Origin of the sequence: Arthrobacter sp. KNU-44 (assembly GCF_051843155.1) — a bacterium.
In the GTDB taxonomy this organism is placed as follows: domain Bacteria; phylum Actinomycetota; class Actinomycetes; order Actinomycetales; family Micrococcaceae; genus Arthrobacter.
In genome coordinates, this window is the sequence record NZ_JBPXNG010000002.1 from 517,202 (window position 1) to 573,311 (window position 56,110).

At 64.8% G+C, this 56,110-nt stretch carries 57 protein-coding genes (2 of these 57 cut by a window edge); 12 read left to right on the plus strand and 45 right to left on the minus strand.

The features are described from left to right. The 13 genes from ACSVHC_RS03190 to ACSVHC_RS03250 all read right to left on the minus strand — a co-directional run. Positions 1-751, minus strand: partial view of a DNA translocase FtsK gene (locus ACSVHC_RS03190; protein WP_437773118.1) — the 5' end (the start) only. Its footprint begins 2,102 nt before the window's first position; 751 of the gene's 2,853 nt are visible here — the first part of the coding sequence; it begins with the start codon at positions 749-751; its stop codon lies off the left edge, out of view. 207 nt (positions 752-958) lie between these two features. After that, positions 959-2,650 (minus strand): ribonuclease J, encoded by a 1,692-nt coding sequence (locus ACSVHC_RS03195; protein ID WP_439180579.1) that lies wholly within the window; start codon positions 2,648-2,650, stop codon positions 959-961. A 27-nt stretch (positions 2,651-2,677) separates the two neighbouring features. Continuing rightward, a complete protein-coding gene (gene dapA / locus ACSVHC_RS03200) occupies positions 2,678-3,589 on the minus strand; it encodes a 4-hydroxy-tetrahydrodipicolinate synthase (RefSeq protein ID WP_437773116.1) in 912 nt (303 codons plus the stop codon). Positions 3,590-3,675: 86 nt separating this feature from the next. Further along, positions 3,676-4,038 carry a hypothetical protein gene (locus ACSVHC_RS03205; RefSeq protein WP_439180580.1) on the minus strand — a complete coding sequence of 121 codons (363 nt, stop codon included), beginning with the start codon at positions 4,036-4,038 and terminating at the stop codon, positions 3,676-3,678. Between the two features lie 62 nt (positions 4,039-4,100). Continuing rightward, entirely contained in the window at positions 4,101-4,589 is a 489-nt protein-coding gene (locus ACSVHC_RS03210; RefSeq protein WP_236816689.1) for a hypothetical protein, read from the minus strand. A 4-nt stretch (positions 4,590-4,593) separates the two neighbouring features. Beyond that, positions 4,594-5,352: a 4-hydroxy-tetrahydrodipicolinate reductase gene (gene dapB / locus ACSVHC_RS03215; protein ID WP_437773114.1), complete on the minus strand. Its 759-nt coding sequence runs from the start codon at positions 5,350-5,352 to the stop codon at positions 4,594-4,596. A 61-nt stretch (positions 5,353-5,413) separates the two neighbouring features. After that, positions 5,414-5,869 (minus strand): molybdenum cofactor biosynthesis protein MoaE, encoded by a 456-nt coding sequence (locus ACSVHC_RS03220; protein WP_236816685.1) that lies wholly within the window; start codon positions 5,867-5,869, stop codon positions 5,414-5,416. Then, positions 5,859-6,359 (minus strand): MogA/MoaB family molybdenum cofactor biosynthesis protein, encoded by a 501-nt coding sequence (locus tag ACSVHC_RS03225; RefSeq protein WP_437773113.1) that lies wholly within the window; start codon positions 6,357-6,359, stop codon positions 5,859-5,861. Before ACSVHC_RS03225 ends, ACSVHC_RS03220 begins: the two co-directional genes overlap by 11 nt. Continuing rightward, positions 6,356-6,949, minus strand: coding sequence for a cyclic pyranopterin monophosphate synthase MoaC (gene moaC / locus ACSVHC_RS03230; RefSeq protein WP_437773112.1), 594 nt, complete (start codon positions 6,947-6,949; stop codon positions 6,356-6,358). Before moaC ends, ACSVHC_RS03225 begins: the two co-directional genes overlap by 4 nt. Then, on the minus strand, positions 6,937-8,220 hold the full coding sequence (locus ACSVHC_RS03235; protein WP_439180581.1) for a molybdopterin molybdotransferase MoeA: 1,284 nt from the start codon (positions 8,218-8,220) through the stop codon (positions 6,937-6,939). The genes moaC and ACSVHC_RS03235 overlap by 13 nt, the downstream gene beginning before the upstream one ends. Beyond that, positions 8,204-9,763, minus strand: coding sequence for a molybdopterin-dependent oxidoreductase (locus ACSVHC_RS03240; RefSeq protein ID WP_437773110.1), 1,560 nt, complete (start codon positions 9,761-9,763; stop codon positions 8,204-8,206). Before ACSVHC_RS03240 ends, ACSVHC_RS03235 begins: the two co-directional genes overlap by 17 nt. Next, on the minus strand, positions 9,760-11,028 hold the full coding sequence (locus ACSVHC_RS03245; protein WP_437773109.1) for a sensor histidine kinase: 1,269 nt from the start codon (positions 11,026-11,028) through the stop codon (positions 9,760-9,762). The genes ACSVHC_RS03240 and ACSVHC_RS03245 overlap by 4 nt, the downstream gene beginning before the upstream one ends. Next, on the minus strand, positions 11,015-11,773 hold the full coding sequence (locus ACSVHC_RS03250) for a response regulator transcription factor (RefSeq protein WP_437773108.1): 759 nt from the start codon (positions 11,771-11,773) through the stop codon (positions 11,015-11,017). Before ACSVHC_RS03250 ends, ACSVHC_RS03245 begins: the two co-directional genes overlap by 14 nt. Positions 11,774-11,923: 150 nt before the next feature. Between ACSVHC_RS03250 and moaA the strand changes: the two genes are divergently transcribed. From moaA to ACSVHC_RS03265, 3 genes are all read left to right on the plus strand, one after another. Next, on the plus strand, positions 11,924-13,054 hold the full coding sequence (moaA, locus tag ACSVHC_RS03255; protein WP_437773107.1) for a GTP 3',8-cyclase MoaA: 1,131 nt from the start codon (positions 11,924-11,926) through the stop codon (positions 13,052-13,054). A 4-nt stretch (positions 13,055-13,058) separates the two neighbouring features. Then, positions 13,059-13,325 (plus strand): MoaD/ThiS family protein, encoded by a 267-nt coding sequence (locus tag ACSVHC_RS03260; RefSeq protein ID WP_345449795.1) that lies wholly within the window; start codon positions 13,059-13,061, stop codon positions 13,323-13,325. An 80-nt stretch (positions 13,326-13,405) separates the two neighbouring features. Further along, positions 13,406-13,699, plus strand: coding sequence for a hypothetical protein (locus ACSVHC_RS03265; protein ID WP_437773106.1), 294 nt, complete (start codon positions 13,406-13,408; stop codon positions 13,697-13,699). 25 nt (positions 13,700-13,724) lie between these two features. Here the strand turns inward: ACSVHC_RS03265 and ACSVHC_RS03270 are convergent, their stop codons facing one another. The 9 genes from ACSVHC_RS03270 to truB form a co-directional block, all read right to left on the minus strand. Continuing rightward, complete coding sequence (locus tag ACSVHC_RS03270; protein WP_437773105.1) at positions 13,725-14,186, minus strand: DUF1579 family protein; 462 nt, start codon at positions 14,184-14,186, stop codon at positions 13,725-13,727. Between the two features lie 174 nt (positions 14,187-14,360). Beyond that, complete coding sequence (locus ACSVHC_RS03275; protein ID WP_437773104.1) at positions 14,361-15,704, minus strand: M16 family metallopeptidase; 1,344 nt, start codon at positions 15,702-15,704, stop codon at positions 14,361-14,363. 153 nt (positions 15,705-15,857) lie between these two features. After that, on the minus strand, positions 15,858-18,122 hold the full coding sequence (locus ACSVHC_RS03280; RefSeq protein WP_437773103.1) for a polyribonucleotide nucleotidyltransferase: 2,265 nt from the start codon (positions 18,120-18,122) through the stop codon (positions 15,858-15,860). Between the two features lie 254 nt (positions 18,123-18,376). Beyond that, positions 18,377-18,646: a 30S ribosomal protein S15 gene (gene rpsO / locus ACSVHC_RS03285; RefSeq protein WP_028266602.1), complete on the minus strand. Its 270-nt coding sequence runs from the start codon at positions 18,644-18,646 to the stop codon at positions 18,377-18,379. 188 nt (positions 18,647-18,834) lie between these two features. Beyond that, positions 18,835-19,689 carry a tryptophan 2,3-dioxygenase gene (kynA, locus tag ACSVHC_RS03290; protein ID WP_437773101.1) on the minus strand — a complete coding sequence of 285 codons (855 nt, stop codon included), beginning with the start codon at positions 19,687-19,689 and terminating at the stop codon, positions 18,835-18,837. A gap of 9 nt (positions 19,690-19,698) precedes the next feature. Continuing rightward, positions 19,699-20,682: a bifunctional riboflavin kinase/FAD synthetase gene (locus ACSVHC_RS03295; RefSeq protein ID WP_437773100.1), complete on the minus strand. Its 984-nt coding sequence runs from the start codon at positions 20,680-20,682 to the stop codon at positions 19,699-19,701. Positions 20,683-20,799: 117 nt separating this feature from the next. Beyond that, the gene (locus ACSVHC_RS03300) at positions 20,800-21,249 is read right to left on the minus strand and encodes a hypothetical protein (protein ID WP_437773099.1); all 450 of its coding nucleotides are present in this window, start codon (positions 21,247-21,249) and stop codon (positions 20,800-20,802) included. A gap of 2 nt (positions 21,250-21,251) precedes the next feature. After that, positions 21,252-21,605 (minus strand): hypothetical protein, encoded by a 354-nt coding sequence (locus tag ACSVHC_RS03305; RefSeq protein WP_437773098.1) that lies wholly within the window; start codon positions 21,603-21,605, stop codon positions 21,252-21,254. Positions 21,606-21,607: 2 nt separating this feature from the next. Further along, positions 21,608-22,528, minus strand: a complete 921-nt coding sequence (truB, locus tag ACSVHC_RS03310; protein WP_437773097.1) for a tRNA pseudouridine(55) synthase TruB — start codon at positions 22,526-22,528, stop codon at positions 21,608-21,610. Between the two features lie 86 nt (positions 22,529-22,614). Here truB and ACSVHC_RS03315 point away from each other — a divergent pair, with 86 nt between their 5' ends. Beyond that, positions 22,615-23,769 (plus strand): pyridoxal phosphate-dependent aminotransferase, encoded by a 1,155-nt coding sequence (locus ACSVHC_RS03315; protein WP_437773096.1) that lies wholly within the window; start codon positions 22,615-22,617, stop codon positions 23,767-23,769. A gap of 12 nt (positions 23,770-23,781) precedes the next feature. On the opposite strand, the gene ACSVHC_RS03320 is transcribed toward ACSVHC_RS03315, so the two are convergent. The 6 genes from ACSVHC_RS03320 to rimP form a co-directional block, all read right to left on the minus strand. Continuing rightward, the gene (locus ACSVHC_RS03320) at positions 23,782-24,267 is read right to left on the minus strand and encodes a nucleoside deaminase (protein WP_437773095.1); all 486 of its coding nucleotides are present in this window, start codon (positions 24,265-24,267) and stop codon (positions 23,782-23,784) included. Between the two features lie 117 nt (positions 24,268-24,384). Continuing rightward, entirely contained in the window at positions 24,385-24,894 is a 510-nt protein-coding gene (gene rbfA / locus ACSVHC_RS03325) for a 30S ribosome-binding factor RbfA (protein ID WP_236816645.1), read from the minus strand. Between the two features lie 269 nt (positions 24,895-25,163). Continuing rightward, positions 25,164-28,004: a translation initiation factor IF-2 gene (infB, locus tag ACSVHC_RS03330; RefSeq protein ID WP_437773094.1), complete on the minus strand. Its 2,841-nt coding sequence runs from the start codon at positions 28,002-28,004 to the stop codon at positions 25,164-25,166. Between the two features lie 152 nt (positions 28,005-28,156). After that, entirely contained in the window at positions 28,157-28,498 is a 342-nt protein-coding gene (locus tag ACSVHC_RS03335) for a YlxR family protein (RefSeq protein ID WP_437773093.1), read from the minus strand. A gap of 223 nt (positions 28,499-28,721) precedes the next feature. Continuing rightward, the gene (nusA, locus tag ACSVHC_RS03340) at positions 28,722-29,702 is read right to left on the minus strand and encodes a transcription termination factor NusA (protein WP_236816636.1); all 981 of its coding nucleotides are present in this window, start codon (positions 29,700-29,702) and stop codon (positions 28,722-28,724) included. Further along, positions 29,702-30,325, minus strand: a complete 624-nt coding sequence (rimP, locus tag ACSVHC_RS03345) for a ribosome maturation factor RimP (protein ID WP_437773092.1) — start codon at positions 30,323-30,325, stop codon at positions 29,702-29,704. The genes nusA and rimP overlap by 1 nt, the downstream gene beginning before the upstream one ends. Positions 30,326-30,492: 167 nt before the next feature. Between rimP and ACSVHC_RS03350 the strand changes: the two genes are divergently transcribed. From ACSVHC_RS03350 to ACSVHC_RS03360, 3 genes are read left to right on the plus strand one after another with little or no spacing between them, the layout of a single operon-like run. Further along, positions 30,493-31,494, plus strand: a complete 1,002-nt coding sequence (locus tag ACSVHC_RS03350; protein WP_437773091.1) for a DUF4439 domain-containing protein — start codon at positions 30,493-30,495, stop codon at positions 31,492-31,494. A gap of 51 nt (positions 31,495-31,545) precedes the next feature. After that, positions 31,546-32,274 carry a VIT1/CCC1 transporter family protein gene (locus ACSVHC_RS03355; protein WP_437773090.1) on the plus strand — a complete coding sequence of 243 codons (729 nt, stop codon included), beginning with the start codon at positions 31,546-31,548 and terminating at the stop codon, positions 32,272-32,274. A gap of 35 nt (positions 32,275-32,309) precedes the next feature. After that, positions 32,310-33,332 carry an aminoglycoside phosphotransferase family protein gene (locus ACSVHC_RS03360; RefSeq protein WP_437773089.1) on the plus strand — a complete coding sequence of 341 codons (1,023 nt, stop codon included), beginning with the start codon at positions 32,310-32,312 and terminating at the stop codon, positions 33,330-33,332. A 32-nt stretch (positions 33,333-33,364) separates the two neighbouring features. On the opposite strand, the gene ACSVHC_RS03365 is transcribed toward ACSVHC_RS03360, so the two are convergent. The 4 genes from ACSVHC_RS03365 to ACSVHC_RS03380 all read right to left on the minus strand — a co-directional run bounded on the left by ACSVHC_RS03365 (position 33,365) and on the right by ACSVHC_RS03380 (position 37,872). Next, a complete protein-coding gene (locus tag ACSVHC_RS03365; RefSeq protein ID WP_437773088.1) occupies positions 33,365-34,750 on the minus strand; it encodes a pyridoxal phosphate-dependent decarboxylase family protein in 1,386 nt (461 codons plus the stop codon). 56 nt (positions 34,751-34,806) lie between these two features. Beyond that, positions 34,807-35,604: a sulfite exporter TauE/SafE family protein gene (locus tag ACSVHC_RS03370; protein ID WP_437773087.1), complete on the minus strand. Its 798-nt coding sequence runs from the start codon at positions 35,602-35,604 to the stop codon at positions 34,807-34,809. Beyond that, positions 35,601-37,412 carry a proline--tRNA ligase gene (locus ACSVHC_RS03375; protein WP_437773086.1) on the minus strand — a complete coding sequence of 604 codons (1,812 nt, stop codon included), beginning with the start codon at positions 37,410-37,412 and terminating at the stop codon, positions 35,601-35,603. Before ACSVHC_RS03375 ends, ACSVHC_RS03370 begins: the two co-directional genes overlap by 4 nt. A 235-nt stretch (positions 37,413-37,647) precedes the next feature. Further along, a complete protein-coding gene (locus ACSVHC_RS03380) occupies positions 37,648-37,872 on the minus strand; it encodes a hypothetical protein (protein ID WP_437773085.1) in 225 nt (74 codons plus the stop codon). 299 nt (positions 37,873-38,171) lie between these two features. Between ACSVHC_RS03380 and ACSVHC_RS03385 the strand changes: the two genes are divergently transcribed. The 3 genes from ACSVHC_RS03385 to ACSVHC_RS03395 are packed head-to-tail and all read left to right on the plus strand — an operon-like array spanning position 38,172 to position 40,338. Further along, positions 38,172-38,972, plus strand: a complete 801-nt coding sequence (locus tag ACSVHC_RS03385; protein WP_437773984.1) for an ABC transporter ATP-binding protein — start codon at positions 38,172-38,174, stop codon at positions 38,970-38,972. An 8-nt stretch (positions 38,973-38,980) separates the two neighbouring features. Next, positions 38,981-39,724: an ABC transporter permease gene (locus tag ACSVHC_RS03390; RefSeq protein WP_437773084.1), complete on the plus strand. Its 744-nt coding sequence runs from the start codon at positions 38,981-38,983 to the stop codon at positions 39,722-39,724. Then, positions 39,721-40,338 carry a TetR/AcrR family transcriptional regulator gene (locus ACSVHC_RS03395; protein WP_437773083.1) on the plus strand — a complete coding sequence of 206 codons (618 nt, stop codon included), beginning with the start codon at positions 39,721-39,723 and terminating at the stop codon, positions 40,336-40,338. The genes ACSVHC_RS03390 and ACSVHC_RS03395 overlap by 4 nt, the downstream gene beginning before the upstream one ends. Before the next feature lie 63 nt (positions 40,339-40,401). On the opposite strand, the gene ACSVHC_RS03400 is transcribed toward ACSVHC_RS03395, so the two are convergent. The 5 genes from ACSVHC_RS03400 to dxr all read right to left on the minus strand — a co-directional run bounded on the left by ACSVHC_RS03400 (position 40,402) and on the right by dxr (position 45,344). Beyond that, entirely contained in the window at positions 40,402-41,289 is an 888-nt protein-coding gene (locus tag ACSVHC_RS03400; protein ID WP_437773983.1) for a GNAT family N-acetyltransferase, read from the minus strand. Continuing rightward, positions 41,252-42,418, minus strand: a complete 1,167-nt coding sequence (ispG, locus tag ACSVHC_RS03405; RefSeq protein WP_236816619.1) for a flavodoxin-dependent (E)-4-hydroxy-3-methylbut-2-enyl-diphosphate synthase — start codon at positions 42,416-42,418, stop codon at positions 41,252-41,254. The genes ACSVHC_RS03400 and ispG overlap by 38 nt, the downstream gene beginning before the upstream one ends. A 66-nt stretch (positions 42,419-42,484) precedes the next feature. After that, the gene (locus ACSVHC_RS03410; protein ID WP_236816616.1) at positions 42,485-42,778 is read right to left on the minus strand and encodes a YciI family protein; all 294 of its coding nucleotides are present in this window, start codon (positions 42,776-42,778) and stop codon (positions 42,485-42,487) included. A 32-nt stretch (positions 42,779-42,810) separates the two neighbouring features. Further along, complete coding sequence (locus ACSVHC_RS03415; RefSeq protein WP_439180582.1) at positions 42,811-44,142, minus strand: M50 family metallopeptidase; 1,332 nt, start codon at positions 44,140-44,142, stop codon at positions 42,811-42,813. A gap of 17 nt (positions 44,143-44,159) precedes the next feature. Then, positions 44,160-45,344 (minus strand): 1-deoxy-D-xylulose-5-phosphate reductoisomerase, encoded by a 1,185-nt coding sequence (dxr, locus tag ACSVHC_RS03420; RefSeq protein WP_437773081.1) that lies wholly within the window; start codon positions 45,342-45,344, stop codon positions 44,160-44,162. A 38-nt stretch (positions 45,345-45,382) separates the two neighbouring features. Between dxr and ACSVHC_RS03425 the strand changes: the two genes are divergently transcribed. Then, positions 45,383-46,849, plus strand: coding sequence for a lipase maturation factor family protein (locus ACSVHC_RS03425; RefSeq protein WP_437773080.1), 1,467 nt, complete (start codon positions 45,383-45,385; stop codon positions 46,847-46,849). Positions 46,850-46,853: 4 nt separating this feature from the next. On the opposite strand, the gene ACSVHC_RS03430 is transcribed toward ACSVHC_RS03425, so the two are convergent. From ACSVHC_RS03430 to ACSVHC_RS03460, 7 genes are read right to left on the minus strand one after another with little or no spacing between them, the layout of a single operon-like run. Beyond that, positions 46,854-47,690, minus strand: a complete 837-nt coding sequence (locus ACSVHC_RS03430) for an HpcH/HpaI aldolase/citrate lyase family protein (RefSeq protein WP_437773079.1) — start codon at positions 47,688-47,690, stop codon at positions 46,854-46,856. Further along, positions 47,687-48,220, minus strand: a complete 534-nt coding sequence (locus tag ACSVHC_RS03435) for a MaoC family dehydratase (RefSeq protein WP_437773078.1) — start codon at positions 48,218-48,220, stop codon at positions 47,687-47,689. Before ACSVHC_RS03435 ends, ACSVHC_RS03430 begins: the two co-directional genes overlap by 4 nt. Then, positions 48,217-48,969 (minus strand): CoA transferase subunit B, encoded by a 753-nt coding sequence (locus ACSVHC_RS03440; protein WP_437773077.1) that lies wholly within the window; start codon positions 48,967-48,969, stop codon positions 48,217-48,219. The genes ACSVHC_RS03435 and ACSVHC_RS03440 overlap by 4 nt, the downstream gene beginning before the upstream one ends. A gap of 2 nt (positions 48,970-48,971) precedes the next feature. Continuing rightward, positions 48,972-49,754, minus strand: coding sequence for a CoA transferase subunit A (locus ACSVHC_RS03445; protein ID WP_437773076.1), 783 nt, complete (start codon positions 49,752-49,754; stop codon positions 48,972-48,974). Between the two features lie 19 nt (positions 49,755-49,773). Then, positions 49,774-50,949 carry an acyl-CoA dehydrogenase family protein gene (locus tag ACSVHC_RS03450; RefSeq protein WP_437773075.1) on the minus strand — a complete coding sequence of 392 codons (1,176 nt, stop codon included), beginning with the start codon at positions 50,947-50,949 and terminating at the stop codon, positions 49,774-49,776. A 2-nt stretch (positions 50,950-50,951) separates the two neighbouring features. Then, positions 50,952-53,072 carry an acetyl/propionyl/methylcrotonyl-CoA carboxylase subunit alpha gene (locus ACSVHC_RS03455; protein WP_439180583.1) on the minus strand — a complete coding sequence of 707 codons (2,121 nt, stop codon included), beginning with the start codon at positions 53,070-53,072 and terminating at the stop codon, positions 50,952-50,954. Between the two features lie 4 nt (positions 53,073-53,076). Then, positions 53,077-54,684 (minus strand): carboxyl transferase domain-containing protein, encoded by a 1,608-nt coding sequence (locus ACSVHC_RS03460; RefSeq protein WP_439180584.1) that lies wholly within the window; start codon positions 54,682-54,684, stop codon positions 53,077-53,079. Between the two features lie 151 nt (positions 54,685-54,835). Here ACSVHC_RS03460 and ACSVHC_RS03465 point away from each other — a divergent pair, with 151 nt between their 5' ends. After that, a complete protein-coding gene (locus ACSVHC_RS03465; protein WP_437773072.1) occupies positions 54,836-55,465 on the plus strand; it encodes an SACE_7040 family transcriptional regulator in 630 nt (209 codons plus the stop codon). A gap of 81 nt (positions 55,466-55,546) precedes the next feature. Here ACSVHC_RS03465 and ACSVHC_RS03470 read toward each other — a convergent pair whose 3' ends face one another. Beyond that, positions 55,547-56,110, minus strand: the 3' portion of a protein-coding gene (locus ACSVHC_RS03470; RefSeq protein WP_437773071.1) for a dihydrolipoamide acetyltransferase family protein. It continues 855 nt past the right edge of the window; the window shows 564 of its 1,419 coding nt (coding positions 856-1,419); its start codon lies beyond the right edge, outside the window; its stop codon occupies positions 55,547-55,549.

A 56,110-nucleotide genomic window follows, 5' to 3' on the forward strand; every position in this document is an offset into this window, starting at 1 on the left:
CCACCAAATCAACGCCCATGAGGTGCTCGTAGGCGCCGCGGATACGCCGGGGTATGGCGCCGAACGGCGTGGCCGTGACAATCAGGAGGGAGACGAACGCCAAGGCGCCGTAGACGATGACAGGCACTGCGGGGTGGATGGCGGCAAGAGGCGAGGCTGCGAGGAAACCGAGCATCCCGCCCGCGCGCCGGAGGCCTTCGAAGCCATCGGCGACAGTCGGCTGGCCCCCGATGATGTGGGCCAGTCCGGTCCCGGCGAACGTCATGATCAGGAAGCCGATGCCCACACGGTTGTTTCCACGGCTGTCCCACGGCTGCCGGAAGAGCCGGAAAGCGCAGACGAAAAGCATGAGCGGAAGAAGCAGGGATACCCAGCCGAAGGTTCCGTTGACGATGCTGTAGACAACGTCCGGGAACCAGCCCTTGAATCCCCACCAGGCGAAGGTTGCTATGAAGACACCGAGGGCCAGGTTGAAAAGCGCGGCGCCATCCCTGCGGTCCGCGGGATCAAGGTCACTGACGTCGTAGCCGATCCGGCGGACGCCCGCGCCCACCACGTGCCCGATTCCCAGCCAGACGCCGGCAAGCGCGCGCAGGATCCACGGCTGTTGGGGTTCGACGACGGCGGCCTGCTTGCCGCGGGCCGTGCCTGTGCCGCTCCGGCCGGTCTTAGCCGGGGTCCGGCCGCTGCCCGAGCCGCCGGATTTGCTGTTGGAGCTGCCTCTAGGCGCGGAGGTGGTACGAGTCGCCATATCGGCCACGCTACCCCAACCCGTCCGGAAACCCGCGGATTTCAGGGGCGCGGAGGAACCATGTTGCCCCTGTTGGACAATCTGCGGATCCGGCATGGAGTCGGGTTGGTCCTGAAACACGAACGGCCCGGTTCGCGTGAACCGGGCCGTTCGGAGCCTGACACCGATGCCTGTGCCGGCGCCGCCTGCAGGACTATGCCTGCGGGATTAAGCTTCCAAGACCAACGGGATGATCATGGGGCGCCGGCGAAGCTTGCGGTTGACCCACGTGCCGATCACACGACGCACCACTTGCTGGAGCTGGTGGGTGGTGTGTTCCGCGTGGTTGAGCACTGCGTCTTCGAGGGCTGCGTTGATCTTGGGGATGATCTCGTCAAAGACAGAATCGTCCTCGGCGACGCCGCGGGCGTGGATTTCCGGGCCCGAGACGATCTTGCCGGTGGTCCGGTTGATCACGGTGATAACGGAGATGAAGCCCTCGTCGCCGAGGATCCTGCGGTCCTTGAGGTCGGCGTCGGTGATTTCACCCACGCTGGAGCCGTCCACGTAGACGAAGCCCACTTCCACCTGGCCCACCACATTGGCTTTGTGGTCCCTGACGTCAATGACCGTGCCGTTGTCGCTGAGGATGACTCGGTCCGAAGGGACGCCGGAGTCCTCCGCCAGGTTGCCGTTGGCGATGAGGTGGCGCATTTCGCCGTGCACAGGCATCGCGTTGAGGGGCTTGAGGATGTTGTAGCAGTAGAGCAGTTCGCCCGCAGCGGCGTGGCCGGAGACGTGCACTTTGGCGTTGCCCTTGTGAACGACGTCGGCGCCAAGCTTGAGCAAGCCGTTGATGATCCGGTAGACAGCGTTCTCGTTGCCGGGGATGAGGCTCGAGGCCAGGATGACGGTATCGCCCTGGCCGACCACCACGCGGTGGTCTCCGTTGGCCATCCGGGACAGGGCCGCCATGGGTTCACCCTGCGAGCCTGTGGACATGAGAACCACGCGGTGGTCCGGAAGGTTGTCGATGTTCTTGATGTCCACGAGGATTCCCGGCGGGACGTCAAGGTAGCCCAGTTTCGCGGCGATAGCCATGTTGCGCACCATGGAACGGCCCACGAAGGCGACATTGCGGCCATGCTTGGCGGCGGCGTCGAGCACTTGCTGGACCCGGTGCACGTGCGAGGAGAAGGACGCAACGATGATGCGCTTCTTGGCTTGGCCGAACAAGCGGTCCAGGGTGGGACCGATTTCCTTTTCCGCCGTCGTGAAGCCGGGGACGTCCGCGTTGGTGGAGTCGGCCATGAATAGGTCCACCCCTTCTTCGCCCAGGCGGGCGAAGTGGCGAAGGTCCGTGATGCGGCCGTCCAGCGGCAATTGGTCCATCTTGAAATCGCCCGTGTGCAGCACATTGCCGCCCACGGTGCGGATGAACACCGCCAAGGCGTCCGGAATGGAGTGGTTGACGGCAACGAATTCGCATTCGAAGGGGCCGAACTGCTCCACCTGTCCTTCGGCGACCGTGAGCGTGTACGGCTTGATCCGGTGTTCCTGGAGCTTGGCCTCGACGAGGGCAAGCGTCAGCTGGGAACCGACCAACGGCAGGTCCGGACGCAGGCGAAGAAGGTACGGCACAGCGCCGATGTGGTCTTCGTGGCCGTGCGTCAGGACGATGGCAACGACGTCGTCCAACCTGTCCTCGATATACGAGAAATCGGGCAGGATCAGGTCGACACCCGGCTGGGTCTCTTCAGGGAAGAGAACGCCGCAGTCAACTACCAGCAGCTTGCCGTTGATTTCGAATACGGCCATGTTGCGGCCGATCTCCCCCAGCCCGCCAAGGGGCACAATCCGGAGTGTTCCCTGCGGAAGTTTGGGCGGGGTGACAAGTCCGGGAAGGGCGGTTTGGGTCATAATGCGCTACTTTCCGGCGGAATCGTTCTAGACAGTGAAGTCCATTCCAGCTTCCGCCAAGTCCTCGCGGATGATTGCGATCTCGGCGGCGTCCGGCTCCACGAGGGGCAAACGGACAACCGAGTTGGGCAGGACTCCCTGCCATTTAAGAATTTGTTTGGCGGCGACGGCGCCTTGGACCCGGGTCATGGTTGCGCGGATCACGGGCTCGAGTTCGAAGTTGATCTTGCGTGCCGTGCCAAGGTCGTTCGAGTTGATGGCGTCGATGAGCTCACGGAAACGGCGGGTAACGACGTGGGTGGTGACGCCAATCAGGCCTACCGCACCCATGGCCATCCACTGGAGGGTCAGGCCGTCGTCCCCCGAGTAGAAGAGGAGGTCGGTTTCGGCCATGACGCGGGTGGCCGCGGCGAAGTCGGCTTTGGCATCCTTGACCGCAACGATGTTGGGGTGGGCGGCCAGGCCGATCATGGTCTCCGGCGTGATCTGAATGGAGGAGCGTCCGGGAATGTCATAGAGCATGACGGGGAGCTCGGTGGCGGACGCAATGGCCTCGAAGTGGGCGCGGACGCCGGCCTGGCTCGGCTTGTTGTAGTACGGAGTGACGATCAGGAGTCCGTCGACGCCGAGCTTCGCGGCTTCCTGGGAGAGGTGCACCGAGTGCGCGGTGTCGTTGGTTCCGGTTCCCGCGATGATGGCCGCGCGACCGCCTACGGCTTCCTTCACGGCGCGGAACATGCCGAGGTTTTCCTCATCGGTGAGCGTGGATGTCTCCCCGGTTGTTCCGGTGACGACCAAGCCATCGCAGCCGTCGTCAACAAGCTTGACTGCCAGTTCCGCTGCCTGCTTGTAGTCAACTTCGCCGTCCTTGGTGAACGGGGTGACCATGGCGGTCAGAAGGGTACCGAGAGCAGGAACGTTCGCACGAGAGTCAGACATATGAAAAACGTTACCCTGTCAGCTGCGGGTTAGGAGAATGGGGCCCGCGTGATTGTCGTCAAATTCAACTAAATGGGAGCAAGGCCTCAGGCTGAGGCGTCGCTATGGCGCCCGGGCTTGGCTGGCGCCTCCGGCGAGCAGTACAGCGCAACCACTGACTCCCGCAAGCGGTCTGCCCATGCTCCCAGCCGCTGGGCGGCCCGCACATAGTCGAACAATTCAACGGGGGTCAACGATTCGAGGTCAGTCTCCTCGAGCCGCCTGGCGAGTTCGGCGCCCGGCTGCTGTTCGCCCAGAACGGTTCCCTCGCGCCGCCACTGCACATCTTCAGGCGGCTCCCCTGCCACAAGCTGCCGGAAGAGGAAATCGACGACGCCCGGGCTCATCGCCTTCATGGGCCCATCCAGGCCTTGGGGATAGCCGTTCGGCCGCTTCGAAGGATCGTTCATGCAGCCATGGTATTCGAACATATATTCGAACACAAGGTGTGTCTCCTTCTTGGCGGCAGCCGCTACCGCTCCGCTGCGGTGGGCTCAGTGCGGAAGAGGCGCACGGCGTCGCGCATGGATTCCCTTGCGCGCTTGCGGTCGCCCGCGGCATCGTAGGCGCAACTGAGCCGGAACCAGGAACGCCAGTCCTCGGGGGCGGCCTCGGCCTCCACGCGGTACTTCTCAAACTCGGCGTCCGCGGCGGCACGCACGATGCGGCCTCCCGGTGTGCGGGGCAAGTTGTCCACGGGCAGCCCGCCTTCGGCTTCGAGCACCTTCGCCATCTTCTCCGTGCGCGCACCGAACACGAGCTCGCGGATCAGCGCCCACGCTCCGATGATGGGAAGCACCAAGTAGGCAGCGCCGATTCCCTTGGCTACCAGGTTCGCGTCACTGAGAAGCAGTATCGAGCGCTCGAAGGTGACCACGAGGTAAAGAACCAACAACAAGGTGACGGCACCCACCCAGATCTTGGTGCGGTTCTGCTTGAATGCGTTCCAGAGCGAGCCCATGTGCCTACAGCCCCAGATCCAGATAGCCGTCCAGGCCGACCGTCAGCCCGGGGTGGGACGCCACATTACGCAGACCCAGCAACACGCCGGGCATGAAGGACGCCCGGTCGAAGGAATCGTGGCGGATGGTCAGTTGCTCTCCCGGCCCGCCGAGGAGCACTTCCTGATGTGCCACGAGTCCCCGCAAGCGAACGCTGTGGACTCGGACGCCATCTACATCGCAACCACGGGCACCGTCAAGGGCGGTGTTCGTGGCATCCGGGCTCGCGGGGACTCCGGCTTCTTCGCGGGCGGCGGCAATGAGTTGGGCCGTGCGGACGGCTGTGCCCGAGGGAGCATCAACCTTGTTCGGGTGGTGCAACTCGATGATTTCCACCGATTCGAAATACTTGGAGGCCTTGGCGGCGAAGGCCGAGGCGAGGACGGAGCCGAGGGCGAAGTTGGGGGCGATAAGGACGCCTGCCTCCGGGTTCGCCGCAAGCAAGCCGCGCAAGGCCGCGAGCCGCGCCGCGTCCCAACCGGTGGTGCCGACAACAGCGTGCATGCCGTGTTCGACGGCGAAGCGGACGTTCGCTTCGGTGCTGTCCGGAACGGTCAGGTCGACGACATACTTGGCGCCGGCGTCGAGCAGGATATCAAGGGAATCGCCGCGGCCGAGGGCCGCGACGAGCTTCATGTCGGCGGCTGCCTCCACCGCCTTGACGGCTTCGATACCCATGCGGCCCTGGGCGCCGAGCACGGCGACAGCAAGTTGTTCGGTCATGCCCTTAACCCTACCGGGCGACGCGTACCGGGATTGCCCCAACGTGGAGTCGGAAGCGACCCTATTCGCCGGCCCCGACCCACTCGACCGTGCCGTCGCTGAAGAACTGTTCCTTCCAGATGGGCACTTGGGCTTTGATCCTGTCCACGAGCTCCGAGCACACTGCGAAGGCTTGGCCGCGGTGTGCAGCGGCAACGGCGCAGACGAGCGCAGGTTCGCCAATCTCCAGCAATCCGATCCGGTGTGCTGCCCAGATCCGGACAGGCTGCGCGGCCTCCCCCGAGTGCTCCGCCACAAGCTTCGCCACGACGTCGGCCATGACCTGGTGCGCGGTGGGGTGGGCGCTGTAGCTGAGCCTGTCGACCGGTTTGCCGCCGTCGTGGTTCCGGACCACGCCGCTGAAGCTCACCACCGCTCCCGCCGTATCCGATTCCACGGCTGCTATGGCCTGGTCCACGGAAATCGGCTCCGCGCTAAGGATCGCGCTGATGACTTCGAAGTCGGTTTCAGTGGTCATGACTTCCCTCCAATTGATCGCAAAGGTGGGCGATGACGGGATCAAGGACGGCAAGGCCGTCCATGACGCCCTTCGGCGAACCCGGCAGGTTCACAATGAATGTCTTGCCTGCTGTACCGGCATGGCCCCGGCTCAGCATCGCCATGGGTGTCTTGGCGGCTCCGGCGCGGCGGATGCCTTCCATGAGCCCCGGTATTTCGCGATCCAGCAAAGGCAGGGTGACTTCCGGAGTGCGGTCATCGGGGCTCAGCCCGGTGCCGCCGCTGGTAATGACGACGGCGGGTTCCAGGGTCAGCAGCGCACGGATGGCGGCACCGACCGGCTCACCGTCCGGGACCACCATGACGGGGAAGGTCTCGTAGCCGTGTTCGACCAACCAGTCCAGGATCACGGGGCCGCTCTTGTCCTCGTAGATTCCTGCCGCGGCACGGTTGGACGCGATGACAACGCCGGCCTTCCGCGGACCACGCGCAGGTTCGCAGGCGTTCATGCGCTTTCTCCTTCGCCGGATGGACCGGGCACGGCGGACGCACCGGACGACGCGGGAAGGGCCCAGTCGCCGCTCTTTCCGCCGCTCTTGGCCAACACCTGGATGCCGCTGATGACAGCGTGCTTATCCACTGCCTTGATCATGTCGTAGACGCTCAAGGCAGCAACGGAGGCCGCAGTCAAAGCTTCCATCTCCACGCCCGTGACGCCCCTGGTCTTCACCGTTGCCAGGACAACCACGGTGTCCGGGCCGAGTTCGAAGTCCACAGTGACCTTGGAAATCGGCAGCGGGTGGCACAGCGGGATGAGTTCGGGCGTCTTCTTGGCTGCCATGATGCCGGCAACGCGCGCCACCGCAAGGGCGTCGCCCTTCGGGAGGTCACCGGCGCCGAGCAGGGTGAGCACCTCGGACGTGCTGTGGACCGTGGCGGTGGCGGTGGCCTCCCGCGTGGTCACGGCCTTTTCGGAGACATCGACCATTTGGGCTGTACCGTCTTGGCGCAAATGCGTAAGGGCGCCGCCGTCTTGGCGCAAATGCGTAAGGGCGCCGCCGATGCTGGCGGGGTCTGGAGTGTCATTCACAACATCCATACTTCCACTTCCGCCCCGGCGTCGAGTTCCGTGACTGCTGCAGGCACCTGGACCAGCGCGTTCGAGTTGGCGAGCGCATGGATGAGATGGGAGCCTGGACCCCCCTCAAGCCTGACCGTTCCGCCGGGAAGAAGGGTGCCCCGGCGGACCTGGTGCTTACCGGCCGGCGAGGTCAACGACTCCGCAAGGCGCGCCTGCAGGCTCGGCCGCAATGCAGGGCTGCCCACGACGGCGGCGAGCGCCGGGCGAAGGAACATTTCGAAGGACACGAGGCAGCTCACGGGATTGCCCGGGAATCCCAGGAAGGGCAGGCCGTCGAACGTTCCGATCCCTTGGGGGCCGCCGGGTTGCATGGCCACCGACACGAATTCGACCGGCTGGTCCATCATGGCCTGCCGGACCACTTCGTAGGCGCCCTTGCTGACGCCTCCGGTGCTGACGATGAGATCGACGGTGCCGCCCAGGCTGCGAAGGAGCGCCAGCAGCTCGGTAGGATTGTCGCCGCTGATTCCCGTCCGCGTGACGTGGAGGCCGGACTGAAGCATGGCGGCTTCGAGAAGGGTTCCGTTGGAATCGTAGATCTTGCCTTCCGGCAGGGACGTACCGGGTTCCACGACTTCATCGCCGGTGGTGACCAGGAGCACGCGCACCGGCGTGCGGACCTCGACGGCGGTCATCCCCAGGGCGGCTAGCAGCCCCAATTGCCCGGGTCCGAGGGCCGTTCCCCCGCGCAAGGCAACGGTTCCCGCCGTGATGTCGCTCCCCGCGTCGCGGACGAACGTTCCGGGCTCAGTGGTGGGAAGGCGGACGGTTGATGGGACACCGGGGACGGGAAAGACATCAGGCACTGCCTGTTCGATGGGCACGACGGCGTCGGCACCCTCGGGCATCATGGCGCCGGTCATGATCGGGGCTGCGGTGCCAGGCATGAGCCGTGCCGGTGCCGCGCCGGCCGGGACGGGATCCACGACCGTCAGCTCCGCACCGGCGTCGCTCCCTGCGTGCGGGGCGAGGTCCGCTGCGCGGACAGCAAAACCGTCCATCTGGGAGTTGGCGAACGGCGGCAGGCTGAGCGGGGCCAAGACGTCGGCAGCAAGTACCCGGCCGAGCGCCCCCAACAACGGCAGCTCTTCGGTGCCGTCTATGTGCGCAAGGCCGGACAGCAACTCCTGGACGGCTTGACGGTGGGCTGCGACGGATCGTGCCACGAGGGTTCCTCCCGGGTTGTTTCGCTCGGACCTACCCAGCCTAGTATCAGTTTGCAGTGACATGGATGGTGTGGAACCCCGTGGCGCCGTCCGGTGCCACGGGGGTTCGGGCTTCGGGCTGCGGGGTACCCGTGGCATCGGTGGCACGGACCTGGACTTCATGGTTCCCTGAGCCCAACTCAAGGCCCAGCTGCCATTGGTACCACGTGTCCGACGAGATCCCCGGGGCTAGCTTGGCTTCCTGCCAATTGCCGCGGTCGACGCGCAACTCCACGCGGGAAACGCCGCGGTGTTGAGCCCAGGCGACACCGCCGAACTGGACCGTTCCGGCCTTGACCGAGCGGCCGTCCCGGGGCACGTCGATACGGGACTGCGTCTTGATGGGACCGTGGTCGCTCCAACCTCGCGGAACCCAGTAGCCCTGGTCGTCGGCGAAACGGGTCACCTTCAGTTCCGTCAGCCATTTGGTGGCCGAAACATATCCATAGAGGCCCGGGACGACCATCCGGACGGGGAAGCCGTGCTCCAGCGGCAACGGTTCGCCGTTCATTCCGACAGCGAGGATCGCGTCGCGATTGTCGGTGAGCGCTTCGAGGGGGGTTCCGGCGGTCCAGCCGTCAGTGCTGCGGGACAGCACCATGTCCGCCCCGGGCTTGGGTCCGGCCATGGCGAGGAGTTCGCGGACCGGCCAGCCCAGCCAGAGGGCGTTGCCGATCAGGTCTCCGCCGACTTCGTTGGACACGCAAGCGATGGTCACGTAGCGCTCGATCATCGGCTTGCTCAGCAGCGTGGCGAAATCCAACTGGACTTCGCGCTCCACCAAGCCGGTCACCTTGAGGGTCCAGTCCGGCGGATTCACGGCCGGCGGGATCAGCGCAGTGTCGATCCGGTAGAAGTCGGGGTTCGGTGTGACGAGCGGCTGCAGGCCCGCCAAGGTGAGTGCAGCGCCGTCGGGAACCTTTTGCGGAGGAGTCACCGGGGCGGGCAGGGCCACCCCGCGGCGGAAATCGGATGCCACCGTTCCCGCCCTGCGCACCAGGGTCGTGATGATGCCTGCCGCCGCCGCCGCGATCGCGGCTCCACCCAGCAATTGCATGAAGCTCCGGCGGGCCAATGGCATGTCGGCTGCTTCGGGCATGGGTCGCCAGGTTTCGAGCCGCTGGATCAGGAGCCGGAGGAAAAGCATGGTGACGATGGTGGCCACGACGGGGGCGATTGCCGCAGTGGGCGCGGCCTGGGCACGGGTCAGGACGGCAGCCAGCCCCGCCGCTCCAGCGAGCAAGGCAAGCGCCAGCCCCGCTCCCTTTCGCCGATACTCCAGGAGGCCGGCGACCGCGGCGAGGACGAAGGTCACCAGGGCGATGCTGACGATCAAGGCAAGTTTGTCGGCGGTGCCGAAAAGGTTGACGGCCAGTTCCTTGGCCCAACCCGGAACGGCGTCGATGACCACGCCCCCCAGCGCGGTGACCGGCGAGACGGAGGGGCTCAGGAACCCGGCCAGCAACTCGCCGGCCGCCACCCCGAGTCCGATGGCCACCACGCCGCACGCCGCCGCCCATCGGGCCGCCGTCCTGGTACTGGTTTTCTTCGAAGTGGTCCTGCTCATGATGTGCCTGCCTGTTTGCGGCTCTTTGCCGGAATGGTGTCCGCGGGAACTGTCTGTGTCGGAAATACCTCGGTGCGGGATGGGGTAGCCTGCGCACCCGATGGAAGGCGGAGTGTGAAACGGCAGCCCTCGCCCGTGTTCGCCACCGTGACCATGCCGCCATGCGCCTTCACGATGCCCGCCACCATGCTGAGTCCTACGCCTGCCCCGCTATACCGCGGTGGACCCCCTTCGACGGGTATTCCCGCTCCCCGGGAACGGTCCTTTTGCCAACCGGTCTCGAAAACGTGGGCGAGATCCTCATCGTCGATGCCGCCGCAGCTGTCCACGACGTCCACGACGGCGTCGCTTCCGTCGCGTCCGACGCGAACCATGACCCCGCCGTCGGGCCGGCTGTAGATAATCGCGTTAAGCACCACGTTCCGGACGGCCCTTCCCAGGCTCGGGCCGTCCGCGACGGCCATGCACTCGCGGTCGCCGCCGCCGTCGAGCCGGATGCCGCGCTGGGCGGCGAGCGGCGCAAGGTCGGCAATCGCGTCGCTCACGAGGTCGTAGAGGTCCAAGGATTCTGCGCTGAGCCGGAGCGTTCCGGCCTGGATTTTGGACAGTTCCAAGAGGTCGTTGACCATAACGGCCATCTGGTCCGTCTGGGCGATGATCTTGCGGTAGTACGTTGGGACGTCGGAGGCCATGCCGTCTTCCAGCGCTTCGGCCATGGCCCGCATGCTGGCCAAAGGGGTCCGGAGGTCGTGCGAGATCCAGGAGACCAGTTCGCGGCGGGCGGTTTCGACGGCGGCTTCCCGTCGTCGGGATTCCTCGAGTTTGATGCTGCTCGCTTCGAGTTCCTGGGCGAGCTGGGCAAGCTCGGAGTTCATTGCGGGTCCGGCCCGCCGCGATCCTGATTGTGCCAGGAAGGAGCCATCGAGGGCTTCTCCGCTGCCGAGGCGCCGCGTTGCTGCCACGAGCCGGATGGCGTTGCGGGACACCCCGGCCCCGAGGACGAGGGAAATCGCTATTGCCACGGCCGAGGCCACCCCGAGGATGTACCACATGACTTCGAGGTCCACAGCGGAAATGAACATCGCATTGAAGGCGCTCACCATCCCTGCCACGAGAACGGCAACGGTCGCCACCACCACGAGGCAGATCTGTACCAGGATCGACGCGCCGCGCAGGAAACGCAGCAAGGCAAGGGTCAAGGCGCCGATGAGGACAGCCCACAGCAGCATCCAGCCCAGGATCGCGAACATTTCAGCTGCCTGCATGTCCACCTTCCTTCGCGTCAAAGCGGTAGCCGACTCCCCAGACGGTCTTGAGCAGCACCGGCGTGGTGGGGTTGTCCTCGATCTTTTCGCGTAAGCGACGGACGTGGACTGTCACGGTGGACAAATCCCCGAAGTCCCAGCCCCACACTGCCTTGATGAGGTCCTCACGGCTGAACACTTGGTTGGGCCGACGAAGCAGGAAGGCCAGCAGATCGAACTCACGCACCGTAAGCATGAGGGGTTTGCCATCCTGGAGCACTGTGCGGGACGCCGGATCCAATTCGAAGCCGGCGAGTTCCACGGGAGGTTCCGGGCTGAATTCCCGGATACTCCGGCGCAACACGGACTTCACGCGGAGGACAAGCTCGCGGGGCGAGAAGGGTTTGGTGACGTAATCGTCCGCTCCGGTTTCCAGGCCCAGGATCCGGTCGTCTTCCGTGCCAAGGGCGGTGACCATGATGATGGGAACGCTCATGGCCAGGCGCAGCCTGCGGCACACTTCCACGCCGTCGAGTCCTGGCAGCATCCGGTCCAGGATGACAAGGTCGGGCCGCCTGGCGGCTGCGAGGCTCAGTGCGGTGAAGCCGTCGCCCGCGAGATCGACCTGGAAGCCAGCCTGGATCAGGTAGTCCCGGACGACGTCGGCGATGGTCTGTTCATCTTCGACCAGCAGAATGCGGCGATTGCCGACTTCTGCAGGGTGCGGGGCGGACTGCGTGTTCACACCTTCAGCATAGATTCGCATGGTGCCCGCGGTATGTGTTCCGGGCGCCGCCGGGCCAACCGTATGCATTCCGTAAGAAGTCGCGCCTTCCTTGCCTTCCACGGGAGCAGACGACGAACGTGACCGGTGTGCGATATCACGCTCGAGCCCTGCCTGGCGTAGCCTGAACCCATGAGTGTTCAGCTAGGCATGCCGTTGCCCCCTACGGGCGACGGGACGGGAAGCAGCGTTTCTGCGCCCCCGCCGCGCCCTGCAGGAACTCCCCCGGGCCTGTTCGACCGTTACGGACGCCGGGCCACCGACATGCGTTTGTCCCTGACTGACAAATGCAACCTGCGCTGCACGTACTGCATGCCGGCCGAGGGCCTCGAATGGTTGTCCAAGCAGGCTGTCATGACCGCCGCCGAGATTGTCCGGCTGGTGCGGATCGGCGTCGAACAACTCGGGGTCCGCGAACTTCGCCTCACAGGAGGCGAGCCCTTGGTGCGTGCCGACCTGGTGGACATCATCTCGGCCCTCCGCGAGGCGCACCCCGATCTGCCGATCTCCATGACCACCAACGGCGTCGGACTCGACAAGAAGGCGGCGGCGCTCAAGGACGCCGGGCTCACGCGCATTAACGTGTCCCTCGACTCCCTGCACGAAGAAACGTTCACGAAGCTCACCAGGCGACCCTTCCTGGCCAAGGTATTGGCCGGCGTCGATGCCGCCTGGGCTGCGGGGTTGGGTCCGGTCAAGATCAATGCCGTCCTCATGCGCGGAATCAACGACGCCGAGTCCCCCGACCTCCTGGCCTGGGCCGTGGACCGCGGCTATGAATTGCGCTTCATCGAGCAAATGCCGCTGGACGCCGATCACGGTTGGACCCGGCGGGACATGATCACGGCGGCAGAGATCCGCGAACTGCTCTCCCGCGACTTCGCCCTGACCCCGGACCCGCGCGAACGCGACGGCGCACCGGCGGAACGATTCGAAGTACGACGGCGGGACCCGGAATCTGCGGAAGCCGACGGTCCGCTGCTGGGCACCGTCGGCATCATCGCCTCCGTCACCGAGCCGTTCTGTTCCGATTGCCGGCGCACACGGATCACCGCCGAAGGCAAGATCATGAGCTGCTTGTTCTCCCGCGAGGAATTCGACCTGTTGGGACTACTTCGCTCCGGAGCGGACGACGAGGAACTCGCCCAACGCTGGCAGGACGCCATGTGGATCAAACCCAAGGCGCACGGCATGGACCACACGGGCCTCGGCGCACCCGACTTCGTCCAGCCGGACCGCAGCATGAGCGCGATCGGAGGCTGAGGCTTTGCTCGTACGATACTTCGCTGCCGCGCGCGCCGCGGCGGGCGTCGAAGAGGAACACCACGACCTCCCTGAAGGGACCGGCCTGGACGGGCTGATCGCGGCCGTGCTCGCCGTCGAACGTCCGGAACCACCGGCTGGAACACCGCCCCTGGCCCGGATCATTTCCCGCAGCAGCTTCCTGCGCAATGAGGTAGCGGTCCGCGACCGATCGGCGCCTCTCGGTGCGGACGACGTCGTCGACGTCCTCCCACCGTTTGCCGGCGGCTGAGCCGGCGACGGCCGAGGGGTGGTTCCCAGGGTCCAAGGAGCCTACGCTGTGCCTATCCGCGCAAGAGCAAAGGAACAGCCATGTACACCCTCCTGATCGAACACTCGGTGAACGACTTCGGCGCATGGAAGCAGTCGTTCGACTCGGATCCGGCGGATCGCGCCGGCTCCGGCGTTGTCTCCTACCGGGTCTCCAGGCTTGTGGACGATTCGCAGCGGGTCCTGATTGAGCTTGATTTCGCCGAACGGGAGCAAGCTGAATCAATGCTGAACACGTTGCGGATAAAGGTGTGGAGTGGACCAGGAAGGCCGGCCTCGCTCGACGGCATGCCAGACGCGCGGTTAGTCGAGTCGATGGAGGCCAGAGTCCTCTGAGTGATGCGCCTGCTGGACGTGAGCTTTAGACGCGCCTGCAGACAGAGACCATGAACGGGCTGAACGTCGGGGCATCCCCGAGCCTTAGCTCCGCCATATGGGTCAGCACGCCGCCGTCCACCTTGAAAGTGTGTCGCGCCGTCCCGCGGGGGCTGCGTCGCTCCAGCCTCAGCGTGCCGTCTTCCCAATGCCCCCGAGCCGGAGCTTCCGGGGGCCTGCCCATGCTGTCCACGTAGTACCACAAGGTGTCCCCGTGGTCCGGGTCAACGGTAAAGACACCATGCCCCTCGAAATGGGTGCCGTCGGGCTCAATGTGCCGGTAGCTCTGCACCAAGGCGTAACCTCCTGCCGCGCGCGAGAAGGTCACCTCGGCGTCGGCGGTCCGGGCAGGTCCCCAGGGCGACGCCGAGAGCTCGGTACTCCCCCGCCAATGACCCAGGAATGCCTCCAGCGCAGTGTGTGCATGACTCTTCATTGGCTCGTTCATGGCGACTCCTGCGCAAGGCTGTGGATACGTCACCATCATGTTCCCGATCGAGCAGGCGCGTCCAGCCTTCCCCACACCGGACATGCCTCCTCTTCCAAACCAGGAATGGACATATCAGGGTTATATCCACTCCCAGGCTCCAACGAGGGGCATGTCCCTGTGAGAGTGCGGGGTTCAGAGGCCGAACGTCTCGGTTTCCTCGAAGGGCCCGACGACGGTCACGGTGCGGGGGGCTTCTGCGAGCACCCGGGCGAGTTCCTGGACCTGGTCGGCTGTGACGGCCTTGATGCGGGCCAGCGTTTCATCGATGTCCTGGAATTCGCCCGAAACGAGTTCGGCACGGCCAAGGCGGGACATCCGGGATCCGGTGTCTTCAAGGGCCAGGACGATGCCGCCGCACAATTGGCCCACGGCCTTGCGCAGTTCCTCGTCCGTGATTCCGTCGGCAGCGAGCTTATCCAGTTCGGCGCCCAGGAGTTCCAGAACCTGCTTGACCTTCGACGGCGTGCAGCCGGCATACATGCCGAAGTAGCCTGCGTCCGCGTAGGCGGAGGCAAAGGAATAGGTGGAATAAACGAGGCCCCGCTTTTCGCGGATCTCCTGGAAGAGACGCGAAGACATGCCACCGCCAAGGACCGCGTTCAGGACGCTCATCACGAAGCGCCGATCGTCTGTGGCCACGATCGAAGGGCAGCCCATGATGATGTTGGCCTGCTCCACGGGACGCTTGATCACATGCAGCCCTGCGGTGCCCGTGATATCCGCCCGCTCGGTGGAGCGGCGCTCGACGGGGGCAGCGGTGTCCTTCAGCTCCCACCCGGCCGTCCGCAAGGCATCGACCACGAGGCGGCAGACGACGTCGTGGTCCAGGCCGCCGGCTGCGGTGATGACGATTTCGTCCGGCCGGTAGTAGCGCTGGTAATGTGCCCACACGGAATCGCGGGACACGGCCTTGATGGCGGCAGGGGTGCCACCGATCGGGCGTCCCAGCGGATGCACGCCGAGTACCGCGGCCACGAAATTTTCATGTGCGACGTCGGTGGGGTCATCGCTGTCCATGGCGATTTCCTCAAGGATCACGTCGCGTTCCTGTTCAAGTTCCGCAGGATCGAGCACGGCGCCGGTGATCATGTCGGCAATGACGTCGATCGCCATGGGGAGGTCCGTGTCCAGTACCCGGGCAAAGTAGCACGTGCTTTCCTTTGCCGTGGCCGCATTCGATTCACCGCCGACCTCGTCGAAAGCGGACGCGATCTCAAGGGCGGTGCGCTTCTTGGTGCCTTTGAACAGGAGATGCTCCAGGAAGTGGGTGGAGCCGTGCTGTCCGTCTGCCTCGTCCCGGGAGCCGACTCCCACCCAGAATCCGATAGTTGCCGAACGCTGCCCGGGCATGGCCTCGGTGAGCACCCGGACGCCTCCCGGAAGCACTGAGCGCCGGACAACGGAGCCGCCTTCGGCGCCATGGATCAATTCGCCGCCGGGCACGGTCTGCGCCAATGGGAGGGGTACGACAGTCATCAAGACCTTTCAGTTCTGCGGGAAATCACGGGTGCCAAATCTGGCTGCAATCGTACCAGCGGGCGCATCACCCCCGGGACGGGAATTCATTGTTAAACCGGGCAGGACCGGTGGACATGTCCACCGGTCCTGCCGCGTGTTTGCCGGTTCAGGCTACTCGGCGGAAACTTCAGCCTCTTCGGCGGGAGCTTCTTCAGAGGAGGCGCCTTCTTCCTCAGCCACAACCGGGGAGAGGGAGAGCTTGCCGCGGTCGTCGATCTTGGTGATCTCGACCTGGATCTTCTGGCCCACGGAGACGACGTCATCGACGTTGTCCACGCGCTTGCCACTGGCCAGCTTGCGCAGTTCGGAGATGTGCAGCAGGCCGTCCTTGCCCGGGGTCAGGGAAACGAACGCACCGAAGGTGGTGGTCTTGACGACCGTGCCCAGGTAACGCTCACCGATTTCCGGGATCTGCGGGTTGGCGATGGCGTTGATCGCGGCGCGGGCTGCTTCTGCAGACGGACCGTTGGTAGCGCCGATGTAGACGGTGCCGTCGTCCTCGATGGAGATGTCGGCGCCGGTGTCTTCCTGGATCTGGTTGATCATCTTGCCCTTGGGGCCAATGACCTCACCGATCTTGTCAACGGGGATGTTGACGGCGATCACGCGCGGTGCGAACTCGGAGAGCTCGTCCGGAGTGTCGATGGCGGCGTTGATGACGTCCAGGATGTGCAGGCGGGCTTCGCGGGCCTGCTTCAGGGCTGCAGCCAGGACCGATGCGGGGATGCCGTCGAGCTTGGTGTCGAGCTGGATGGCGGTGACGAACTCGGAAGTACCGGCAACCTTGAAGTCCATGTCGCCGAAAGCATCTTCGGCGCCGAGGATGTCGGTCAGGGCGGCGTAGCGGGTCTGGCCGTCAACCTGGTCGGAAACCAGGCCCATGGCGATACCGGCAACAGCGGCCTTCAACGGCACACCTGCATTGAGCAGGGACAGCGTGGAGGCACAAACGGAACCCATCGACGTCGAACCGTTGGAGCTGAGGGCCTCGGACACCTGGCGTATGGCGTACGGGAATTCCTCGCGGGACGGCAGCACCGGCATGATGGCGCGCTCTGCAAGGGCGCCGTGGCCGATTTCGCGGCGCTTCGGGGAGCCGACGCGGCCGGTCTCGCCCGTGGAGTACGGCGGGAAGTTGTAGTTGTGCATGTAGCGCTTGCGCGTGACGGGAGACAGCGAGTCGATCTGCTGTTCCATCTTGAGCATGTTCAGCGTGGTGACACCCATGATCTGGGTTTCGCCGCGCTCGAAGATGGCGGAACCGTGAACGCGGGGCAGGACCTCTACCTCGGCAGTCAGCTGGCGGATGTCCGTCAGGCCACGGCCGTCGATGCGGATCTGGTCCTTGAGGATGCGCTGGCGCACAACCTGCTTGGTCAGGGAGCGGAAGGCTGCGGAGAGCTCCTTCTCGCGGCCCTCGAACTCGCCGGAGTGGGCGCTGAGGACTTCGTCCTTGAGCTCGTCGGAGGCGTTGTCGCGGTCCTGCTTGTCGGCGATCTGGAAGACCGCGGCAAGCTTTTCGGCAGCGGTAGCTTCAACGGCGGCGTAAACGTCGTCCTGGTAGTCCAGGAAGATCGGGAACTCAACCGTAGGCTTGGCAGCGCGGGCGGCCAGGTCGGCCTGGGCCTCGCACAGCGCCTTGATGAAAGGCTTGGCAGCTTCGAGGCCCTCGGAAACAACTTCTTCGGTGGGAGCGGTAGCGCCCTGTTCCTTGATGAGGTTCCAGGAGTTGTCCGTGGCTTCGGCTTCAACCATCATGATGGCGACGTCGTCACCGTCGGGACCCGACACAACACGGCCGGCGACAACCATGTTGAAGACGGCGTTTTCGAGCTGGGAGTGCTTCGGGAAAGCAACCCACTGCGAACCCTGTTCGTCGGCGACGAGGGCAACGCGGACGCCGCCGATCGGGCCGGAGAACGGGAGGCCGGAGAGCTGGGTGGACATGGACGAGGCGTTGATGGCCACGACGTCGTAGAGCTCGTCCGGGTTGATCGCCAGGACGGTGACGACGATCTGGACCTCGTTGCGCAGGCCCTTGACGAACGCGGGGCGCAGGGGGCGGTCCATGAGGCGGCAAGCCAGGATGGCCTCGGTGGACGGGCGGCCTTCACGGCGGAAGAACGAGCCCGGGATGCGGCCGGCGGCGTACATGCGCTCTTCGACGTCGACAGTCAGCGGGAAGAAGTCGAAGCCTTCACGCGGGGACTTGCCAGCGGTGGTTGCGGACAGCAGCGCGGTGTCTTCGTCGATGTAGACCATCGCGGCGCCGGCTGCCTGCTTGGCGAGGCGGCCGGTTTCGAAGCGGATAACACGCTTGCCGAAGCGGCCGTTGTCGATGATGGCTTCTGAGAACTGGATTTCGGGACCCTCCATTGAGAGTCACCTCCGTTTCTTGTTTAGCGGAAGTCCTTCCGCATCGACCCAGGCCAGCGTCTGTTCCTGGCCTGTACGACACCCGGTCATCGATCGAGACCCACGGGCTGCGCCTTCATCACAGAAGGCTGTTCCCGGGGATCACTACCGAGGACCGCGAATGCGCGATGCGGTTGAACTCCTGTTAAGTGTTGGATTTAGTTATGGAGAAAAGGCGGCCCGGTCCGCGGAGGATCGGGCCGCCCGAAGTCAAACTAGCGGCGCAGGCCGAGGCGCTCGATGAGCGCACGGTAGCGGGCAATGTCAGTCTTCTTGAGGTAGCCCAGCATGCGCTTGCGACGACCAACCATAGCCAGCAGACCGCGCTGGGTGTGGAAGTCGTGCTTGTGCTCCTTCATGTGCTCAGTCAGATCCTTGATCCGCTGAGTCAGGACTGCAATCTGGACCTCCGGCGAACCAGTGTCGCCCTTGGACGTTGCGTATGCCTCGATGATGGACTGCTTAACAGCGGCTTCAAGTGCCACGTGAACTCCTAGAGTTGTGCCGTGCGTCCCGATTCAGCGCCTCGCTGCCGGGTTGTGATGTGCCAATGACCGCACACAAAACAGGTCCAGCCGCCACGGACTGCAGCCGGATCCATCCCTCAGTTTACCGGCAGCCCGGCAATCTTGTCGAAAGCTGCCGTGTGACCCTCCTCAAACAGGAGCGACACTCACTGCCCGATCTCGGTCCGGACTGCGAAAAGCTCAGGGAAGAACGTCAAATCGAGCGCCTTCTTCAGGAAGGAAACGCCGCTTGAACCTCCGGTTCCCGTCTTCATGCCGATGGTCCGCTGCACCGTACGGAGGTGCCGGAAGCGCCACAATTGGAAGTTGTCTTCCAGGTCCACCAGTTCCTCGCAGGCTTCGTAGGCCGGCCAGTTGTCTGCGGCATTTTCGTAGATGTGCTTGAAAAGGGGCAAGAGCCCAGGTGTGAACTCGTGGGCCTGCGTCACGTCCCGGTCCAGGACGGAGCGTGGAACGTCGTAGCCGTGCCGGTCCAGGTAGGCAAGGAATTCGTCGTAGATGCTCGGAGCGTTCAAGAGCTCCTCCAGCATGGTTCTGGACTCCGGATCAGATTCGAACACCGGCAACATCTTCCCGTTCTTGTTGCCGAGGATGAACTCGACGGCGCGGTACTGGCTCGACTGGAACCCGGAGGCATTGCCCAGGAAGCCGCGGAACTGGGAGTACTCGGTAGGGGTAAGCGTGGCGAGCACCGACCATTGCTCGGTGAGCGTCTTCTGGATGTGCTTGACCCGTGCGATGGCCTTGAGCGCGGAGCCAAGGTCGTCCTGGCGCAGCCAGGTGGCCGCGCTCCGGAGCTCGTGCAGGACCAGCTTCAGCCAGAGCTCGGTGGTTTGGTGCTGGATGATGAACAGGAGTTCGTCATGGTGCTCCGGCTGGCTGACAGGTTGCTGGGCGCTGAGCAGCAAGGGCAGCTGCAGGTAGGAGCCGTAACTCATGCGTGAGCTGAAGTCCTTGACGATGCCTTCGTCGAGTGGCCGGGTGTTCTTCTCAACGCTCACGGCGCGGGGCTACTTGTCCAGCAGGAGATCGTGGGCCTGGGCGACGTCCAGGCGCATCTGCTCTACGAGGGCCTCGGGTCCGCGGTAGGCCACCATGCCCCGCAGCCTCGAAGTGAATTCCACCACGACGGTCTGGCCGTAGAGGTTGAAGTCCTCCACTTCCTCCTCCGGGCGGTCGATCACGTGGGCTTCCACCTGCCGGCTCACGCCGTCGAACGTGGGGTTGGAACCGACCGAAATCGCGGCGGGCCAGCGGGTTCCGGATTCGTCCACGAGCCAGCCGGCGTAGATTCCATCCGCGGGGACGTAGCCCGTGGCGCCGTGGTCCAGGTTCGCCGTGGGAAAGCCCAGGGCGCGTCCCCGCGCGGCGCCGTGGACCACTTCGCCGCGCATCCTGTGCGGGCGGCCGAGGACGGCAGCCGCGGTCTCGACGTCGCCCTCGGCGAGGGCCTCGCGCACCCAGGTGGAGGAACAGCGACGGTCCGTGCCGCCGTCGTCGTGCACGGGAAAGCCTTCCGCGCCGAATTCGTTGACCACGTGGACGCCGAATCCGAGTTTCTTGCCCAATTCCTGCATGGTGCCGACGTCGCCGGAATTTCCCACGCCGAAACGGAGATCGTGGCCCACAACAACGTGTGCCGCGTGAAGCCCGTCAAGCAGGACGTTGACGACGAATTCCTCGGGCGTCATGGCCGCAAGCGTGAGGTTGTACTTCATGACGAGGATGGCATCCACGCCCGTGTCGGCCAGGGCATCGAGCTTGTCCTGCAAGCCCATGAGGAGCTCCGGTGCGGAGTCGGGCCGGTGGACCAGGGCCGGGTGGGGATCGAACGTCACGACGACGGACCGCGCGCCGTGCTGCCCCGCGGTGCGCAGAAGCTGCGTCAGCACCTGCTGGTGTCCGCGATGGACGCCGTCAAAGTTGCCGATGGTAACGACGCTGGGACCGAAATCCTCGGGGACCTCAGTGGGATCGTTCCAGATGTGGACCATCAACCTCGCCTTTTACTGCTGGTATTCGCTATGCCCGGCGCCTGGTCCGGCGCCGGAATTCTCTAAGGTTACCCGCTATCCCTGGGCTGGCATGCCCGGGTGGCGGAGCCCCGATTTCTAGTGCGGGAGCCGTGCCGGGCGCCGACGGTAGAGCCACAACAGGCCCAGGACCGGCAGGATCAACGGGACAAAGCCGTATCCGCGTCCGAACAAGGACCACACGGTGTCGTGCGGGAAAGCCACAGGATCGAAAAGGCTGATCGCGCCAACCACCAGCACCCCGACCATCTCCACGAGGACGGCCGCCAGCGATACCTTGAACCACGTGCGGCCCGGCTTCGCGAGGGAGACTGTGGCCACGATGTACACCACGGCGGCGAAGGCCGAAAGGATGTGGGCCAAGGGAGCATCCGAGAACTTCGTCAGGATCTGGTAGCCGGCACGGGCCGTCGCCGAGATCGCGAAGACTGCGTAGACCGCAATCAACAGCCTCCCGGGCCCGGTATTGCGGGTGTCCGGGTTCTTCTTCCCGGTGGTTTCAACAGTCACTTCGTGTGCTTCTTCCAATGTCAGTACCAGATCTGGTTCATGCGGGCCGCCATGACCAATGCGGTGACGCCCACGGCGCCCATGACGAAATTGCTCCAACGGGTCCGTTCCAGGATGGACCAGTACACCGCGACGACGGGGAGGATGAGCGCCGTGACGATGTAGCCCCAGAATTCCCAGGGCTCCCCCGCGATCTTTTCACCCATCGCGACGCGGATGATCGATCCCACCAGATAGACCAGCAGGACGAGTTCGACGGCGGCAACGGACAGTATGGTGACGTCGTTGGGGGCCTTCTTCATGATGCCCGCCACGACGCAAATGACGGTGGACAGCAGGCCCACCACAAGGACAGCGTAAAAGTATCCGTCCATGGCTAGTGTGCCTGCTTTTCGTTGTCAGGCGCGAACACGAGGACGGGCTTGGCGAAACTCCCCGCATCGGCCAACAACGCCACGAGCTCCCCTGATGGAGAGAACGCAGCAGCCGGGTTCTCGGCGGTGGCTGCGTCGGCCGTGCCGGCAGCGGGTCCCGCGGCGATCCTGCGGCCAAACGAGATCTCGGTGGTTTCGGCGTCGCTCAACTCCCGGTTGGGCATGAGCGCGCGGGCGGCGGCGGACATGTCGAGGACTTCCAGTTCCTCGGCAAGCTGTTCGAGGGTGCGGGCCTGCGCCAGGGAGTACGGCCCCACTTGGGTGCGGCGCAGCACCGTGAGATGGCCGCCGACGCCGAGAGCCTCGCCAAGGTCGCGCGCCAGCGCGCGGATGTAGGTGCCCGAGGAGCACTCGACAGTCACATCGATGTCGACGACCCTGCCGTCGTCGACCCTCCGGATGGCATGGATCTCGAATCGGTGGATGGTCACCGGCCGGGCGGCGAGCTTGACCTCTTGACCCGAACGGACGCGCGCGTAGGACCGTTCGCCGTTGACCTTGATGGCGCTGACGCTGCTGGGAACCTGCTGGATTTCGCCACTGAGCTGCGCGACGCCGGCACGGATGGCTTCCTCGGTGACTCCGGCGGCGCTGCGGCTTTCGGTGATGTCCCCTTCGGCATCGTCCGTGATGGTTGATTCGCCGAGCCGGATGGTGGCGGAGTACGTCTTGGAGGTGCCGACGATGTAGGTCAACAGTCTCGTGGCCTTGTTGATGCCAAGCACGAGGACCCCGGTGGCCATGGGATCCAGGGTCCCTGCATGGCCGACTTTCCGGGTACCGGCCAGTCGCCGCATCCGTCCAACCACATCGTGGCTGGTCCATCCTTGCGGCTTGTCAACGATTACCAGTCCAGAAAGCACGCCTCCCAGTATATCCGCGTCGAGGCATGCATCCTGCGGCCCCCGGCTTCCCTGAACGGTCCGGGTGCGCAGCTAAGATGGCTCCCATGCCTGAGCTTGCCGCACACGTCCGCGAAGTGCCCGTGAACCAGATCCGCGAAATTACCGAGGCCGCCTGGAGCACCCCCGGGGCAATTGTCCTTAGCATCGGCGAGCCCGGCTTCGCGCTCCCCCGGCACATCCTGGACGCGGGGATCGCGTGTCTGGACAGGGACGAGACCAACTACACCCCCAATGCCGGGATCCCGGCGCTGCGTGAGGCCTTTGCCGACCGCTTCCGTGCCCACAACAAAGTGGACCTCGGGGCGGAGCGCGTGTATGTCGTCGACGGGGCCCAGCAGGGACTGCATTTCGCCATGAGCCTGCTCCTCTCCCCCGGCGACGAGATCCTGATTCCTAATCCTGGCTACCCCACTTTTGCCATGACGAGCCATTTGCTGCACGCCATTCCGGTGCACTATCCGCTCTACCCCGAGCACGAGTTCCAACCCCGCATCGAGGACATCGAGGCACTGATCACTCCCCGTACCAAGGTGTTGGTCCTGAATTCGCCTTCCAATCCCCTGGGCGCGGTAATCTGCGAGGAAACAACGCGCCAGCTCGTGGAATTGGCCGTCAAACACGATCTGTGGATCATTTCGGATGAATGCTACGAAGCCTTCACCTTCGACGTTCCGCACACGAGTCCCGCCCGCTTCGACAGCACCGTTCCCGGGGAGGCGCGCGTTTTCACGTCCCTGACTTTGTCCAAAACGTACGGGCTGACCGGGCTGCGGATCGGGGCGCTCATTTGCCCGCCGGGCCTGGAACGGAAGATGAACAACGTCATGGAAGCGATCGTTTCCTGCGTGGCTTCGCCTTCCCAGTACGCGGCAGTCGCGGCGCTGACCGGCCCGCAGGACTATGTGGACACCGCGCGGGAGCATTACCGTTCCAACCGCGACGCCGCCTCGGCAGTGCTCGCGGAAAAGCGCATTCCCTTCCTGGGCGCCCAAGGCGCTTTCTATCTCTGGGCGGACGTCTCGCATGTAAGCGGCGGGGACGTGCGTACTTGGGTGCGCACCTTCCTGGCGGACGCTGGAGTGGCCGTGGCGCCGGGGACCGCTTTTGGTTCCATCGGCGAGGGGTGGATCAGGATCGCTTTGTGCGGTGACCACCAGCAGCTGCTCGACGGCGTCGGGCGGCTTCCGGGCCGCGTTTAGGGCCTGACGATCTCAGTATTTGGTCCGGCTCTTGTGCCCGCGCCAAGCATCGAAGGGAGCCTCCGATGCGGCGACCTCCGTATGGTGGACGGGCAAAAGTTCAGGCCTGTTGCCATCGAAATATTCGTAGAACACTGCATCGTCGAAGCCCGCGGCTGCGGCCCCGTGCCGATCTGCGGCAAAGTAGACGCGGCTTACCCTGCCCCACAGGGCGGCCGAGAGGCACAACGGGCATGGTTCGCAGCTTGAATAGAGCACCGAGCCGCTGAGATCGAAGCTTCCCAGTTCCGACGCCGCCCGCCGGATGGCCACCACTTCTGCGTGCGCTGTGGGGTCGTTATCGCGGGTGACCCGGTTGACGCCGTCATGGAGCCGTCCGTCCGGCGTGACCACGACGGCGCCGAAAGGGCCGCCGCCGTCGGCCACGTTCTGAACCGCGAGCCGCAGGGCGTATTCGAGGTAATCTTCGGGACTCTGAGCTGCATCGTGCGCCGACATGCTCCGATCTTAGCGACGGCCCATCAATTTGGCCCGGCTTTTCGCGGTTAAACAAAGAAGGACCGGATCCGGCAGTTCTAAGAACTGCGGATCCGGTCCCACCCGGGAAGCGCTGGACTACTTGCCGCCGTCTTCGTCGATGTCTTCATCGGCACGGAGGTCGATGTCTTCTTCATCAAAGTCGTCTTCGTCGATGTCCGCATCCTGCGGGGCATCGCTCTTGTACGGGTCCGCATCGCCTGCGTGCTTGGCGCCGGCAGCCAGCGCGGCTACCTCGGCGTCGCGCTGCTTGGCGGTGCGCAACAGCTCCTCAAGGTTCGAGGCGTTGACCGGAATAAGGTCCGCAACGAATTCCAAGGTAGGAGTCAGCCGCACGGTGATGTTACGGCCCACTTCCTGGCGCAAAACACCCTTGGCCTTCTCCAACGCCCGAACAGCATCAGAATGAGCGGCTTCGTCACCGAAGACGGTGTAGTACACGGTGGCGTGCTGAAGATCGTTGGTGACGCGGGCATCGGTAATAGTGATGCCCTCAACCCGAGGATCCTTGATCCGCCGGCCCAGTGCCTCAGCAACAACAACCTTAATCCGCTGCGCCAACTTGGCAGCGCGTGCCGGATCAGCCATTTCAACTCCTAAAATTTTGCGTACGACGGCGCGTTAGCAACTTGCGTACTTAAGTCTAAAAATGCCACTCGCCAAAAAAGGTCCGGAACGGACCGCGAGCTTCCCACCGAGGCCCGTGGAGCCGATATGGGGGCCCGGGAGTGGCATCGGGCCTGCCGAAGCTGGGCGGCAAAGGATCGCAGATCCTTTGCCGCCCAGCGTAGGGGCGGGGCCCCCATATCGGCGGAACGGGCCGGGGCCGCCCGAGAGCAGCACCGGCCTGCGACACTTTAGACGCGCGGCTTTTCGCGCATCTCGAAGGTCTCGATGATGTCACCTTCGTTGATGTCGTTGTACGAGCCAAGACCGATACCACACTCGAAGTCCGTGCGGACCTCGGTGGCGTCGTCCTTGAAGCGCTTGAGCGTCTCAACGGTGAGGTTGTCGCCGATGACCTTGCCATCGCGGCTGACGCGTGCCTTCGTGTTACGGCGGATGATGCCCGAGCGCACGATGGAACCGGCGATGTTTCCGAACTTGGAAGAACGGAAGACTTCGCGGACCTCGGCGGTACCGAGCTGGACTTCCTCGTACTCCGGCTTGAGCATGCCCTTGAGGGCCAGCTCGATGTCATCGATTGCCGAGTAGATGACGGAGTAGAAGCGCATGTCCACGCCTTCACGATCGGCAAGGTCGGCCACGCGCTCGGCGGGCTTGACGTTGAAGCCGATGATGATGGCGTTGTCCACCGTGGCGAGGTTGACGTCGTTCTGCGTGATGGCACCCACACCGCGGTGGATGACGCGCAGTTGAACGTCTTCGTCGCCGACGTCGATCTTGAGCAGTGCGTCTTCGAGGGCTTCAACGGCACCGGAAACGTCACCCTTGAGGATGAGGTTGAGGGTGTCGATCTTGCCCGCGGCAACTGCCTGGTCGAAGTCTTCCAGGCTGATGCGCTTGCGACGCTTGGCCAGTGCCGCGTTGCGGTCGGCTGCTTCACGCTTTTCAGCGATCTGGCGGGCCGTACGCTCGTCAGAGGTCACTAGGAAGGTGTCACCTGCACGCGGAACGTTGGACAGACCCAGGACCTGGACCGGACGGGACGGAAGCGCGACGTCGAGGGCGTTGCCGTCTTCGTCGAACATGGCACGGACGCGGCCGTGGGCCGTACCCGCCACGATCGTGTCACCAACGGCCAGGGTACCGGACTGGACCAGGACGGTGGCCACGGAACCGCGGCCCTTGTCCAGGTTCGCTTCGATGGCAATGCCTCGAGCATCCTTGTCCGGGTTGGCGCGCAGGTCCAAAGCGGCGTCTGCGGTCAGCAGGACGGCGTCGATCAGTTCGTCGATGTTGATGTTCTGGCGGGCAGAAACCTCAACGAACATGGTGTCGCCACCGTATTCTTCGGGAACCAGACCGTACTCGGTGAGCTGGCCCTTGACCTTGTCCGGGTTCGCACCTTCCTTGTCGATCTTGTTGACCGCGACGACGATCGGCACGTTGGCCGCTTGTGCGTGGTTGAGTGCTTCCACCGTCTGCGGCATGACGCCGTCGTCGGCTGCGACAACCAGGATGGCGATGTCGGTGACCTTGGCACCACGTGCACGCATGGCGGTGAACGCCTCGTGACCGGGGGTGTCAATGAAGGTGATGTCGCGCGGAGTGCCTTCGTGGATGTGGCTGATCTGGTAGGCACCGATGTGCTGCGTGATGCCGCCGTGTTCGCCGGCAACCACGTTGGTCTTCCGGATGGCGTCGAGCAGTCGGGTCTTACCGTGGTCAACGTGACCCATGACGGTGACAACCGGGGGACGCGGTTCGAGGACGTCGTCGCCTTCGGCTTCCAGCTCGGCATCGAGGTCAATGTCGAAGGAGTCGAGGAGCTCGCGCTCTTCGTCTTCCGGCGAAACTACCTGGATCTTGTAGCCGAGTTCAACACCGAGCAGGCCGAAGGTGTCTTCGTCCAGCGACTGCGTAGCCGTTGCCATTTCACCGAGGTGGAACAGTACGGTCACCAGTGCGGCGGGGTTCGCCTCGATCTTGTCGGCGAAGTCCGTAATGGACGAGCCACGACGGAGCCGGACTACGGTGTTGCCGTCGCCGCGGGGTACGGATACGCCGCCCAGCGACGGAGCACTCATCTGCTCCAGTTCCTGACGCTTTGCACGCTTCGACTTGCGCTGCTTGCCGCGTCCTGCGCCACCCTTACCGAAGGCACCTTGGGTACCTCCGCGTCCGCGGCCACCCTTGCCGAAGCCTCCGCCGGCGGGAGCTCCGCCACCGGTGCCTGCGCCAGGAGCGCCACCCGGACGGCCGGGGCCGCCGCCACCGGGACGGCCAGCGCCACCGGGACGGCCTGCGCCACCGGGAGCGGGACGCTCGGTACGGTTGGGCATCATGCCCGGGGTAGGACGGTTTCCTGCGGGGCCACCTGCGGGACGCGGAGCGCCCGGACGGGGAGCACCGGGACGCGGAGCGCCCGGACGCGGACCACCGGAACCGGCTGCGGGGCGGGGACCGCCTGCGCCGGCCGCGGGACGCGGACCGCCGGGACGTTCGCCGTCAGTGCGGCCACCGGAACGGGGCATGCCCTGCGATGTTGCGAAGGGGTTGTTGCCCGGACGGGGAGGACGCTCGCCGTCGCCACGGCCGCGGGGCATGCCCTGCGAGGTCGCGAACGGGTTGTTGCCCGGACGGGGGCCGCCCGGCCGCGGTGCCTGGCTGCCCGGACGTGCCGGGGCAGGGGCTTCGGCCTTGGGTGCCGGACGGGCACCCGGCTTGGCGGAAATAGGACTTGCAGCAGCTGCGGGAGCCGCAGGTGCCGCCGGGGCGGGGGTCTCAGCCTTGGGGGCGGGAACCGGAGCCTTGGGCGCAGCGGGGCCCGGAGCCGGGCGGGATGCTGCGGGTGCGGCAGGTGCCGCGGGGGCTGCAACGCGAGGTGCTGCCGGGGCAGCGGCCTTTGCAGCGCCGGCACCCGGGTAGGCGTCGCGAAGCTTCTTCACGACCGGTGCCTCAATTGTTGAAGAGGCGGAGCGAACGAATTCGCCCAATTCCTGCAGTTTCGTCACTGCATCTTTGGAAGTAATACCGAGCTCTTTGGCGAGCTCATGTACGCGGACCTTGGCCACATTTCTCCTGTCTCGGTCCGCACCGAGCCAGGCACGAACCGTCTAATTCTTACTGCGGGCCCCTGCCGCGAACGCGGCGGATAGGCCCTGTGCAGAGCGCAACAAAGTTGTCATCGTTGCGCACTCATCGCTGGGAACTCATCGGGTTTCCATCAGTTTTCTGACCCGCTTTCAGGTTTGGACGGTTTTCCTGCTTTCACTTCAGTGTCCGCAGGGGGTATGACTGCCGCCAGGTAGCTTTCGACGGCGGTGACTTCACTTGCGCCCGCGAGGGCCCTTGCGAAAGCACGCCGTTTGCTTGCCAGCGTCAGGCATGTAGTGCTGGGGTGCAGCCACGCACCCCGGCCAGCCATCCGGCGTCGTTCATCCACCAGGACGACGGGTGACCCGCCGCCTTCGGCGACAAGCCGGATCAACTCGCTCCGCTTGCCTTGTTTCCGGCATCCGATGCAGGTGCGCACAGGCTGGTGCCTGGTGTGAAGCAGTTCAGTCACTGGGTGTATCAACCTGCCTCAGTGTCTTTACCTGTCTTCTGCGGTTCTGCTTTGCTCGGCGCCCGCCCTTGCCTTGCCGGGGTTATCGCCCCGTAAGTCGCGAGCACGCCAAAGCGCACGGATACCGGGCATAGGCCCGGTTCCATCTATTCTAAGCCCCCGAGGGCCCGGCCACCGAATCCACAAGGTGCGCGGATCCGGGGCTGGGCGCCATGTGGTCTGTTTAGTTGCCCTTGGCCGGAGCGGCATCAGAGACGATGTCGATCCGCCAGCCGGTCAGCTTGGCTGCGAGCCGGGCGTTCTGGCCTTCCTTGCCGATGGCGAGGGACAGCTGGTAGTCGGGAACAACCACCCGGGCGGAGCGCGTGGCTTCGTCGGTGATCGTGACGGAATTCACGCGCGACGGCGACAGGGAGTTGGCGATGAAGGTCGCCGGGTCTTCGCTGAAGTCGACGATGTCGATCTTTTCGTCGTTGAGTTCGGTCATGACTGCGCGGACGCGGGAGCCCATTTCACCAATGCAAGCACCCTTGGCGTTGATGCCGGGAGTGTTGGCTTTGACGGCCATCTTGGTCCGGTGTCCGGCTTCGCGGGCCAGTGCCACGATCTCGACCGAACGGTCCGCGATCTCCGGGACTTCCAGCTCGAAAAGCTTCCGGACGAGGCCCGGGTGTGAGCGCGACAGCGTGATTGAGGGTCCCTTGGCGCCGCGGTGGACGTCCACCACGAACGCACGCAGGCGGTTGCCGTGGGTGTACTTCTCCCCCGGAACCTGCTCGGGCGGCGGCAGCAGCGCTTCCACGGAACCGAGGTTCACCTGGATCATGTGCGGGTTGTTGCCCTGCTGGATCAGGCCGGCGACGAGTTCGCCTTCACGGCCCTTGAATTCGCCGAGGACGTTGTCGTCCTCGACGTCGCGCAGGCGCTGCAGGATGATCTGCCGTGCGGTGCTCGCCGCAATGCGGCCAAATCCCGCAGGAGTGTCCTCGAACTCGCCGATGGCTTCGCCGTCGTCGTCGATTTCCGTGGCCCAAATGGTCACGTGCCCGCTCTTGCGGTCCAGCTCTGCACGGGCCTTTTCGAAAGCGCCCGGCGTCTTGTGGTAAGCCACCAGGAGCGCCTGCTCGATGGTGGGAATCAGGAGGTCCAGCGGGATTTCACGCTCACGCTCCAGGAGTCTCAGCGCACTCATGTCAATATCCATTAGGCCTCCTCGGAAGGTCCGTTGTACTCGTCTTCCAGCACGGCCTCGTTGAGGTGGCTGAACTCTATCTCGACTTTTCCTTGGCGGATCCTGTCGAAAGGAATTTTCACGGGTTCGCCCTGCTTGGGCTTCATGCCCTTCTTGACCTCTTGCTCGGGAACCAGGGTGACGCCGGCGTCGTCGACGGACTGGATACGCCCGGTCAGGTTCTCTCCCTGGATCACGTTGACCTTGACCATGCGCCCGCGGGCCCGGTGCCAGTGGCGGGGCTCCGTCAGGGGCCGGCCGACGCCGGGCGAGGAGACCTCGAGGTCGTAAGGCCGGCCGTCGGTGCGGGGATCGTTGTCCAGGATGTCCGAAAGGGCCCTGGAGATTTCCGCGATGACGTCAAGGCTGACGCCGCCGGTTTCCTCCTGGGGCAGGTCGATGACCACGTGGACAACCCGGTGCGAACCGGCAACCTGGATGGCAACATCCTCAAGATAGAGCCGGCTCGCCAGGACGGCAGGCGCCAGAAGGGCCTTCAGCCTGCTCTCCTCGGGGTTGCGGACCTCGTGTTGCGCTGGACTCGTAGGATCCGTTCCAGCCTGGTCTGTTGAAGTCGTGGCTTCCGAATGACTCACTGGCCAGCCGCCTCCCGATAGATGATGTTGTGACTACTAGCTTAACGACATTTACGGCGGCGTGGTGCACGGGGACTCCTTGCGGGAGACGCAAGTTGTCCGCGGGCGTGACACCATAGTCTGTTGTGAACCACGAGACTGTTGAGAAACCACGGAGCCATGGCTGGATGAGGGCCATCCTGCTGGCATTCCTCGCAGTCCTCGTCCTAGGAGTCGGCGCCGTGCTTGTCCCGCGGGACGCCCCAAGGCCCCCAGCGGTGCCGTTTTCCGAAACCGCCCGTTCCGAAGCGCTCTCTTCGGCCGGGACGCTCCTGGGCAGCGCATCGCTCCTGGAGAGCACGGACACTGTGATATTGCTGACAAGCCAGACGCAAGCGCTGCTGCAACCTTCCGGCTCTTCGGGATCGAATACCTCCACGGCTTCCCCAAGCCCCGGTGCCACCCAGGAGCGCCCAACGCGGGCCGGCTTTGTCTCCGCGCTCGCCTTGAGCGCTTCCCGTCGCTTGGCGGACGCCGCGGACGCCGACGGCGGCATGGCACGGCTGCTTGCCGCCGTCGGGACCGCCCAGTTGCTTGAGTCATCACGGCTGGCCGCGACCTGGGGGTTGCCGCTACCGGCGACCCCGGCCGGGGTGAGTTCCGCCCCGACGCCGCCCCCCAGCTGCACTGCCTCCCCGGGCACGTCGACGGCACCGCCACACGGAACGGCGCCCACCAAGGCCGATCTGCCCGCAGCCCTTGCCGCCGTCGTCAGCTCCGAACAGGAGGCGATCTATGCCTACCAAGTGGCCCTGACCAAGCTGGACGCGAAGGCATCGGCGACGGCAGCCACCTGGTTGGCGCGCCATCAGGAGCTGCTCCGGGGAGCGGAGGCCCAGGGCCGGCTGCACTGCATCGCGACACCGCCACGGGAGGCCGGCTATCGCCTGCCTGCCACTTTCGCCGCCAAACCCGCACTCGCGCTGGGAAGCATGGAAGCCAGCTCGCTGACTGCCTATGCCGACCTCGTGGCATTGTCAGAGGGCGAGACGCGGCAGTGGGCTATAGACGGACTTGTCGACGCCGCCAAACGCAGCCAGGCCTGGGGAACTCCGGTTGGCCCGTTCGCCGGACTGTCGATCGACAGCACGGCACTCCCCCCGCTGCCGGACAGCAGTCCGGCTCCATAGGAAAGCCTTTCTTTGCTGGCGGCAGCAGTCTTCAGGTGCTTGGCTTGTACCATGGCTTCCATCGAAACTGCAGCCCTGCATGAGAACGAACCACACGCCAACGACCTCGCCCACCGGCTCAACTGGCTTCGGGCAGGCGTCCTTGGCGCCAATGACGGAATCGTCTCCGTCGCCGCCATCGTGGTGGGCGTCGCCGGCGCCACGACGAACACCGGAGCCATCCTCACTGCGGGAGCCGCCGGACTCGTGGGTGGCGCGGTGTCCATGGCACTCGGCGAGTACGTATCCGTCAGCAGCCAGAGCGACAGCCAAAAGGCGCTCATCGAGAAGGAACGGCGGGAACTCGCCGAGGAACCCGAAGAAGAGCTGGCCGAATTGACTGCGATCTACGAGGCCAAGGGCCTGCGGCCTGAAACCGCGCGGAAAGTCGCTGCGGAGTTGACGGAGCACGACGCCTTGGCCGCTCACCTTTCGGCCGAATTGAACATCGACCAGGACGACATCGTCAGCCCGTGGCATGCGGCCTTCGCGTCCGCCATTGCCTTCACCCTCGGCGCGGTGCTGCCCATGCTCGCGATTCTGCTCCCGCCCCCGGGGCTGCGTGTCCCGCTGACCTTCATTTCCGTGCTGCTCGCGCTCGCAATCACCGGAGCCATAGGAGCATGGATCGGCGGCAGCTCGAAGACCCGCGCCGCCGTGCGCGTCGTCATCGGCGGAGCCCTTGCGCTTGCCGCGACGTTCTTCATCGGAAGCCTCTTGGGCTCCTCCGGAGTGGTCTGAACCGCTCCCGGACCGGCTTGGGTAGGCTGACAGTGATGACTACCTTCGTTTCCATCCCTGGCGACCTCCAGGCACGCTACTCCCGCACAGCGGAGGGGCGGGCGTGGCTCTCGGGGCTGCCCGGGCTGATCGATGCCAGCCTGGAACGCTGGAAGCTGTCGGTTGACCTGGAGCCCGGCGCGGAACCATGGAACGGCCACGGCGGCATCGTCATTCCGGTCCTCTACAACGGCGGCCGTTCGGTGCTCAAGATAGCGTTCCCGCACGAGGAAGCCCTCGTTGAACGGCATGCGCTGGCCCTTTGGGGCGGTACCGGGGCCGTCAAGCTGCTCGACGCCGATGCGGCCTCCTGCACGATGCTCCTGGAGCGGCTCGACTCCGTCAGCTGGCTGCAGGGCGCCCCGATGGAAGAAGCCCGCGACGTCTGGGGATCGCTCGTGAAGGAACTCAGCATCGAACCGGACGAGCGGCCCGAATGGAAAGAGTTCGAGCACATCGCGGCCCGAGCCGAGCGCTGGAGCGATGAGTTGCCCGCCGACTGGGAGCAACTTGGCCAGCCCTTCCCCCGATGGCTCCTCGAAGCCGCGTTGGAGGTGTGCCAGACCCGGGGCGCTGTTGGGCGCCGGGCAGGCCGGGACGTCCTGGTGCATTGCGACCTGCACTTCATGAACATCCTTCCGCACCTCAATGGCGCTGCGTCCATCGGAGAACGCGCATACGTGGCGATCGATCCGCAACCGAAGATCGGAGAGGCGGAATTCGCCGTCGCACCGATCTTGTGGAACCGTATCCGCGACCTCTCCACGACGGCTCCGGAAGTTGCCCTTCTGGAGCGCTGCGCGGATTTCAGCAGCGCGGCCGGCTTGGACGGCGAAGCGGCCCGGGAATGGAGCCTGGTCCGCGAGGTCGAAAACGCCCTGTGGTATGCCGGGAAACCGCGGCATGAGGGCGATCTGGCACGCTCGTTGTGGGTGGCCAGCACCCTCGCAGGACGGCCCCTGGACGGGCTGCCCGCCGCGCACGATCTGCCCGAACCCGGACTTGCCGCCTCGAACTAGCTTCGGGGCGCCGAGTTGTCCGGACGCCCGGCCTAGCCGGTGGCCTTCAGCGCATCTTTGATCGCCTGCACCGCGATATCCAGATCGGCCGAATCCGTTGACCAGTTGGTCACCGAAACACGCAGGATATCCCTGCCCCGCCAGCGCGAACCGGACATCCAGACCCTCCCGTCGGCCATAATGAAGTCCGTCACGGCCCGGGTCCTCTCGTCTGAACCGAAAGCCAGGGACAACTGTGTGAACACCACATCGTTGAGGACTTCCACGCCGGGCACTTCGGCGAGCCGCCGGGCCAGTTCCGCGGCACACTCCGCACGTCCCGCGACAAGCTCCCGCACGCCATCGGCGCCCAGGGAACGCAAGGCCGCCCACACCGGCACTCCCCTGGCGCGGCGGGACAACTCGGGCACTTTCTCCATGGGGTCGCCGGGGCCGTGGTCGTCCTGCATGAGGTATTCGGCGTGCATGCCGACGGCGGACCGCAGGGCTGCGACGTCACGAACCACCACGATTCCTGCGTCGTACGGCACGTTGAGGGTCTTGTGGGCATCGGTTCCCCACGAATCGGCCAACTCGACGCCCTCGACCAGATGACGCAGTCCCGGCACCGCCGCCGCCCATAAGCCGAAAGCCCCGTCAACGTGGACCCACGCTCCGTGATCCTTCGCAGCCGGAATCGCCTCGAGGAACGGATCGAAGGCGCCGGAATGCAGGTTCCCGGCCTGGAGACACACGATTGCCGGACCGGAACCGGATTCCAACGCGGCCCGCAGCGCGTCGGGATTGATCGTGCCTTGATGGTCCGCTGCGACAACTTCGGGTGCGCCGAAGCCCAGGAAGCGCAGTGCCATATCCAGGCTCTCGTGCCGCTCGGCTCCGACCAGGACTCGCAGTTTCGGGGCGCCTTGGAGTCCCCCGGCGTTGACATCCCACCCGACTTTGGACAGTTGGCGCCATCGGGCCGCCGCCAGGGCCGTGAAGTTGGCCATGCTGGCGCCTGTCGCGAATCCGACGTCGGAGCCAGCAGGCAGGCCGAGCAACTCGAGGAGCCATCGCCCGGCGGCCTCTTCGATCCCGGCCGTGGCGGGTGTGGCGAAACGCAGCCCGGAGTTCTGGTCCCATGCGGAAACCATCCAGTCCGCGGCCATCCCGGCCGGCACCGTACCGCCGATGACCCAACCGAAGAAGCGCCCCGATTGCATGGCCATCAGCCCGGGCTCGGCGTGTTCGGCGAGGAAATCTATGACCGAGACCGGGTCCAGTCCGCTGGCCGGCAACGGTCCGCCGAAGACCGCCGTGATGTCATCCGCCGCGGTATTTGGCCGTACCGGCCGCCCAGGCAAGGCCCTCAACCACTCCCGGGTGTGTTCCCACGCACGTTCGAGTGCCCGTTCATAGTCGCCGGAATCGACCCACATGAGTGCATGCTACGCCCGCGGGTTCGCTCCGGCCATCGCCGGCGGCAACCGGAACACTACTTGGCGAAGTAGTCGTTCCAGACGTCCACGCCGAGTTTGATGATCAACGCGCCGACGACGATCAGGAACACGATCCGTACAAAGCCACTGCCTTGTTTCACTGCGGTCCGCGCGCCCAGGTAGCCGCCTGCCATGTTGGACAGGCCCAGCACGGCGCCAACGCCCCACAGCAGCGATCCGTGCGGCAGGAAGAAGAACAGGGCACCGGCGTTCGTGGCCATGTTGACGATCTTCGCCTTGGCGCTGGCCTCCAGGAAGGCATAGCCCATGGCGGAGACGAGGGCGATCACCAGGAACGAGCCTGTTCCGGGACCAATCAGGCCGTCGTAGAACCCGATCACGGCACCGATGGCGCAGGCCACCACGTAGTGAGTGTGGCCGTCGTGACGCAGGGCGGTCAGCTCGCCCGCATTGGGCCTCAGCGCGGTGAAGAGCGCGACGGCGATCAGCGCCACCACGATGATGGGTTTGAACACGCTTGCAGGAAGGTTGGCGGCCAGGACGGCTCCGCCGAAACTGCCCGCGAGGGCAATCACCGCCATCGGTATGGCCGTCTTGAGGTCAGGACCAACCCGGCGGTAGTAAGTGACAGCGCTGGTTGTCGTCCCGAAGATGGAGCCCATTTTGTTGGTGGCCAGTGCCTGGACCGGGGTGATCCCCGGAACCAGGAGCAAGGCGGGGAGCTGGATCAGTCCCCCGCCACCCACCACTGCATCAATCCAGCCGGCGGCGAATCCAGCCACCACGATCATGATGAGCGTGGTGAGCTGGACCGACTCGAAGCCGGAGATCACTTCTGGCGTACGGCGTTGACCACATAGTCGGCAGCCTTCTCGACTGCCACGTTTTCGGCCTCACCGGTGCGACGGTCCTTGATCTCCACAACACCGTCTACCAAGCCGCGGCCGATTGCCACGATGGTGGGGACGCCCACGAGTTCGGCGTCACCGAACTTCACACCCGGGGAAACCTTGGGGCGGTCGTCGTAAATCACGTCGAGGCCGGCCGCCTCGAGTTCGGCGGAAAGCTTCTCGGCTGCCGCGAAGATTTCCTCGCCACGTCCGACGGCCACCACGTGGACATCCGCGGGGGCCACGGAGCGCGGCCAGATCAAGCCACGGTCGTCGTTGTTGGCCTCGGCCAAGGCGGCCACGGCACGTGTCACGCCGACGCCGTACGAGCCCATGGTGACCACGACCTGCTTGCCGTTCTGGTCAAGGACCTTCAGGTCGAGGGCCTCGGCATACTTGCGGCCGAGCTGGAAGATGTGGCCCATTTCGATGCCGCGGGCAGTCTCCAAGGGACCGGAGCCATCCGGGGCTTCGTCTCCCGCGCGGACCTCGGTGCATTCAATGACGCCGTCCCAGGTGAAATCGCGCCCGGCTACTAGACCGAAGACATGCTTGCCGTCTTCGTTCGCTCCGGTGACCCAGCTGGTGCCCGAGACAACCCGGGGGTCAACAAGGAAGAGCAACTTGGACGTGCCTTCGAGCCCGAGAACGGCCTCGCCGAGGACCAGTCCGGGGCCGATGTAGCCCTTGACGAGTTCCGGGATCTTCTTGAGGTCTTCCTCGTTGGCCGCTTCGAGCCCGATCTCCCCGGCAATGGGCAGGAATGAACCGACGTTGGCTTCGACGCGCTTGAGGTCCACCGCGCGATCACCGGGAACGCCGATGACCACGATCTGGCGCTCGCCAGTGGGCAGCGTGACGGCGAGGACCACATTCTTGAGGGTGTCGGCGGCAGTCCAGGCGCCGCCGTCGGAATCGCTGCGCGGGGCGAGCTGGTTGGCAGCCGCCACGAGGGTGTCGATCGTGGGCGTGTCCGGGGTGTCCAGGACACGCGCGGGAGGCGCGTTGCTGAAGTCGATCTCGGCCGGTGCCACGGTGGTCACGGCTTCGACGTTGGCGGCGTAGCCGCCTGCCGAGCGCACGAAGGTGTCCTCGCCGATCTCGGTGGGGTACAGGAATTCCTCGCTCTTGGATCCGCCCATGGCGCCTGCCGTGGCGGCAACGGGGATGACCTCAAGGCCAAGGCGCCCGAAGATTTTCAGGTACGCGGCGCGGTGGGCCGCGTAGCTCGCGTCCAGGCCGGCGTCGTCGACGTCGAACGAGTAGGAGTCCTTCATGATGAATTCGCGGCCGCGGAGGAGGCCTGCCCGGGGGCGTGCTTCGTCGCGGTACTTGTTCTGGATCTGGTACAGGCTCAGCGGCAGGTCCTTGTACGAGGAGTACAGGTCCTTGACCAGGAGGGTGAACATTTCCTCGTGCGTGGGGGCGAGAAGGTAATCGGCACCCTTGCGGTCCTGGAGGCGGAACAGCCCCTCGCCGTACTCGGTCCAGCGGTTGGTGGCCTCGTAGGGTTCCCGGGGCAGCAGCGCCGGGAAATGGACTTCCTGGGCGCCGATGGCGGCCATTTCCTCGCGGATGATCTGCTCGACCTTGCGCAGGACGCTCAATCCCAAAGGCAGCCACGTGTAGATGCCAGGCGCGGCACGGCGGATGTAGCCCGCGCGGACCAGGAGTCTGTGGCTTGCGACTTCGGCGTCGACGGGATCTTCACGCAAGGTGCGCAGGAACAGCTGGGAGAGGCGAAGGACCACGGGTCAGAATCCGTTTCTATGGCAAGAGCTGGCAAAAACTACTGTGTACCAATCTACCGGCTTGCGGCCGGGGAACCTGCCGGGGCCCATCCCCCGGGTTCCTCCCGAGGACGGCACCCACCAAACGAAGATGAGCCACGCCATGGTGCGAGGAAGCCCCTGGCCGCTGGGCGGCTGGTCATCCTGCCATGGCGTGGCTCAGCGGCTGGTCGGCCGCGGGCGTTGTCTTCGAGGCTTAGTCGGATTTGCCTTCCAGGGCAACCAGAACGCCCGCGACTGCGAAGAACTTGTTGCTACCGAGTTCACGAATGGTTTTGATTCCCAGGGCTTCCTCCAATTTCGCAGCGGTCGCATCAGTTACACCTGCAAGCGCTGCCGGAGATGCGTCGAGAATCTCCTTAAGCGACTTGTCTTCAAATGCTTTGTCGAGTGCCTTCGAAAGATCAACGCTTACAGACATTGTTTGTGTTTCCTCTCTGAAACCATCCGCGCCCGAACGACACGGCTGGTCCGAACATATGTGATCGCGGACACAATATTCAAGGGCTTGGACTTATCAATATTTGTAGGCCCTGGCCCTGGCCCGGGCAACGACCAACGCGGGGTCACTTAGCGCCCATCCGGAGGTCCGACATGGGCCGTAAGTGACCCCGCGTTGCAGAACGAAGGGCCGGATCCGTCCTCGCGGCCCACAGTTGACGCCAGCCGGTGTCGGACTTACCTTTTATTCATCACCTGATGAATAAAACGGAGGCCGCGATGTCCCACAGCCCAGCGGGAAGTCCCGCACCAGGCACGTCCCCTGCGCCCCCGGCGGTCACAGCGGAGGGCCTGCACGTCACGCGCGGCCACAAGAAGATCCTGCGCGGCCTGGACTTCGCCATGCAGCCTGGGCGCATCACGGGCCTGCTGGGACCCTCCGGGAGCGGCAAGACAACCCTCATGCGCTGCATCGTAGGAGTCCAGCGACTGACAGCCGGCAGCGTGGAAGTCTTGGGCCGTCCGGCGGGTACGCCGTCATTGCGGCACGACGTCGGATACGTCACCCAGGCGCCGAGCGTCTACACGGACCTGAGCGTCGAGGCGAACGTCAGGTATTTCGGAGCCATGCACGGCGTCTCGGCGGCCGACACTGCGGAGGCGATTACCGCCGTCGGGCTCGAATCACTGGCACGGCGGAAGACAGCAGACCTTTCCGGTGGTGAGTTCAGCCGGGTTTCGCTGGCCTGCGCGCTCGTCTCCCATCCGAAGCTGCTGGTCCTCGACGAACCGACGGTTGGCTTGGATCCGGTACTGCGTGCCGAGCTGTGGGAACGGTTCGCCGCGATGGCCGAATCGGGCACCACCTTGCTGGTGTCCAGCCACGTCATGGAAGAGGCCTCGCACTGTTCCTCGTTGCTCCTGCTCCGCGACGGCTTGCTGCTGGCGCAGCTCAGTCCGGCGGAACTCAGCGAACGGGGACACAGCAACGATCTGGAACAGGCCTTCCTGCACATCATCCAGGAAACGAGCGCCACCTCGCACCGCCGGGGTGCAAATGAAAGCCAGGTGGCGTCATGAATCCACGGATGATGTTTGCCACCACCAGGCGGGTCCTGGAACAACTGCGTCACGACCACCGCAGCGTCGCGCTCATCATGGTGGTTCCCGCCCTGCTGCTCACGGGCGTCTACTATCTGTTCGAGAACGAGACTCTGCCTCCCGGATTCCCCCGGACCTTTGACCGTGTGGGACTCATGATGCTGGCCATTTTCCCGTTTGTGGTGATGTTCCTGGTCACGTCGATCACGATGTTGCGCGAAAGGACGTCGGGGACGTTGGAACGGCTCCTCACCACCCCCATCCACAAAGCCGATCTCCTGTTCGGCTACGCGTTGGCTTTCTCCATCATGGCTGCCCTGCAATCCCTTGTGGCAACGGCCGTGGCCTACTGGATCTTCAATCTGGATATCAAGGGCGGTCCTGGTTACGTCGTGATGATCGCCGTCATCAACGCAGTGCTGGGTGTCGCGCTTGGCCTCTTGTGCTCAGCCTTTGCGCGGACCGAGTTCCAGGCGGTGCAGTTCATGCCGGTAGTGGTGATACCGCAGATCCTGTTGTGTGGACTCTTCGTGGCCCGGGACCACATGAACAGCCTCCTGGAGAGCATCTCCAATGTGCTGCCACTGACGTTTTCGGTCGATGCGCTCCAGCAGATCGCCGACAACGCCGAGGCGACGCAGGCCATGTGGCAGGATGCCGGGCTCATGGCGGCGATCGTGGTGGGAGTTTTGGTCCTGGCCTCATTCACCCTCCGACGGCGGACCTCGTGAGCGGCGCCTTGCCTCCCGTGCGGCGGGGACGCCGCAGCGGCGGGAGCGACTCCCGCGAACTGATCCTGGCCACAGCGCGCCGGCTCTTCGCCGAGCACGGTTTCGACGGCACGAGCCTGCGGCAAGTGGCCCGCGAAGCCGAAATGGACCCGGCCATGGTCCACCACTTCTTCAAGGGCAAGGACGAACTCTTCGCCCAGAGCATCGAGCTTCCGGCGGATCCCGACGAGGTCCTTGCAGGCGTCGAATCGTTGGATCCGTCGCAACGCTCGGAGGCAATCGTCCGCGCTGTGTTGCGGCTGTGGGAAAGCCCGGCACAACACGGCCTTGTCGCGTTCGTCAGGGGCACGATCGGTTCCAAGGCCAAAACCGCCTTGCTACGCGAGATGGTGGCGAGGACGATCCTTTCCAGGATCACCGCGGGTCTTCCTGGCTCCCCCGAAGAAGCGAAAATGCGCGGCAACCTCGTTGCCACGCAAATGGTTGGGCTCATGCTGATGCGCTACGTGGTCCGGCTGGAACCGTTGGCTTCAGCATCCCAAGAGGAAGTAGTCCGGCTCGTGGCACCGAACGTCCAGCACTACCTCACGGGCGAACTCACCCCGCCCAACTGACTCGCATTTGTTGTCGTTATGAGCCCTCAAAACGACAACTACTGCGAGTTAGTTGGGTGAGCTCTAGTACAGAACCGTGGCGAAGGTTCCGAGGCGTTGGAAACCGACCCGTTCGTACGTGGCGCGCGCCCGGGTGTTGTATTCGTTGACGTAGAGGCTCGTGATCGGGGCGAATTGTTGGGCGAGGACAACCACTCCCGCCATGTACCCTGCGCTGAGTCCTTGGCCGCGGAACTCGGGGTTCATCCAGACGCCCTGGACCTGGGTGGCGTGCGTCGTGACCGCCCCGAGTTCGGCTTTGAACTTGACGGTCCCCCCGGCGTCGATGTGCACCAAGGAATGGCCTTGCCGGATCAGTCCGGCCACCCTGCGGCTGTAGAAGTCCTCGCTCCCGAGAAAGGGCGAATAGCCCACTTCCTCTTCGAACATGGCTGCGCAGGCGGGCAGGATCCGGTCGAAGTCCGCGATGTTTCCGAAGCCGAGCTGTGGATTGGGTTCGACGGCGGGTGGTCCCGAGATCGCCAAAAGCGGCTGGTCGGCACGCACCTCGTGGGCGAAATGGCCCAATTGCTCCAAGCGGGAATGGAGCGCCAGCACGGTCCCGGCGGGCCCGAAGATCGAGGCGTAGCGACGTCCGGCCCGGTGTGCAACGGCCGCAACGCGGGAAGCCAACTCGGGATCCAGCTGCACCGGAACCAGGTTGGCGCCGGCCCAGCAGGCACCCACCAGGGCGTCGCCGTCGAACACTCCAAAGACGCTCGCGCCGCCGGAAGTGGGTGCGGCGCTCCCCGACGAATCGAGGTGCGCCAAAATGAAGACGTTCGCTACAGGGTCTTCCATCGCGAGCGCGCGAAGGGCCCGGGTGTCGGCAGCGCCGAGCACCCGGACCGAAATCCCATCGGCGGCTGCCTCGTTACGAGACGCTAACCACGGGGCTACCCTTGACAGCATCTTCGCCATCGGCCTCCCCCATCTCTTCGGCGATACGCATGGCCTCTTCGATCAGTGTCTCAACAATCTGGCTCTCGGGGACAGTCTTAATGACTTCGCCCTTCACGAAGATCTGGCCTTTGCCGTTTCCGGAGGCCACACCGAGATCCGCTTCACGTGCCTCACCCGGGCCGTTCACCACGCAACCCATGACGGCGACGCGCAGCGGAATCTCCATTCCTTCGAGCCCGGCCGTGACCTGCTCAGCGAGTGTGTAGACGTCCACCTGCGCGCGTCCGCAAGAAGGGCAGGAGACGATTTCGAGCTTGCGGGGGCGCAGGTTGAGGGACTGCAGGATCTGGTTGCCGACCTTGATTTCCTCAACAGGCGGGGCGGAAAGGGACACGCGGATGGTGTCGCCGATGCCCCGGGACAGAAGCGCTCCGAAGGCCGTCGCGGACTTGATGGTGCCCTGGAAGGCCGGCCCGGCCTCGGTCACGCCAAGGTGCAGCGGCCAGTCGCCCTTTTCGGCAAGCATCTCGTAGGCCGCCACCATGATGACGGGGTCGTTGTGCTTGACGGAGATCTTGAAATCATTGAAGCCGTGTTCCTCGAACAACGAAGCTTCCCACACGGCCGATTCCACGAGGGCTTCCGGGGTGGCCTTGCCGTACTTCTTCAGGATGCCGGGCTCCAGGGAGCCAGCGTTGATGCCGATCCGGATGGACGTGCCGTGGTCCTTGGCGGCCTTGGCGATTTCCTTCACCTGGTCGTCGAACTTGCGGATGTTGCCCGGATTGACGCGCACAGCGGCGCAACCGGCTTCGATCGCGGCGAAGACGTACTTCGGCTGGAAGTGGATATCCGCGATCACCGGAATCTGGGACTTGCGGGCGATGATCGGCAGCGCCTCGGCGTCATCCGCAGAAGGGCAGGCGACACGCACGATGTCACAGCCGGACGCCGTCAGCTCCGCGATTTGCTGCAGCGTGGCGTTGATGTCCGTGGTGGGGGTTGTGGTCATCGATTGCACGCTGATGGGCGAATCGGAGCCGACGCCGACCGAACCCACCTTGATCTGGCGGGTCTTGCGGCGGGGCGCGAGAACGGGGGGCGGGGCTGACGGCATTCCCAGGCTGACCGAGGTCACGTGGACTCCTTGGGTTGAAATGGGTGGATCGTAGGGCCGGGGTCAGGACCCCGGCCGTTCATGCTGCTAGGAAGCGTGGGCGGCAAGCATTCCGATAATCGGGTTCCACTCCGAGGTCCGGATGCCTGCAATCCCCCGGACGGCGGCGAACGGATCCTCCTTCAGCGTGGCGTTCAGCTCGGACTCATCTGCGGCCTCAAGCAGCAACAGCGCACCCGCGCCATCGGTGTATGGGCCGCTCGCCAGCAGGGTTCCCTGCTCGGCGAGGCTGGCGAGCCAGGCGCGGTGGGCAGGGCGGTTCGCGTCGCGCACCTCGGCGGACTCGGCGTCGTACACGTACTCAACAGCGAAAACAGTCATATGGATAGCCTATCCCCCCAGCCCAATCCGGATCAGCCGAAGAGGTTGACGGGCTTGACGATGTCCGCGTAGATCAGCAAAGCGCTCATGGCCATAAGGACACTCGCCACGACGTAAGTAAGCGGCAAGAGCTTGGCGATGTCGAAGGCGCCTGGATCCGGTTTGCCGAAGAGCTTCGCGATTCGACGCCGGGCTCCTTCGTAGAGCGCGCCCGCCACGTGTCCGCCGTCGAGCGGCAAGAGCGGAACCAGGTTGAACACGGCGAGGGCGAAGTTCAGGCCGGCGAGGAGTCCCACGAGGGCGCTGACGCGCGATTGCAGCGGAACTTGATCCATGGCAGCCACTTCACCGGCTACCCGGCCGACGCCCACCACGCTGATGGGGCCATTGGGATCGCGCGGTTCGGAGCCGAAGGCCGCTTGCGCCACGCCGACCACCCTCGCAGGCAGGTTGAGGATGACTCCGGCGATCTGCTTGATGTTCTCCCCGGCCATCGGAAGAACGGTCGACGCCGGTTGGGGAACCATGGCGGTCTGCGCGCCGATGCCCAGGAACCCGACTTCCTCGTACAACGGCTTGCCGTCCGCGCCCTTGGCCTGCTGGCCGTTGTCGCCAATGACGGGGCGCGCAGAGAGCACGGGGGTAACTTGCGTGGTGACGCTCTTGCCGCCACGGTCCACCGTGATTTGCACGGCCTTCCCGGCGGATGCCCGGATCCAGCCGCTCATTTCAGCCCAGCTCGTCACCGGCTTGCCGTCAAAGCTGGTGACGACGTCGTTGGGCTGCAGCTTGGCGACCGCGGCCGGGGTCAGTTGGCAGTTCGGCGAGTTCGGATCGACGGTCTCGCCTGCCTTGACCTGGCACTTGGACACTTCGGCAATCGTGGTGGTGGCCGTGGACACTCCGAAGCCCATGAGCAGCACCGCGGTCAGCACCCAGCCGATGAGGAGGTTCATGGCCGGCCCGCCCAGCATGATGATGACCTTTTTCCAGACCGGCAGCCTGTAGAAGACCCTGTTCTCGTCCCCGGGGCCCACTTCCTCGTGCGCCGCGGACCGGGCCTCGGTGGCAAGGGTCTGGAACATGCCTGTGCTCGACGGCCTGACGCTGCCATCTTCCTTGTTGGGCGGATACATGCCGATCATGGCGACGTAACCGCCCAGCGGAATGGCCTTGACGCCGTACTCGGTCTCGCCTTTCCGCGTGGACCACAGGGTGGGTCCGAACCCGATCATGTATTTCGTGACGCGCACCTTGAACAGCTTGGCGGGAAGCAAGTGCCCCACCTCGTGCAGCGCAATGGAGACGGCCACGCCGATAGCGACGAAGACGACTCCGAGAATGAACAAAATGACGGGATTCATGCCTTAAGTACTGCTTCCTAAAGGGTGCTGTTGGCTAAACGATCGTGGGTGCGCGTGCGTGCCCACCTCTCAGCATCCAACACAGAGTCAACCGTCAGCTCCAAGGATCCTGAATGTTCGCTGAGGACGGACTCCACAGTGTCCACGATCTCGGTGAAGCGGATCCTCCCGGCGTGGAAGGCTTCCACCGCCTCCTCGTTGGCCGCGTTGAAGACGGCCGGAAAGGTGCTCCCTTGCTTCGCGGCGTCCTTGGCCAGTTCCACGGCCGGGAAGGCCACCGAGTTAAGGGGCTCGAACGTCCAACTGGTGGCCTGGCTCCAGTCGCAGGCCTTGGCGGCGCGGGGCACGCGGTCCGGCCACCCGAGTCCAAGGGCAATGGGCAGCCGCATGTCAGGGGGAGAGGCCTGGGCAATGATGGAGCCGTCCACGAACTCCACCATCGAGTGCACCACGGATTGCGGGTGCACCACGACGTCGATCCTGTCCAAGGGAACATCGAAGAGCAGGTGCGCTTCGATGACCTCGAGGCCTTTGTTGACCAGGCTGGCCGAGTTGGTGGTGACCATGGGGCCCATGTCCCACGTGGGGTGGGCGAGCGCCTCGGCCGGAGTGACGTCGCGGAGTTGCTCGCGGCTGCGGCCCCGGAATGGTCCGCCGGAAGCCGTCAGGATGAGTTTCTCGACCTCTTTGTCGGTTCCCGCGCGGAGGCATTGGGCGATGGCGGAATGCTCGGAATCCACGGGCACGATCTGGCCGACGGCTGCCGCGGCCTTCACGAGTGCCCCGCCGACGATGAGGGATTCCTTGTTCGCCAACGCCAGGATGGCGCCGGACTTGAGGGCTGCCAGCGTCGGCGCCAACCCGATGGATCCCGTGATGCCGTTGAGCACGACGTCCGCTTCGATCGCGGCAATCTTGGTGGACGCATCCGGTCCCGTGATGATCGCCGGATCATAGTTCCGGAGCCCGGCGGCGGAAGCGGCCTCGCTGATGAGTTTCTGGAGTTCGTGGGCGTCGCCATAGGCGATCCCCACCGCTTGGGCCTTGGTGTGGACTGCCTGCTGCGCGATGAGTTCCAGGTTCCCGCCGCCCGCGCTCAGCGCCACGACCTCGAAGAGATGGGGGGCGGCGTCGACGACGTCAATCGCTTGGGTGCCGATGGAACCAGTGGACCCGAGGAGGATGATCTTGCGCGGCTGCATTGCTTAAGTATCCCGCACCCCAGGCGTAGCGTTGTTTTGTGGACTGGGTCTCGTGGTTCGAGGCGCCGGACTATGAATTCGCCCGGCAGGTGCTCCAGCGTGGCACGGCCGCGCTCTATTTCATCGCGTTCCTGTCCAGCCTCAACCAGTTTCCCGCGCTCCTTGGCGAACACGGGCTCCTGCCTGTCCCGAGGTACGTGGACGGACACCGGGTTTTGCGCAGGCCCAGCCTGTTCCGCTGGAAGTATTCGGACACTCTGCTCCGTGCCGTTTGCGCCGCCGGGCTTGCCGTTTCCCTTACGCTCGTGGGCGGGCTGCCGCAACTGGGACCGCCGTGGCTTCCCCTGGCCGCGTTCCTGGCTTTGTGGTTGCTCTACATGTCGATCGTCAACGTCGGCCAGACGTTTTACGGCTTCGGCTGGGAGATGCTGCTGCTCGAAATGGGCTTCACTGTGGGCTTCCTCGGTTCGGAACAGACTCCCCCGCCCAGGACCATCCTGGTCCTGCTTGTGTGGCTGCTGTTCAGGCTGGAATTCGGCGCGGGCATGATCAAGATCCATGGCGGAAGCGAGTGGCGTGATTTAACCGCCCTGTACTACCACCACGAAACGCAGCCCATGCCCGGACCGTTGAGCCGCCAGGCGCATCTCCTACCCAAACCGATGCACCGCATGGAGGTGCTTGGAAACCACTTCGCCCAGCTGGTGGTGCCGTTCTTCCTGTTCGCCCCACAGCCACTGGCCACCATTGCCGCCGGAATTGTCGTGTTCACGCAGCTTTGGCTTGTGGGGACCGGAAACTTCGCGTGGCTCAATTGGTCCGCGATCGTGCTCGCTTTCGCTGCGGTGAGTGACCCGGTCGCCCGCACTGTGCTGCCGTTCATTCCCCAACGGTCGAATCCGGCCGCAGCGGTTCCGCAGACCCCGGTGTGGTGGCTCGCCGTCGTGCTCGCAGTGACGGCGCTCCTTCTGGTGCTCAGCTATTGGCCCGTCCGCAACCTGCTCTCGCGGGAACAGCTCATGAACGCCAGCTTCAACCGATGGCAGTTGGTCAACACCTACGGGGCGTTCGGCACGGTGACGCGGCACCGGGTGGAAATCGTGGTGGAAGGCACCCAGGCCGACGTCCCCGTCGATGAGGCCGATTGGCGCGAATACGGCTTCAAGGGCAAGCCCGGCGACGTCCGACGGCTGCCCCGGCAGTGGGCGCCGTACCACCTGCGCCTCGACTGGTTGATGTGGTTCCTGCCCTTGCGCACGGTGCACGAGGAGTGGTTCTACGCGTTCTTGGGCAAACTGCTCGACGCCGACCGGCCCACTTTGCGCTTGTTGCGCCAGGACCCGTTCGACGGCGCCCGGCCGCGTTGGGTACGGGCGCGCAGCTTCCTGTATCGCTTCGCCACGAGGGCCGAGTTCCGCGAGACGGGTCATCGCTGGATCCGGATGGAGCTCTACGACGTCATCGCCCCGTTGTCGCTGCCGAAGCAACGACGGCGCGGTCAATAGCCCTTCAGGACAGCCGGGCCCTGAGCAGCGTGGATTCGGCGTGTTTCAAGATGGGACCATCCACCATTTTGCCTTTGTATTGGAACACACCGGTTCCGGCTGCGGCCGCAGCTTCAAGCAGTTCACGGGCTCCTGCGACGGCTTCCGGCGACGGTGCGTAGGCTTCGCGGACAACGGCGACCTGGTTCGGGTGGATGCAGGCCTTGGCACCGAATCCGCTGGCCACGGCGTCGGCGGATTCCGCGGCCAGGCCGGCAAGATCGGGAATGTCGACGTAGACCGAGTCGATGGCTTCCTTGCCTGCGGCTTTGGCGGCCAGCAGCACGGTAGAGCGGGAGTGCGTTGCGACGGCGCGGTAGCCGCCGTCGTCCTTGCGGCTCGAGGTGCCACCCATGGAGGCGATCAGATCCTCGGCGCCCCACATGAGCCCGACGACGTTGGGAGCCTGGGCGATCTCAGCCGCGTTGACGATTCCTTTGGCCGTCTCGCACAGCGCGATGACGTGGTAACCCTCGAGTGCCTTCAGCTGTTCACCGGTCTCGGCCTTGGCCAGCATGACGGTGCGGTAGGGGGTGTGCGCGAGGCAGTGCAGGTCTTTTTCGAAGTCAGGAGTGCCCACTGGATTGACGCGCACGATCGTGCGGCTGGGGTCGAGCTCGGCGGTCTCCCCGCCGGAGCCGAGCTGCGCAAGGATGGCACCCCGGGCCCGCTTCTTGTCTGCGGGCGCGACGGCGTCCTCAAGGTCAAGGATGACGGCGTCGGAACGCTCGGCGGCCTTTTGGTACCGTTCCGGGCGGTCGGCGGGACAGAAAAGCAATGCGGGGCCCATGGTGAAGGTCATGTATTGATTGTCCCCTGTTGCGCCTCCAGATGCGCGTTTCGGGTCCACATGAGGCAGGCCCGCGTTGCCAGCGCCACAACTTTCCCGTCCTGGTTGCGGCCGGTGTGCTTCATGGTCACTACGCCTTGGCCGGGACGCGACGACGACTCCCGTTTCCCGGCGACGACGGTCTCCGTGTAGAGGGTGTCGCCGTGGTACAACGGGTGCGGGAAAGAGACGTCCGTGAGTCCCAGTTGGGCAATGATGGTGCCCTGCGTCAGTTGCGTGACGGACTGTCCCACCATGGTGGATAGGGTGAACATCGAGTTCATGAGCCTCTGTCCGAAGGGCTGCGTGGCGCTCCAGGCCGCGTCCAGGTGCAGGGCTTGGGTGTTCATGGTCAGCGTGGTGAACAGAACGTTGTCCGTTTCGGTGACGGTCCTCCCGGGCCGGTGGGCGTAGACGACGTCTTCCTCGAGTTCCTCGAAGTACAGCCCCCGCTGCTCAACGACACGGGGTTCTGGGATACGGGGTTCGGGAACGCTGGTCATACAGTCAGCTCCTGGTCCTCTTCGAAGAGCTCGACGCCGGTCGCGGCCGCCACGTCCTCGGCGGAGACATTCGGTGCCAGCTCGCGCAGGACGAGCCTCGATGACCCGCCTTCGGAGACGACGTCGATCACGGCGAGGTCGGTGATGATCCGGTCCACGCAGCCTTTCCCCGTGACGGGCAACGAGCATTCCTTGACGATCTTGGGCTTGCCGTTGCGGTCCACGTGCTCCATCATCACAATCACCCGCTTGGCGCCGAAGACGAGGTCCATGGCGCCGCCCATGCCCTTGACCATTTTGCCGGGGATCATCCAATTGGCCAGGTCCCCGTTGGCCGCGACCTCCATGGCTCCCAGCACTGCGACATCCACATGGCCGCCGCGGATCATGCCGAACGACGTTGCCGAGTCAAAGAACGCGGCGCCTGGGTTGACGGTGACCGTTTCCTTGCCGGCGTTGATCAGATCGGGGTCCACGGCGTCCTCGGCCGGGTAGGGGCCGACGCCCAGTATCCCGTTCTCCGAATGCAGGATCACCTCGACCCCCTCGGGGATGTAGTTAGGGATTAGGGTGGGCATTCCGATCCCGAGGTTGACGTATTGCCCGTTGGTGAGTTCACGGGCTACGCGGGCGGCGAGTTCGTTCCGCGTCCAGCCTTTGCCCTCGTGGTGCTCGGCGCCGGCGCGGCGGTACTCGTGCCTGACCGCCTCCGGACGCGGCGGCACATCCTGGGTGATGTTCGATTCCATGGCTAGGCTCCTGCCTGCTGGGTGGGAGACGCCTGGGTCAACGCGACGGTCCGCTTTTCGATGCGCTTCTCGGTGTCGGGTGCCACGACGACCCGCTGGACGAAGATGCCCGGCGTGTGGATATGTTGCGGATCGAGTTCGCCGGGTTCCACAAGCTCTTCGACCTCGGCGATGGTGATCCGGGCAGCCATGGCACACAGCGGGTTGAAGTTCATGGCCGTCGCGTGGAAGACGAGGTTCCCGTGACGGTCGCCCTTCCAGGCGTGGACCAGTCCGAAATCGGGTGTCAGGGATTCCTCCAGGACGTAGTCCGCGCCGTTGAAGGTGCGCACTTCCTTGGGCGAGGACGCGATCGCCACGTTGCCGTCGCCGTCGTACTTTTGCGGAAGGCCGCCTTCCGAGACCTGTGTCCCGACGCCGGCAGCCGTGAAGAACGCCGGGATACCGGCACCGCCGGCGCGCAGTTTCTCGGCCAAGGTGCCCTGCGGGGTGAGGACCACCTCGAGTTCGCCGGCAAGGTACTGCCGCGCGAACTCCTTGTTCTCACCGACATAGGAACTGATGGTCCGGCGGATACGCCCGTCCCTCAGCAGGATGCCCAGGCCCCAGTCGTCCACGCCGCAGTTGTTGCTGACTGTTTCAAGGTCCTTGGTGCCTTGATCGTGGAGCGCATCGATCAGCGCCACCGGGATACCGCACAGGCCGAACCCGCCGACGGCGAGAGAGGCGCCGTCGCGGATGTCCTTCACCGCTTCCGCGGCGCTGGCAACAACTTTGTCGATCATCGTTCACCTTCCCTGACGGTTAAAGGCCCAGCTCGCGGGCGATGAGCATCAACTGGACCTCGGTGGTGCCTTCCCCGACTTCAAGGATCTTGGAGTCGCGGTAGTGGCGTGCCACCGTGAATTCGTTGATGAAGCCATAGCCACCGAACACCTGGGTGGCGTCCCGTGCGTTGTCCATGGCTGCCTCGCCTGCGACCATCTTAGCGATGGCCGCCTCGGTCTTGAACGGCTTGCCCGCGAGCATCCGCGCCGCAGCATCGTAGTAGGCCAGGCGTGCCGTGTGGGCCCGTGCCTGCATGCGGGCGATCTTGAACTGGATGGCCTGGTACTTGCCGATGTTCTGCCCGAACGCGACGCGTTCCTTGGCGTATTTCACGGACAAGTCGACGCAGCCCTGGGCCGCGCCTGTGGCGAGCGCGGCGATGGCGATGCGGCCTTCATCCAGGATCGACAGGAAGTTGGCGTAACCCCGTCCCTGGACGCCGAGCAGGTTCTCTTCCGGCACCCTGACGTTGTTCAGTGTGAGCGGGTGCGTGTCGGAAGCGTTCCAGCCCACCTTGTTGTAGGCCTTTTCCGCGGTGAAACCGGGAGTGTCGGTGGGAACAAGGATGGTGGAGATTTCCTTCTTGATGCTCCCGTCCTTGCGTTCGTGCTGCCCGGTGACGGCGGTGACGGTGACGAGCCGCGTGATGTCGGTCCCGGAGTTGGTGATGAACTCCTTGTTGCCGTTGATGACCCAGCTTTTTGCTTCTCCGACGTCCTCAAGGTGCGCATTCGTCTTGGTGCCTCCGGCGTCCGAACCTGCTTCCGGCTCGGTCAGGCCGAAGCCTGCGAGCGCTTCGGCCGAGGTCAGCTGGGGCAGCCAGTGTTCCTTCTGCGCTTGGGTGCCGAAGCGGTACACCGGCATGGCGCCGAGCGAGACGCCCGCTTCGAGGGTGATGGCGACGGACTGGTCCACTCGGCCGAGCTGTTCCAGCGCGAGGGCGAGCGCGAAGTAGTCTCCGCCCATGCCGCCGAACTCTTCAGGGAAGGGCAGGCCGAAAAGGCCCATCTCACCCATCTGCTTGACCACCTCGTACGGGAAGCTGTGTTCCTCGTCGTGCTTGGTGGACACAGGGGCCACTACCTCGTCGGCGAATTCCCGGACGGAGTCGCTCAGGTCCTGGTATTCCTCGGTGAGTTCAAAACTTGCCATGGTTAGACTTCCTCGTCTTTCTGGTTTTCAGTCGGTTCTGCTGTGACTTCAGGGGTGGGTTCTGCCGCCACATGGATAGTCGCGAGGACTTGGTCAGCCTTGACGAGGTCCCCGGTCTTGCTGCTGAGGTGGACCGTGCCGGACACCGACGCCACCAGCTGATGTTCCATCTTCATTGCCTCGACCGCGAGGAGGACGTCGCCCGCTTCCACATGGTCGCCGTTCTGCACCGAAACGGAGACGACGGTTCCCGGCATGGGAGACCGGACTTCGGGATCCGCGGCGCCTTCTTCGCGCTGGATGCCCGCGAGGATCCGTTGGAGCCGGGCCTCGCGGTCCAGGATCTCGAGCCGGCAGGACCAGCCGTCGCTGCCGAGCCAAAGTTCGCGCGCCCCACGCCCCGGAGAGGGTGAGCCGTGCGCGAAGTGGTGATCAACGCCGTCGAGCACCAGCACCGCGTGCCCGGCGGGTCCCGGCCGCATTGAGGCAGAGTGCTCGGCGCCGCCATCCACGCGTGCCGTGAAGCCCGGCCCGTTCACCGTCAACCCCACGGTAGCCAGACCGCCGTCGGGACGGCCGATGGTGGTCTTCCACGGCGCCGGGGCGCCGACGCGCCAGCCATCGGTAGTGTTCCAGGGTGCTGCCGGCCCGAGCGGAGCCGGTTCCGAGCGGTTCAGCAATTCCGAGCGGTTAAGCAGGGCCGCCCCGACCAACTCGACGTCGGTCACTTGCCGGAATTCCATCCTGTCCAGCTTGCGCTCGATCAAGCCGGTGTCGAGGCGGCCGGCGCGGACGTCGTCGTCGTTGATCAGGAGCCGCAGGTACTCAACGTTCGTGTGCACACCCAGCAGCGTGTAGTCCCCCAGTGCGTGATCCAGGGTGTCCAGCGCCGCTTTGCGGTCAGGGCCCCAGGCAATGACCTTCGCGAGCATGGGATCGTAGTCGCCGGTGACGGACAGTCCCGAAAGCATGGCGGAGTCGACGCGGACGTGCGGATCGTTGCTGGCCCGTTCCCGGAGCGTCACGATCTCGCCGATGGATGGCATGAAACCGCGTTCCGGCACCTCCGCGTAGACGCGCGCCTCCACCGCGTGGCCGTCAAGCACGACGTCGGACTGCGCCACTGTGAGGACCTCGCCTGCCGCAATGCGCACTTGCCATTCGACAAGATCGACGCCCGTCACCATTTCCGTGACAGGGTGCTCCACCTGGAGGCGGGTGTTCATCTCCATGAAGAAGAAGTGTTCCGGGTCCTGGTCCGAGACGAGGAACTCGACTGTGCCCGCACCGCTGTACTTGACGCTTCGGGCGGCCTGGCAGGCGGCCTCACCGATCCTTGCCCGGACTTCTGCGCCGTTCACAAGGGACTCCAGCAAAGGGGACGGTGCTTCCTCGATGACTTTCTGGTGGCGGCGCTGGAGCGAGCATTCGCGTTCGCCGAGGTGGATGACGTTGCCGTGGTTGTCGGCGAGGACCTGGACCTCGATGTGCCGGGGCGACTGGATGAGCCGCTCAAGGAACAGAGTGTCGTCACCGAAGGCGCTCGCCGCCACGCGTCGGGCCGTCAGCAAGGTGGCCGCCATATCCCCGAGCCGCTCCACGATGTGCATCCCTTTGCCACCGCCCCCGGCCGAGGGCTTGATGAGCAGGGGGAAGCCGACGCCGGGCGCCGCCTCGATGAGTGCCTCGTCGCTCAAGCCTGGTTCGGCGATGCCCGGAACGCACGGGACGCCGTAGGACATGACGTGGTTCTTGGACCGGATCTTGTCGCCCATGATCTCGATGGCGTCAATGCCGGGGCCGATGAACGCGATGCCTGCCGCGTCCAGGGCCTTGGCGAACTCCACGTTTTCGGCCAGGAATCCGTAACCAGGGTGGACGGCTTGGGCACCGCTTTGCAGGCAAGCATCGTTGATGGCGTCTATCCGCAGGTAGCTGTCCGCCGCAGCGGCTGTACCGATGCGGACGGCAGCGTCTGCTTCCCGCACGTGGCGGGCCCCGGCGTCGGCGTCTGAATAGACCGCCACCGAACGGATGCCCATGGCCTTGAGGGTGCGGATGACGCGGCAGGCGATCTCACCGCGGTTGGCGACGAGGACGGTGTCGAAGGAGTTGATTGTCATGGGGTCACATCCGGAAGAGGCCGAAGGAGGTTTCCGGCAGGGGTTGGCGGGAGACGACGTCGAGGGCCATGCCCAGGACGCGCCGGGTGTCTGCGGGGTCGATAATGCCGTCGTCCCAGAGCCGGGCGGTTGAGTAATAGGGGCTGCCCTGGTCCTCATACTGCTGCTTGATGGGGGCTTTGAAGGCTTCCTCGTCCTCGACGGACCATTCCTCGCCGCGGGCCTCGTATTGCTCACGTTTGACGGTGGCGAGCACGCTGGAGGCCTGGTTGCCGCCCATGACCGAAATCCGGGACGCCGGCCACATCCACAGGAAGCGGGGTGAGTAGGCCCGGCCGCACATCGAGTAGTTTCCGGCACCGAAGGAACCGCCGATCACCACGGTCAGCTTGGGCACACGGGCGGTGGCGACCGCGGTGACCATTTTGGCGCCGTTCTTGGCAATGCCGCCGTGCTCGACGTCCTTGCCGACCATGAAGCCGGAAAGGTTCTGGAGGAAAACCAAGGGAATGCCACGCTGGTCGCAGAGCTCAATGAAGTGCGCGCCCTTGAGGGAGGACTCGCTGAACAACACGCCGTTGTTCGCCACGATGCCCACTGGATGGCCATGGAGCTTCGCGAACCCCGTCACCAGTGTGGTGCCGTAGTTCTTCTTGAACTCGTGGAACCTCGAGCCGTCCACGAGCCGGGCGATGACTTCGTGAACGTCGTATTGGGCGTTGACGTCCGTCGGAACTGCACCATAGATTTCGCCCGGGTCGACAACGGGCTCGACGGCGGTGTCCACGTCCCACGCGGGGGCTGCCGGCTTGGGCAGGGTGGCAACGATGTCGCGGACGATCTGCAGGGCGTGCTCGTCGTTTTCGGCGAGGTGGTCCGTCACACCGGAAATACGCGAGTGGACGTCGCCGCCGCCGAGTTCCTCGGCCGTGACGATTTCACCGATGGCGGCCTTCACGAGGGGCGGGCCACCCAGGAAAATGGTGCCCTGGTTGCGGACAATGACGGTTTCGTCGCTCATGGCGGGCACGTAGGCACCACCGGCCGTGCAGGACCCCATGACCGAGGCGATCTGCGGGATCTTCGCAGCAGACATCTTCGCCTGGTTGAAGAAGATCCGGCCAAAGTGTTCCTTGTCCGGGAACACCTCGTCCTGCTTGGGCAGGAACGCTCCCCCGGAATCCACGAGATAGACGCACGGCAGTTTGTTTTCCAGCGCGATTTCCTGGGCCCGGAGGTGCTTCTTCACCGTCATCGGGTAGTACGTGCCGCCCTTGACCGTCGCGTCGTTGGAAACCACCATCACCTGGCGGCCATGGACCAAACCGATCCCCGCGATCACACCGGCGCCCGGGGAATCATCGTTGTACATCCCGTTGGCCGCGAGCGGGGCGACCTCCAGGAACGGGCTTCCCTCGTCCAGCAAATAGTTGATGCGCTCCCGCGGCAACAACTTGCCCCGGGAGATGTGCCGCTCACGCGACTTCTCCGGGCCACCGAGGGCGGCCACGGCAAGGCGCTTCTTCAGCTCGTGCACCAGTGACAGTTGCGCTTCCTCGTTGGCCGCGAACTGATCGCTGCTGGTATCCAGCTGGCTGGCGAGTGTCTCCATCGACTGTGTCCCATCCCGGCCCATGGGCCATCTCAGTTAGTACCGCATAACTGGAATTTAGGTTAGTCTCTATTAACTGTGTTGTCCATTACCCCGGCACCGGGCCTGCCCGGTATCGGCGCTGAATTGGACGCGTGCAAAAGGAGGAATTGTGGTCACCTTCCAGCGGAGCTCCCAGCAGGACGGCCAGGCACCGACCCAGCGAAGCCAAGCCAAGGAAACACGGCGCAAGGCCCTCCTGACCGCTGCAGCCGGGTTGTTCGCCGCCGACGGTTTCAACCGCGTGTCCCTTGAGGACCTGGGGGCCGCGGCAGGAGTCAGCGGCCCTGCGGTATACCGGCATTTCCCGGGAAAACAGGCCGTGTTGGCCGAGCTGCTGTTGAGTGTGAGCCGGAATCTGCTCGACGGCGGCCGCACGGTGGCGTCCGAGGCCCTCGACGCCGAGGCTGCGTTGCGCGGATTGGTGGAGTTCCACGTGGACTTCGCCCTCAGCAACCCCGATGTCATCCGGGTCCAGGACCGCGACTTCAGCAACCTCAGCGACCCCGACCAGGCCGAAGTCCGCACCCTGCAGCGCAACTATGTGGAACTGTGGGTGGGTGTGCTCGGCGAACTGCATCCCGACACGGATCCTGCCGAACTACGCGTCCGCGCCCACGCAGCCTTCGGCCTCATCAACTCGACGCCCCACTCGGTCCGGCACCACGGACGACGCATGGCGGTCAAAAGCGCCCGGCCCATCCTCGAACGCATGGCACTGGCCGCCCTGATGGTGCGCTAGCTTGGCCCAACTAGCTCGCAGTTGTTGTCGTTATGAGCCGTCAAAACGACAACAACTGCGAGTTAGTTGGGCCTGATCGGGCTAGATCATGGTCATGACGGTTGCGGGGTCGGACAGGATCGCGCCCAAATCGGCCAGGAATTTCGAGCCCTGTTCGCCGTCCACCAGCCGGTGGTCGAAGGACAGGCTCAGTGACATCACCTGGCGCACCGCGAGTTCGTCGTTGTGCACCCAAGGAGCTTTGCGCACTGATCCCAGCGCCACGATGGCAGCCTCGCCCGGGTTCAAGATGGGGGTTCCGGCGTCGATCCCGAACACGCCGATGTTCGTGATGGAAATGGTGCCGCCCGTCAGATCTGCAGGGGAGGTCTTGCCTGAACGCGCGGTGTCCGTGAGAGCGGACAAAGCCGTGGACAGTTCCAGCAGCGTCATCTTGTCCGCGTCTTTGATGTTGGGAACAGTCAGTCCCCGCGGCGTGGCGGCGGCGATACCCAGGTTCACGTAGTTGAACTGCACGATCTCCTGCGCGCCTTCGTCCCAGTGGGAGTTCAGCGTCGGGTTCCGGCGCAGGGCAATCAAGACTGCCTTCGCCGCGATGGTCAACGGCGTGAGCTTGTACCCGGCAAACTCGCGGCTGGCTTTGAG

Coding starts and splice junctions, on each gene's coding strand:
- ACSVHC_RS03435 (WP_437773078.1), bottom strand. CDS start 48,220: ATGACCAGCGTTCCCGAACCCCGTATCCCAGAACCCCGTGTCGTTGAG.
- ACSVHC_RS03355 (WP_437773090.1), top strand. CDS start 31,546: ATGGCTTCCATCGAAACTGCAGCCCTGCATGAGAACGAACCACACGCC.
- ACSVHC_RS03385 (WP_437773984.1), top strand. CDS start 38,172: ATGTCCCACAGCCCAGCGGGAAGTCCCGCACCAGGCACGTCCCCTGCG.
- ACSVHC_RS03275 (WP_437773104.1), bottom strand. CDS start 15,704: ATGACTGTCGTACCCCTCCCATTGGCGCAGACCGTGCCCGGCGGCGAA.
- ACSVHC_RS03380 (WP_437773085.1), bottom strand. CDS start 37,872: ATGTCTGTAAGCGTTGATCTTTCGAAGGCACTCGACAAAGCATTTGAA.
- nusA (WP_236816636.1), bottom strand. CDS start 29,702: ATGGATATTGACATGAGTGCGCTGAGACTCCTGGAGCGTGAGCGTGAA.
- ACSVHC_RS03295 (WP_437773100.1), bottom strand. CDS start 20,682: ATGGTCCACATCTGGAACGATCCCACTGAGGTCCCCGAGGATTTCGGT.
- ACSVHC_RS03245 (WP_437773109.1), bottom strand. CDS start 11,028: ATGCAGGCAGCTGAAATGTTCGCGATCCTGGGCTGGATGCTGCTGTGG.
- ACSVHC_RS03460 (WP_439180584.1), bottom strand. CDS start 54,684: ATGGAGACACTCGCCAGCCAGCTGGATACCAGCAGCGATCAGTTCGCG.
- ACSVHC_RS03455 (WP_439180583.1), bottom strand. CDS start 53,072: ATGACAATCAACTCCTTCGACACCGTCCTCGTCGCCAACCGCGGTGAG.
- ACSVHC_RS03390 (WP_437773084.1), top strand. CDS start 38,981: ATGATGTTTGCCACCACCAGGCGGGTCCTGGAACAACTGCGTCACGAC.
- ACSVHC_RS03305 (WP_437773098.1), bottom strand. CDS start 21,605: ATGGACGGATACTTTTACGCTGTCCTTGTGGTGGGCCTGCTGTCCACC.
- dapB (WP_437773114.1), bottom strand. CDS start 5,352: ATGACCGAACAACTTGCTGTCGCCGTGCTCGGCGCCCAGGGCCGCATG.
- ACSVHC_RS03315 (WP_437773096.1), top strand. CDS start 22,615: ATGCCTGAGCTTGCCGCACACGTCCGCGAAGTGCCCGTGAACCAGATC.
- ACSVHC_RS03265 (WP_437773106.1), top strand. CDS start 13,406: ATGTACACCCTCCTGATCGAACACTCGGTGAACGACTTCGGCGCATGG.
- ACSVHC_RS03350 (WP_437773091.1), top strand. CDS start 30,493: ATGAGGGCCATCCTGCTGGCATTCCTCGCAGTCCTCGTCCTAGGAGTC.
- ACSVHC_RS03430 (WP_437773079.1), bottom strand. CDS start 47,690: ATGACCTTCACCATGGGCCCCGCATTGCTTTTCTGTCCCGCCGACCGC.
- ACSVHC_RS03220 (WP_236816685.1), bottom strand. CDS start 5,869: ATGACCACTGAAACCGACTTCGAAGTCATCAGCGCGATCCTTAGCGCG.
- moaA (WP_437773107.1), top strand. CDS start 11,924: ATGAGTGTTCAGCTAGGCATGCCGTTGCCCCCTACGGGCGACGGGACG.
- ACSVHC_RS03450 (WP_437773075.1), bottom strand. CDS start 50,949: ATGGCAAGTTTTGAACTCACCGAGGAATACCAGGACCTGAGCGACTCC.
- rbfA (WP_236816645.1), bottom strand. CDS start 24,894: ATGGCTGATCCGGCACGCGCTGCCAAGTTGGCGCAGCGGATTAAGGTT.
- ACSVHC_RS03225 (WP_437773113.1), bottom strand. CDS start 6,359: ATGAACGCCTGCGAACCTGCGCGTGGTCCGCGGAAGGCCGGCGTTGTC.
- dxr (WP_437773081.1), bottom strand. CDS start 45,344: ATGCAGCCGCGCAAGATCATCCTCCTCGGGTCCACTGGTTCCATCGGC.
- ACSVHC_RS03280 (WP_437773103.1), bottom strand. CDS start 18,122: ATGGAGGGTCCCGAAATCCAGTTCTCAGAAGCCATCATCGACAACGGC.
- ACSVHC_RS03410 (WP_236816616.1), bottom strand. CDS start 42,778: ATGACTGTTTTCGCTGTTGAGTACGTGTACGACGCCGAGTCCGCCGAG.
- ACSVHC_RS03415 (WP_439180582.1), bottom strand. CDS start 44,142: ATGAATCCCGTCATTTTGTTCATTCTCGGAGTCGTCTTCGTCGCTATC.
- ACSVHC_RS03440 (WP_437773077.1), bottom strand. CDS start 48,969: ATGGAATCGAACATCACCCAGGATGTGCCGCCGCGTCCGGAGGCGGTC.
- ACSVHC_RS03360 (WP_437773089.1), top strand. CDS start 32,310: ATGACTACCTTCGTTTCCATCCCTGGCGACCTCCAGGCACGCTACTCC.
- ACSVHC_RS03320 (WP_437773095.1), bottom strand. CDS start 24,267: ATGTCGGCGCACGATGCAGCTCAGAGTCCCGAAGATTACCTCGAATAC.
- dapA (WP_437773116.1), bottom strand. CDS start 3,589: ATGTCTGACTCTCGTGCGAACGTTCCTGCTCTCGGTACCCTTCTGACC.
- ACSVHC_RS03445 (WP_437773076.1), bottom strand. CDS start 49,754: ATGATCGACAAAGTTGTTGCCAGCGCCGCGGAAGCGGTGAAGGACATC.
- ACSVHC_RS03210 (WP_236816689.1), bottom strand. CDS start 4,589: ATGGGCTCGCTCTGGAACGCATTCAAGCAGAACCGCACCAAGATCTGG.
- ACSVHC_RS03365 (WP_437773088.1), bottom strand. CDS start 34,750: ATGTGGGTCGATTCCGGCGACTATGAACGGGCACTCGAACGTGCGTGG.
- ACSVHC_RS03205 (WP_439180580.1), bottom strand. CDS start 4,038: ATGAACGATCCTTCGAAGCGGCCGAACGGCTATCCCCAAGGCCTGGAT.
- ACSVHC_RS03195 (WP_439180579.1), bottom strand. CDS start 2,650: ATGACCCAAACCGCCCTTCCCGGACTTGTCACCCCGCCCAAACTTCCG.
- ACSVHC_RS03235 (WP_439180581.1), bottom strand. CDS start 8,220: ATGTCACTGCAAACTGATACTAGGCTGGGTAGGTCCGAGCGAAACAAC.
- moaC (WP_437773112.1), bottom strand. CDS start 6,949: ATGGATGTTGTGAATGACACTCCAGACCCCGCCAGCATCGGCGGCGCC.
- ACSVHC_RS03270 (WP_437773105.1), bottom strand. CDS start 14,186: ATGAACGAGCCAATGAAGAGTCATGCACACACTGCGCTGGAGGCATTC.
- ACSVHC_RS03400 (WP_437773983.1), bottom strand. CDS start 41,289: ATGCTGTCAAGGGTAGCCCCGTGGTTAGCGTCTCGTAACGAGGCAGCC.
- ACSVHC_RS03250 (WP_437773108.1), bottom strand. CDS start 11,773: ATGCGAATCTATGCTGAAGGTGTGAACACGCAGTCCGCCCCGCACCCT.
- ACSVHC_RS03240 (WP_437773110.1), bottom strand. CDS start 9,763: ATGAGCAGGACCACTTCGAAGAAAACCAGTACCAGGACGGCGGCCCGA.